The sequence below is a fragment of the Novosphingobium sp. SG707 genome (assembly GCF_012275515.1).
GTDB lineage: Bacteria > Pseudomonadota > Alphaproteobacteria > Sphingomonadales > Sphingomonadaceae > Novosphingobium.
On sequence record NZ_JAAZQL010000004.1, the window covers coordinates 395,512 to 451,018 of the forward strand.

At 65.1% G+C, this 55,507-nt stretch carries 54 protein-coding genes and 1 tRNA gene (1 of these 55 cut by a window edge); 28 read left to right on the top strand and 27 right to left on the bottom strand.

Features of this window, described 5'->3' with window-relative positions; genetic code table 11:
* Window positions 1–91: 91 nt before the first annotated feature.
* The gene (gene dprA, locus FHW92_RS14345) at window positions 92–1,318 is read right to left on the bottom strand and encodes a DNA-processing protein DprA (RefSeq protein WP_168603930.1); all 1,227 of its coding nucleotides are present in this window, start codon (window positions 1,316–1,318) and stop codon (window positions 92–94) included.
* Entirely contained in the window at window positions 1,315–1,932 is a 618-nt protein-coding gene (gene plsY / locus FHW92_RS14350; protein WP_168603931.1) for a glycerol-3-phosphate 1-O-acyltransferase PlsY, read from the bottom strand. Before plsY ends, dprA begins: the two co-directional genes overlap by 4 nt.
* 132 nt (window positions 1,933–2,064) lie before the next feature.
* Between plsY and murI the strand changes: the two genes are divergently transcribed.
* Both murI and hemA read left to right on the top strand, forming a co-directional pair.
* A complete protein-coding gene (gene murI, locus FHW92_RS14355; protein WP_168603932.1) occupies window positions 2,065–2,880 on the top strand; it encodes a glutamate racemase in 816 nt (271 codons plus the stop codon).
* Window positions 2,881–3,040: 160 nt separating this feature from the next.
* On the top strand, window positions 3,041–4,255 hold the full coding sequence (gene hemA, locus FHW92_RS14360; RefSeq protein ID WP_168603933.1) for a 5-aminolevulinate synthase: 1,215 nt from the start codon (window positions 3,041–3,043) through the stop codon (window positions 4,253–4,255).
* A 248-nt stretch (window positions 4,256–4,503) separates the two neighbouring features.
* Here the strand turns inward: hemA and pstB are convergent, their stop codons facing one another.
* The 4 genes from pstB to pstS are packed head-to-tail and all read right to left on the bottom strand — an operon-like array spanning window position 4,504 to window position 8,166.
* Window positions 4,504–5,307, bottom strand: coding sequence for a phosphate ABC transporter ATP-binding protein PstB (gene pstB / locus FHW92_RS14365; protein ID WP_168604109.1), 804 nt, complete (start codon window positions 5,305–5,307; stop codon window positions 4,504–4,506).
* A 50-nt stretch (window positions 5,308–5,357) separates the two neighbouring features.
* A complete protein-coding gene (gene pstA / locus FHW92_RS14370; protein ID WP_168603934.1) occupies window positions 5,358–6,218 on the bottom strand; it encodes a phosphate ABC transporter permease PstA in 861 nt (286 codons plus the stop codon).
* On the bottom strand, window positions 6,218–7,156 hold the full coding sequence (pstC, locus tag FHW92_RS14375; RefSeq protein WP_168603935.1) for a phosphate ABC transporter permease subunit PstC: 939 nt from the start codon (window positions 7,154–7,156) through the stop codon (window positions 6,218–6,220). The genes pstA and pstC overlap by 1 nt, the downstream gene beginning before the upstream one ends.
* Window positions 7,153–8,166, bottom strand: a complete 1,014-nt coding sequence (gene pstS / locus FHW92_RS14380; protein ID WP_168603936.1) for a phosphate ABC transporter substrate-binding protein PstS — start codon at window positions 8,164–8,166, stop codon at window positions 7,153–7,155. The genes pstC and pstS overlap by 4 nt, the downstream gene beginning before the upstream one ends.
* A gap of 389 nt (window positions 8,167–8,555) precedes the next feature.
* Here pstS and FHW92_RS14385 point away from each other — a divergent pair, with 389 nt between their 5' ends.
* The 3 genes from FHW92_RS14385 to FHW92_RS14395 all read left to right on the top strand — a co-directional run bounded on the left by FHW92_RS14385 (window position 8,556) and on the right by FHW92_RS14395 (window position 11,521).
* The gene (locus tag FHW92_RS14385) at window positions 8,556–10,070 is read left to right on the top strand and encodes a hypothetical protein (protein ID WP_168603937.1); all 1,515 of its coding nucleotides are present in this window, start codon (window positions 8,556–8,558) and stop codon (window positions 10,068–10,070) included.
* Window positions 10,070–10,660: a nucleotidyltransferase family protein gene (locus tag FHW92_RS14390; protein ID WP_168603938.1), complete on the top strand. Its 591-nt coding sequence runs from the start codon at window positions 10,070–10,072 to the stop codon at window positions 10,658–10,660. The genes FHW92_RS14385 and FHW92_RS14390 overlap by 1 nt, the downstream gene beginning before the upstream one ends.
* A 78-nt stretch (window positions 10,661–10,738) precedes the next feature.
* Window positions 10,739–11,521, top strand: coding sequence for a 3-hydroxybutyrate dehydrogenase (locus FHW92_RS14395; RefSeq protein ID WP_168603939.1), 783 nt, complete (start codon window positions 10,739–10,741; stop codon window positions 11,519–11,521).
* A 47-nt stretch (window positions 11,522–11,568) separates the two neighbouring features.
* Here FHW92_RS14395 and FHW92_RS14400 read toward each other — a convergent pair whose 3' ends face one another.
* Both FHW92_RS14400 and apaG read right to left on the bottom strand, forming a co-directional pair.
* The gene (locus FHW92_RS14400) at window positions 11,569–12,351 is read right to left on the bottom strand and encodes a LysR family transcriptional regulator (RefSeq protein WP_168603940.1); all 783 of its coding nucleotides are present in this window, start codon (window positions 12,349–12,351) and stop codon (window positions 11,569–11,571) included.
* 41 nt (window positions 12,352–12,392) lie between these two features.
* A complete protein-coding gene (gene apaG, locus FHW92_RS14405; RefSeq protein ID WP_168604110.1) occupies window positions 12,393–12,806 on the bottom strand; it encodes a Co2+/Mg2+ efflux protein ApaG in 414 nt (137 codons plus the stop codon).
* Window positions 12,807–12,979: 173 nt separating this feature from the next.
* On the opposite strand from apaG, the gene FHW92_RS14410 reads away from it, so the two are divergent.
* Window positions 12,980–13,411, top strand: coding sequence for a DUF6628 family protein (locus FHW92_RS14410; RefSeq protein ID WP_168603941.1), 432 nt, complete (start codon window positions 12,980–12,982; stop codon window positions 13,409–13,411).
* 6 nt (window positions 13,412–13,417) lie between these two features.
* Here the strand turns inward: FHW92_RS14410 and FHW92_RS14415 are convergent, their stop codons facing one another.
* Complete coding sequence (locus FHW92_RS14415; RefSeq protein WP_168603942.1) at window positions 13,418–14,626, bottom strand: aminotransferase class I/II-fold pyridoxal phosphate-dependent enzyme; 1,209 nt, start codon at window positions 14,624–14,626, stop codon at window positions 13,418–13,420.
* Between the two features lie 93 nt (window positions 14,627–14,719).
* Here FHW92_RS14415 and FHW92_RS14420 point away from each other — a divergent pair, with 93 nt between their 5' ends.
* On the top strand, window positions 14,720–15,982 hold the full coding sequence (locus FHW92_RS14420) for a phospholipid carrier-dependent glycosyltransferase (protein ID WP_168603943.1): 1,263 nt from the start codon (window positions 14,720–14,722) through the stop codon (window positions 15,980–15,982).
* A 114-nt stretch (window positions 15,983–16,096) separates the two neighbouring features.
* Here FHW92_RS14420 and FHW92_RS14425 read toward each other — a convergent pair whose 3' ends face one another.
* The 3 genes from FHW92_RS14425 to FHW92_RS14435 all read right to left on the bottom strand — a co-directional run bounded on the left by FHW92_RS14425 (window position 16,097) and on the right by FHW92_RS14435 (window position 19,089).
* The gene (locus FHW92_RS14425; protein ID WP_168603944.1) at window positions 16,097–17,239 is read right to left on the bottom strand and encodes a glycosyltransferase family 2 protein; all 1,143 of its coding nucleotides are present in this window, start codon (window positions 17,237–17,239) and stop codon (window positions 16,097–16,099) included.
* A 151-nt stretch (window positions 17,240–17,390) separates the two neighbouring features.
* The gene (leuB, locus tag FHW92_RS14430) at window positions 17,391–18,449 is read right to left on the bottom strand and encodes a 3-isopropylmalate dehydrogenase (RefSeq protein ID WP_168603945.1); all 1,059 of its coding nucleotides are present in this window, start codon (window positions 18,447–18,449) and stop codon (window positions 17,391–17,393) included.
* 13 nt (window positions 18,450–18,462) lie between these two features.
* On the bottom strand, window positions 18,463–19,089 hold the full coding sequence (locus FHW92_RS14435; protein WP_168603946.1) for a DNA repair protein RecO C-terminal domain-containing protein: 627 nt from the start codon (window positions 19,087–19,089) through the stop codon (window positions 18,463–18,465).
* A gap of 131 nt (window positions 19,090–19,220) precedes the next feature.
* Between FHW92_RS14435 and FHW92_RS14440 the strand changes: the two genes are divergently transcribed.
* Window positions 19,221–20,027 (top strand): calcium-binding protein, encoded by an 807-nt coding sequence (locus tag FHW92_RS14440; RefSeq protein WP_246870163.1) that lies wholly within the window; start codon window positions 19,221–19,223, stop codon window positions 20,025–20,027.
* 20 nt (window positions 20,028–20,047) lie between these two features.
* Here FHW92_RS14440 and FHW92_RS14445 read toward each other — a convergent pair whose 3' ends face one another.
* The gene (locus FHW92_RS14445; protein ID WP_168604112.1) at window positions 20,048–21,307 is read right to left on the bottom strand and encodes a DUF418 domain-containing protein; all 1,260 of its coding nucleotides are present in this window, start codon (window positions 21,305–21,307) and stop codon (window positions 20,048–20,050) included.
* A gap of 28 nt (window positions 21,308–21,335) precedes the next feature.
* Window positions 21,336–22,550 carry an SPOR domain-containing protein gene (locus FHW92_RS14450; protein ID WP_246870164.1) on the bottom strand — a complete coding sequence of 405 codons (1,215 nt, stop codon included), beginning with the start codon at window positions 22,548–22,550 and terminating at the stop codon, window positions 21,336–21,338.
* A 252-nt stretch (window positions 22,551–22,802) separates the two neighbouring features.
* Between FHW92_RS14450 and FHW92_RS14455 the strand changes: the two genes are divergently transcribed.
* Complete coding sequence (locus tag FHW92_RS14455) at window positions 22,803–24,266, top strand: SPOR domain-containing protein (protein ID WP_168603947.1); 1,464 nt, start codon at window positions 22,803–22,805, stop codon at window positions 24,264–24,266.
* Between the two features lie 58 nt (window positions 24,267–24,324).
* Here the strand turns inward: FHW92_RS14455 and der are convergent, their stop codons facing one another.
* Window positions 24,325–25,710, bottom strand: coding sequence for a ribosome biogenesis GTPase Der (der, locus tag FHW92_RS14460; protein WP_168603948.1), 1,386 nt, complete (start codon window positions 25,708–25,710; stop codon window positions 24,325–24,327).
* 230 nt (window positions 25,711–25,940) lie between these two features.
* Between der and FHW92_RS14465 the strand changes: the two genes are divergently transcribed.
* Complete coding sequence (locus FHW92_RS14465; RefSeq protein WP_246870165.1) at window positions 25,941–26,654, top strand: CHAP domain-containing protein; 714 nt, start codon at window positions 25,941–25,943, stop codon at window positions 26,652–26,654.
* A 73-nt stretch (window positions 26,655–26,727) separates the two neighbouring features.
* On the opposite strand, the gene FHW92_RS14470 is transcribed toward FHW92_RS14465, so the two are convergent.
* Complete coding sequence (locus tag FHW92_RS14470; protein WP_168603949.1) at window positions 26,728–27,036, bottom strand: DUF3297 family protein; 309 nt, start codon at window positions 27,034–27,036, stop codon at window positions 26,728–26,730.
* A gap of 110 nt (window positions 27,037–27,146) precedes the next feature.
* Here FHW92_RS14470 and FHW92_RS14475 point away from each other — a divergent pair.
* Together FHW92_RS14475 and FHW92_RS14480 are read left to right on the top strand one after the other, a co-directional pair.
* A tRNA-Val gene (locus tag FHW92_RS14475) sits at window positions 27,147–27,221 on the top strand.
* A 315-nt stretch (window positions 27,222–27,536) separates the two neighbouring features.
* Window positions 27,537–27,782: a helix-turn-helix transcriptional regulator gene (locus tag FHW92_RS14480; protein ID WP_168603950.1), complete on the top strand. Its 246-nt coding sequence runs from the start codon at window positions 27,537–27,539 to the stop codon at window positions 27,780–27,782.
* 18 nt (window positions 27,783–27,800) lie between these two features.
* Here the strand turns inward: FHW92_RS14480 and FHW92_RS14485 are convergent, their stop codons facing one another.
* The 7 genes from FHW92_RS14485 to FHW92_RS14515 all read right to left on the bottom strand — a co-directional run bounded on the left by FHW92_RS14485 (window position 27,801) and on the right by FHW92_RS14515 (window position 36,808).
* Window positions 27,801–30,881, bottom strand: a complete 3,081-nt coding sequence (locus FHW92_RS14485; protein ID WP_168603951.1) for an efflux RND transporter permease subunit — start codon at window positions 30,879–30,881, stop codon at window positions 27,801–27,803.
* 3 nt (window positions 30,882–30,884) lie between these two features.
* Window positions 30,885–31,853 (bottom strand): hypothetical protein, encoded by a 969-nt coding sequence (locus FHW92_RS14490; protein ID WP_168603952.1) that lies wholly within the window; start codon window positions 31,851–31,853, stop codon window positions 30,885–30,887.
* A complete protein-coding gene (locus tag FHW92_RS14495; protein ID WP_168603953.1) occupies window positions 31,850–33,220 on the bottom strand; it encodes a TolC family protein in 1,371 nt (456 codons plus the stop codon). The genes FHW92_RS14490 and FHW92_RS14495 overlap by 4 nt, the downstream gene beginning before the upstream one ends.
* On the bottom strand, window positions 33,217–34,551 hold the full coding sequence (locus tag FHW92_RS14500) for a HAMP domain-containing sensor histidine kinase (protein ID WP_168603954.1): 1,335 nt from the start codon (window positions 34,549–34,551) through the stop codon (window positions 33,217–33,219). The genes FHW92_RS14495 and FHW92_RS14500 overlap by 4 nt, the downstream gene beginning before the upstream one ends.
* Window positions 34,548–35,216, bottom strand: a complete 669-nt coding sequence (locus tag FHW92_RS14505) for a response regulator transcription factor (RefSeq protein WP_168603955.1) — start codon at window positions 35,214–35,216, stop codon at window positions 34,548–34,550. The genes FHW92_RS14500 and FHW92_RS14505 overlap by 4 nt, the downstream gene beginning before the upstream one ends.
* A gap of 90 nt (window positions 35,217–35,306) precedes the next feature.
* Window positions 35,307–36,392, bottom strand: coding sequence for an HPP family protein (locus FHW92_RS14510; RefSeq protein ID WP_349237688.1), 1,086 nt, complete (start codon window positions 36,390–36,392; stop codon window positions 35,307–35,309).
* A gap of 14 nt (window positions 36,393–36,406) precedes the next feature.
* The gene (locus FHW92_RS14515; RefSeq protein ID WP_168603956.1) at window positions 36,407–36,808 is read right to left on the bottom strand and encodes an Rrf2 family transcriptional regulator; all 402 of its coding nucleotides are present in this window, start codon (window positions 36,806–36,808) and stop codon (window positions 36,407–36,409) included.
* Between the two features lie 97 nt (window positions 36,809–36,905).
* On the opposite strand from FHW92_RS14515, the gene hcp reads away from it, so the two are divergent.
* Window positions 36,906–38,546 (top strand): hydroxylamine reductase, encoded by a 1,641-nt coding sequence (gene hcp, locus FHW92_RS14520; RefSeq protein ID WP_168603957.1) that lies wholly within the window; start codon window positions 36,906–36,908, stop codon window positions 38,544–38,546.
* A gap of 94 nt (window positions 38,547–38,640) precedes the next feature.
* Here hcp and FHW92_RS14525 read toward each other — a convergent pair whose 3' ends face one another.
* Entirely contained in the window at window positions 38,641–39,615 is a 975-nt protein-coding gene (locus FHW92_RS14525) for an MBL fold metallo-hydrolase (protein ID WP_168603958.1), read from the bottom strand.
* A 46-nt stretch (window positions 39,616–39,661) separates the two neighbouring features.
* Window positions 39,662–40,606, bottom strand: a complete 945-nt coding sequence (locus FHW92_RS14530) for an MBL fold metallo-hydrolase (RefSeq protein ID WP_210428505.1) — start codon at window positions 40,604–40,606, stop codon at window positions 39,662–39,664.
* A 127-nt stretch (window positions 40,607–40,733) separates the two neighbouring features.
* On the opposite strand from FHW92_RS14530, the gene FHW92_RS14535 reads away from it, so the two are divergent.
* The gene (locus tag FHW92_RS14535; protein ID WP_168603960.1) at window positions 40,734–41,369 is read left to right on the top strand and encodes a TetR family transcriptional regulator; all 636 of its coding nucleotides are present in this window, start codon (window positions 40,734–40,736) and stop codon (window positions 41,367–41,369) included.
* Here the strand turns inward: FHW92_RS14535 and FHW92_RS14540 are convergent.
* A complete protein-coding gene (locus FHW92_RS14540; protein ID WP_168603961.1) occupies window positions 41,366–42,250 on the bottom strand; it encodes a helix-turn-helix domain-containing protein in 885 nt (294 codons plus the stop codon). The genes FHW92_RS14535 and FHW92_RS14540 overlap by 4 nt on opposite strands.
* A gap of 119 nt (window positions 42,251–42,369) precedes the next feature.
* Between FHW92_RS14540 and FHW92_RS14545 the strand changes: the two genes are divergently transcribed.
* The 8 genes from FHW92_RS14545 (at window position 42,370) to FHW92_RS14580 (ending at window position 49,557) form a co-directional block, all read left to right on the top strand.
* Window positions 42,370–43,557, top strand: a complete 1,188-nt coding sequence (locus tag FHW92_RS14545) for a cytochrome P450 (RefSeq protein ID WP_168603962.1) — start codon at window positions 42,370–42,372, stop codon at window positions 43,555–43,557.
* An 80-nt stretch (window positions 43,558–43,637) separates the two neighbouring features.
* Window positions 43,638–44,924, top strand: a complete 1,287-nt coding sequence (locus FHW92_RS14550; protein ID WP_168603963.1) for a dicarboxylate/amino acid:cation symporter — start codon at window positions 43,638–43,640, stop codon at window positions 44,922–44,924.
* Window positions 44,925–45,225: 301 nt separating this feature from the next.
* A complete protein-coding gene (locus FHW92_RS14555; RefSeq protein ID WP_168603964.1) occupies window positions 45,226–45,420 on the top strand; it encodes a hypothetical protein in 195 nt (64 codons plus the stop codon).
* A gap of 138 nt (window positions 45,421–45,558) precedes the next feature.
* Window positions 45,559–46,941, top strand: a complete 1,383-nt coding sequence (gene serS / locus FHW92_RS14560; protein WP_168603965.1) for a serine--tRNA ligase — start codon at window positions 45,559–45,561, stop codon at window positions 46,939–46,941.
* Window positions 46,942–47,008: 67 nt separating this feature from the next.
* Window positions 47,009–47,266, top strand: a complete 258-nt coding sequence (locus FHW92_RS14565; protein WP_168603966.1) for a hypothetical protein — start codon at window positions 47,009–47,011, stop codon at window positions 47,264–47,266.
* A 139-nt stretch (window positions 47,267–47,405) separates the two neighbouring features.
* Window positions 47,406–48,170 carry a 5'/3'-nucleotidase SurE gene (gene surE, locus FHW92_RS14570; RefSeq protein ID WP_168603967.1) on the top strand — a complete coding sequence of 255 codons (765 nt, stop codon included), beginning with the start codon at window positions 47,406–47,408 and terminating at the stop codon, window positions 48,168–48,170.
* Window positions 48,167–49,237 (top strand): M23 family metallopeptidase, encoded by a 1,071-nt coding sequence (locus tag FHW92_RS14575; protein ID WP_168603968.1) that lies wholly within the window; start codon window positions 48,167–48,169, stop codon window positions 49,235–49,237. The genes surE and FHW92_RS14575 overlap by 4 nt, the downstream gene beginning before the upstream one ends.
* Complete coding sequence (locus tag FHW92_RS14580; RefSeq protein WP_168603969.1) at window positions 49,234–49,557, top strand: gamma-glutamylcyclotransferase family protein; 324 nt, start codon at window positions 49,234–49,236, stop codon at window positions 49,555–49,557. The genes FHW92_RS14575 and FHW92_RS14580 overlap by 4 nt, the downstream gene beginning before the upstream one ends.
* On the opposite strand, the gene FHW92_RS14585 is transcribed toward FHW92_RS14580, so the two are convergent.
* Window positions 49,554–49,913, bottom strand: coding sequence for a DUF1761 domain-containing protein (locus FHW92_RS14585; protein ID WP_210428506.1), 360 nt, complete (start codon window positions 49,911–49,913; stop codon window positions 49,554–49,556). The two genes, FHW92_RS14580 and FHW92_RS14585, sit on opposite strands and share 4 nt — an antisense overlap.
* Before the next feature lie 74 nt (window positions 49,914–49,987).
* On the opposite strand from FHW92_RS14585, the gene rimO reads away from it, so the two are divergent.
* The 6 genes from rimO to FHW92_RS14615 form a co-directional block, all read left to right on the top strand.
* The gene (rimO, locus tag FHW92_RS14590) at window positions 49,988–51,370 is read left to right on the top strand and encodes a 30S ribosomal protein S12 methylthiotransferase RimO (RefSeq protein WP_168603970.1); all 1,383 of its coding nucleotides are present in this window, start codon (window positions 49,988–49,990) and stop codon (window positions 51,368–51,370) included.
* Between the two features lie 241 nt (window positions 51,371–51,611).
* The gene (locus FHW92_RS14595; RefSeq protein ID WP_168603971.1) at window positions 51,612–52,388 is read left to right on the top strand and encodes a molybdopterin-binding protein; all 777 of its coding nucleotides are present in this window, start codon (window positions 51,612–51,614) and stop codon (window positions 52,386–52,388) included.
* Window positions 52,388–52,921: a hypothetical protein gene (locus tag FHW92_RS14600; RefSeq protein WP_168603972.1), complete on the top strand. Its 534-nt coding sequence runs from the start codon at window positions 52,388–52,390 to the stop codon at window positions 52,919–52,921. Before FHW92_RS14595 ends, FHW92_RS14600 begins: the two co-directional genes overlap by 1 nt.
* A gap of 41 nt (window positions 52,922–52,962) precedes the next feature.
* Window positions 52,963–53,523 carry a YqgE/AlgH family protein gene (locus tag FHW92_RS14605; protein WP_168603973.1) on the top strand — a complete coding sequence of 187 codons (561 nt, stop codon included), beginning with the start codon at window positions 52,963–52,965 and terminating at the stop codon, window positions 53,521–53,523.
* Window positions 53,524–53,608: 85 nt separating this feature from the next.
* Entirely contained in the window at window positions 53,609–54,805 is a 1,197-nt protein-coding gene (locus FHW92_RS14610) for a toxic anion resistance protein (protein ID WP_168603974.1), read from the top strand.
* Window positions 54,806–54,807: 2 nt separating this feature from the next.
* A protein-coding gene (locus tag FHW92_RS14615; protein WP_168603975.1) for a hypothetical protein crosses the window boundary here: on the top strand, window positions 54,808–55,507 show its 5' portion. The gene runs 50 nt beyond the window's last position; 700 of the gene's 750 nt are visible here — the first part of the coding sequence; its start codon is at window positions 54,808–54,810; its stop codon lies off the right edge, out of view.

Genomic DNA, 55,507 nt, shown 5'->3' on the forward strand with positions numbered 1-55,507 from the left:
TTCGGAACTATCGCAACTTTACCCGCGCGGCGCCTGCCCCGAAAATCCACGCGCTTTTACGGAGCGCGCGATGAGACCACTTAATCCCCGATCACAGGATGCGGCTGACCCGGCCCCCGGCATGGCGCTGGATCACCCCGGCCAATTCCAGTTCGATCAGCACCATCTGCACACCCCCGGCGCTCAGGCCCGACTGGCGCACGATCTCGTCCACGCCCACCGGGGCCAGGCCCAGCAGCGCGGCAATCCGGTCATTGGCATCGGCGCTGCCATCCGCGTCTTCTGGCGCCTCCTGCGCCTCTTCAAAATGGCTCTCGCCGCCAAAGCCGGCCAGCGGGCCGTGATCCTCTTCATGAAAATGCGAACGCGGCACGCCGTCGAAACTGGCGATCAGCTCGATAATGTCCTCGGCGCGCTGGATCAGGATGGCGCCGTCGCGGATCATTTCGTTGCAGCCATGGCTGCGCGGGTCAAGCGGGGAGCCGGGAACCGCCATCACCTCGCGCCCGTAATCGCCCGCCAGCCGCGCGGTTATCAGCGAACCGGACTTGAGCGCGGCCTCGACCACCACGGTGCCCGCGGCGATCCCGGCGATGATGCGGTTGCGCGCCGGGAAATGACGCTGCGTTGGCTCGACGCCGGGCGGCGCCTCGGTCAGGAGCAGGCCCTCCTCGGCAATGCGCGATTGCAGCGCGGCATGGTCGGGTGGATACGCGATGTCGATGCCGCCGGCGATGACGGCAATCGTGCCGGCGTTGGTGTAAGCCTCTCCCCGACCCGCTAGCGCGCCTTCATGGGCGGCCGCATCAATGCCGCGCGCCAGCCCCGACACCACCGGATAGCCCGCCTCGGCCAGCCCGCCCGCGATTTCGCGCGCCAGCCGCATCGCCCCCGCGCTGGCATTGCGCGCGCCCACCATGGCCACCGGCGCGGCCCGCGACAGATCCGCCCGCCCGCGCGCGATCAGCAAAGGCGGAGCCGAATCGACCTGACGCAGCAAGGGGGGATAATCGGGCGAATCATGAAAGATATAGCGCGCACCGGCGGCGCGGACGGCCTTGATCTCGGCCTCGACCACGCCGGGATCCACCGCGCGATAGGGCTGACGCCCCTTGCCGCTGGCGCGCCCGTCGCCCCGCGCGGCCAGATCGGGCAAAGCGTCGAGCGCCCGGCGCGCATCGCCAAACCGGCGCAGCAACTGCCCAAAGGTCACCGGCCCAATGTTGGGCGAGCGGATCAGGCGTATCCGCGCCAGCCCCTCCTCGCGCGTCAGGGTGAAGCCCGTGCCGGACTGCGCCTCCTCGCCCGTTTCACTCATCCCTTTTTCGCGCCCACTTTCGGCTCGGTTCCGGCGCGCAGGCGGGCGATATTCTCACGATGCTGATACAGCACCAGCGCGGCCAACGCGGCCAGCACCGGCACCATCGCCGTATGGCCCAGCGCCAATGCGCCGATCGGCGCGGCCAGCGCGGCGCTCATCCCGCCCACGCTGGAAATGCGCGAGAGCCGGAACATGCCCACCCATGCCAGCAGGCACAGCAGCCCGACCGGCCATGCCAGCCCCAACGCCACGCCCAGCATAGTGGCCACGCCCTTGCCGCCCTTGAACTTCAGCCAGACCGGGAAGCAATGGCCCACCATCGCCCCGGCCCCGCCCGCCAGCGCCAGCCATGTCGCCCCCGCGGCCCCATCGGCAAATTGCCCGGCAGGCAGCATGCCCGCGATCAGCACCGCCGCCGCCCCCTTGCCGCCATCGAGCAGGAGCGTGGCCGCCGCCAGACCTTTACGCCCGGTGCGCAGCACATTGGTCGCCCCGATATTGCCCGAACCGATCGAGCGCAGATCGCCCGCGCCAAAGGCCCGCGTCAACAGCAGGCCAAAAGGCACCGAACCCAGCGCATAACCCAGCACCGAGGCCACCATCAAAGACATTGCATTCACCCTTTTTAGCGCCCCATGCTTTAACCAGAAGGCGCGTTCACCCCTCCTTTAGTCGCAGCGGCGATTTTGTCGAACCCCCTTCTCTTTCCTTTTTGCCGCAATCGCTCGTAAAGAGGGGCTGACATGGCCCCGACTCCCGACGAACTGATCGCCCCTTCCGCCCCCATCCTGCTCTTCGATTCAGGCGTCGGCGGATTGACCGTGCTGGACGCGCTGCGCCGCCATTTGCCCGATGCCCCGGTCATCTATGTCGCGGACAATGCCGGGCTGCCCTATGGCACCAAAACCGAGGCGCAGATCGCCGCGCGGGTGTCGGGCCTGCTGGGGCGGATGACCGAGCGTTTGCGCCCCCGCCTGGTCTGCATCGCCTGTAATACGGCCAGCACGATCGCGCTGGCCAGCGTGCGCGAGGTGCTGGAGGTGCCGATTGTGGGCACGGTGCCCGCGATCAAGCCTGCCGCCGCGATGACGCAGACCGGCGTGATCGGATTGCTGGGCACGCAGGCGACGATCCGTCAGGCCTATGTGGATCGACTGGAGCATGAATTTGCCGCCGATAAACGCCTTTTGCGCCATGGTGCGCCCGAACTGGTCGAGGCGGCGGAAGCAAAATTGCGGGGGCTGCCGGTCGATTCCCGGTTGATTGCGCGCGCGGTTGCAGGCCTGCGCGATCAGCCGGAAGGGGATCGCATCGACACGGTGGTGCTGGCCTGCACCCATTTCCCGCTGTTGGCGCAGGAATTGGGCGAGGCATTTGGTCCGGGCGTGCGCTTTATCGACGGGGCCGACGGCATCGCGCGCCGCATCGCCTTTTTGACGCAAGGTCAGGAGTTTAAACGCAATGCCGAAGACCTTGCCCTGTTCACCAGTGGGGATGGGATCGCCGGGCTGGAGCCTGCGTTGAACCAGCGCGGATTGACGCGCATCGGCTTGTTCTGATCCCCTTAATGGTCGCCATGCGATAAAGACAAATACTACTTTTGGACAGAATGCCCTATCTCACTGTTTGACTCTGGTCATTTTATGCATCCCCTCATATGTTCTAACGGGGGAGAGCCGGAAAGCCGGATCCATACGGTGCCGTTCAGGATTAGAGCCAGTGAACTACGACCAGATTTTCGACGCAGCTATCGACCGCCTGCATTCCGAAGGGCGGTATCGCGTGTTTATCGACATCCTGCGCAACAAGGGCGCCTATCCCAACGCGCGCTGTTTTGCCGGACATAACGGCCCCAAGCCGATCACGGTGTGGTGCAGCAACGACTATCTGGCGATGGGGCAGCACCCCAAGGTGATCGCCGCGATGGAGGAAGCGCTGCATGACGTGGGCGCAGGGTCGGGCGGTACGCGCAACATCGGCGGCAACACCCATTACCATATCCAGTTGGAAGAAGAACTGGCCGACCTGCACGGCAAGCAGGGCGCGCTGCTCTTCACCTCGGGCTATGTGTCGAATGATGCCACGCTCTCCACGCTGGCCAAGATCCTGCCCGGATGCGTAATCTTTTCCGACGAATTGAATCATGCCAGCATGATTGCCGGCATCCGCAATTCGGGCGCGGAAAAGAAGGTGTTCCGTCACAATGATGTCGAGCATCTGGAAGAACTGCTGAAGGAAACCGATCCCAACGTGCCCAAGCTGGTGGCGTTTGAATCGGTCTATTCGATGGATGGCGATATCGCCCCGATCCACGAAATCTGCGATCTGGCGGAAAAGTACAACGCGCTGACCTATATCGACGAGGTTCACGCCGTGGGCATGTATGGCCCGCGCGGCGGCGGCATCACCGATCGCGACAATGCCGCCCACCGCATCGACATTATCGAGGGCACGCTGGGCAAGGCTTTTGGCGTGATGGGCGGCTATATCGCGGCCGACAAGCGCATCATCGATGTGATCCGCTCCTATGCGCCGGGCTTCATTTTCACCACCTCGCTCTCGCCGGTGCTGGTGGCGGGCGTGCTGGCCTCGGTTCGTCATCTGAAGGCGTCGAGCGTTGAGCGCGATGGCCAGCAGGCGGCGGCAGCGGGCCTCAAGGCCATGATGCGCGAGGCCGGGCTGCCGGTGATGAATTCGACCACGCATATCGTGCCGCTGATGGTGGGCGATCCGGTCAAGGCCAAGAAGATCAGCGACATTCTGCTGGCCGAATATGGCGTCTATGTGCAGCCCATCAACTTCCCCACCGTGCCGCGCGGGACCGAACGTCTGCGCTTTACGCCCGGGCCGCAGCATACCGAGGCCATGATGCGCGATCTGACCGCCGCGCTGGTGGAAATCTGGGATCGGCTGGAGTTGAAGCTGGCGGCTTGATTGCGGGGTTTTATGCCTCCGGCGGGCAAAGGGACTTGTCCCTTTGCAATCCCATTAATGAGGTGGTGCCGGGTTGGCGAGGTCAATTGAACAGAATTTGAGAGCCTGCGGCGCGGAGAGTTTATGCTCAAAAGCGCCGCAGGCTTTAATTTTGAAACGCTGCGTCCGACACCCATTGGCCGAACCCATGGCACAACGCAGACAGTAACGGGAGCGCGAGGGTCTAGACCCTCGCATCATCTCTTTTCTTACCCATACCTACCCGTCACATAATCCCGCATCGCCGCCGTCGCAGGCCGCACAAAGGCCTCACCCGAGGGCCGGAATTCCACCATTTTGCCCATCAGCATAAAGCCGGTGTAGTCCGAAATCCGCGCCGCCTGCTGCAGATTGTGGGTGACGATGACGATGGTGAAGCTCTGCTTGAGCTCAATCAGCGCCGTTTCCAGCTTGGCCGTGGACAAAGGATCGAGCGCCGAGGCCGGCTCGTCGAGCAACAGCACTTCCGGCTCGACCGCGATCCCGCGCGCCACGCAAAGGCGCTGCTGCTGCCCGCCCGACAGGCTCAGGCCCGACTTGTCCAGCTTGTCCTTGACCTCGTCCCACAGCGCCGCGCGGGTTAGTGAGGTTTCGACGATCTCGTCCATTTGCGCACGCGAAACATTGCGGTGCAGCCGGACGCCAAAGGCGATGTTTTCATAGATCGACATCGGAAAAGGCGTCGGCCGCTGAAACACCATGCCGATACGCGCGCGCAGCCGGGCATTGTCGCCGTTGATAGGCGCGCCGGAAGCGGGCGGCGCGTCCTCCACCGCCTCTCCCCCGCCCAGCAGGTTTTCGCCATTGAACAGGATCTGCCCCTCGGCGCGTTGGCCGGGATAGAGGTCGTAGATCTTGTTGAGCGTGCGCAGCAGCGTCGATTTCCCGCAGCCCGACGGCCCGATCAGCGCCGTGATCTTGCCCCGCGCCACCGGCAGATCGACGCCGAACAGCGCCTGATGCTTGCCATAGAAAAAGTTCAGCCCGCGCACATCCAGCACCCGCTGCTCCATCGGCGGGGGCAGGATCACGCTGCCGACATCGGCCTGTTTGGCGTCAAAATTCACGACTGATGGCTCCCGCGCGCCAGAGCGCGTCCGATGATGTTGGCGGCAAGGACGGTGATCGCGATCAACAGCGCCCCCACCCATGCCAGCGCGCGCCAGTCGTCAAAAGCCGACAGCGCGAATTGATAGATCGTGGTGGGCAAGGCGCCCATCGGCTGGGTCAGGGCAAAGGAGAGGTTGGGATTGCCCAACGAGGTGAAAAGCAGCGGCGCCGTCTCGCCCGAGATACGCGCAAAGCCCAGCAGCGCGCCCGTCACCAGACCCGGCCGCGAGGCGCGCCAGATGATCGCGCGGATGACATAGCTCTTGCCAGCCCCGATCGCCATGCCCGCCTCGCGCAACTGGTTCGATTGCAGGCGCAGGATGTCCTCGGTCGTGCGCGTCACCACGGGCGTGGCCACAAAGGCCAGCGCCACCGCGCCCGCGCCCGCCGAAAAGCCATGCAGCGGCCGCACCAGAATTTCATAAACGAACAGGCCGATCAGGATCGATGGCGCGGACAGCAACACGTCGTTCAAAAACCGTACCACCTCGGCCAGACGCTTGCCCTCACCATATTCGGCCAACCACGTGCCCGCCAGAATGCCGATGACCACCGCCATCACCATGCCGATCGCGCACATTTCCAGCGAGCCGAGGATCGCATTGCGCAAGCCGCCGGGCATTTCGGGCGGCGGCTGGTCCATGGTGAAGATATGCAGGCCGATCCCGTCCAGCCCATTGGCCACCAGCGACCACAGGATCAGCAGCAGCGCAATCACCGCCACGGCGGTGGCCGCCATGGTCAGGCCGACAAAGCCATAATTGACCAGCTTGCGCCGGGCATGGCGGTCAAACAGATGCCGGTTGAACGCCATTACGCCTTCTCCCGCCCGATCAGCAGCCGCGCGCCCACCAGCGCGGCAAAGGTAATCACAAACAGTACCAGCCCCAGCGCCAGCAGCGCCGAGACATGAAGATCGCTGCTCGCCTCGGCAAATTCATTGGCGATGGTGGAGGCGATGGTCGATCCGCTGGCAAACAGGCTGCGCGGGAATTCGTGGCTGTTGCCGATGATGAACGTCACCGCCATCGTCTCGCCCAGCGCGCGGCCCAGCCCCAGCATCACCGCGCCGATCGCGCTGCGCCGGATATAGGGCAGCATGATCTTGCTCACCACCTCATAGGGGGTACAGCCCATGCCATAGGCCGCCTCGCGCACATGGGTGGGCACGGAGAGCAGCAGTTCGCGCAGCACCGTGGCGATATAGGGCAGCACCATGATCGCCAGGATCATCGCGGCGGTAAAAATATTCGCGCCATTGGGGATGCCCTCGAACAGATGGCCCCAGAAACTGTCGGGATCGACCACATAGAACAGCGGCAATTGCACATGCAGCGCAAACCACGGCGCCAGCACGAACAGGCCCCACATGCCGTAAACAATGGATGGAATGCCCGCCAGCAGCTCGACCGCCATGCTGACATATTTGGCCAGCACCGAGGGGCAGAATTCCACCAGAAACACCGCGATCCCCACCGCGAGAGGCAGCGCCATCACCATGGCCAGCCCCGCCGTCACCAGCGTGCCGACAATGGGTCCTGCCGCGCCATAATCCTCGGCCACAGGATCCCATGCGGCGGAGATGAAGAATTTCGGCCCGAAATGCGCCAGCGCGGGCCAGCCCCCGATCACCAGCGCAACCAGCAGACCCGCCAGCGTCGCCATCAGCACCATGGCGGCGGAAAAGCACAGCGCCTGAAAAAACGCATCCTGCCGCGCCGCGCGCGAGGGGCCGGCAGTCTCCACGCTCATTTGTCGCCCCCAATTGCGCGCCATTGCTGGCGCACCATGGCTTTGAGCGAGGCGGGCAGCGGCACATAGGACAGGCGCGCCGCCGTGGCATCACCGCGCGCAAAGGCCCAGTCAAAGAAACGCAGCACCGCTCGACCCTTTTCCGGGCGCTCCTGCTCGCGGTGCATCAGGATGAAGGTCGCGCCCGAAATCGGCCATGCCCCCGCCCCCGGTTGGTTGAGCAGCAGCACATAATTGTCCGCAGCACGCCCCCATGGCGCCGCAGAGGCGGCGGCGGCGAAACTGGTCGGTTCAGGCGTCGGGAATTGCCCCGCTGAATTCTGCACGCGGGCATAGCTGACCTTGCCCTTGCGGGCGTAGATATATTCGACATAGCCCAACGCGCCATAGGTCTGGCGCACGAAAGCGGCCACGCCGTCATTGCCCTTGCCGCCAATCCCGGCGGGCCATTTTACTGCATCGCTGGCCCCCACCGCGCGTGCCCATGCGGGCGAGGTCTGGGCCAGATAGGAGGTGAACAGGAAGGTCGTGCCCGAACCATCGGCGCGGTGAACCACCGTAATCGGGAAAGGCGGCAGCTTCAGCCCCGGATTGAGCGCGGCGATGCGCGGATCGTTCCAGCGCTTGATCCGGCCCAGAAAAATGTCGCCCAGCAAACCGCCCGACAGGCGCAATTGCCCCGGTCCGATGCCCGGCAGATTGAACACCGGCACCACCCCGCCAATCGCGGCGGGAAACTGCACCAGCCCCGCCTTGTTCAACTCTTCGGGCTTCAAAGGCTTGTCGGTGGCGCCGAAATCGACCGTATGGGCGATGATCTGACGCACCCCGCCGCCCGAGCCAATCGATTGATAATTCAGTTGATCGCCGCTGGCACCGGCATATTCGCGGGCCCATGCCTGATAGAGAGAGGCAGGAAAGCTGGCCCCCGCGCCGGTGAACGATTCGGACCAAGCGGGCGAAATCATCGCCAGCCCAAGGCCGAACGCCAGCACGGTTTTGCGAAACATGGGCGATTCTCCACCAATGGGCACACTTCGCCCACATCGGGCGCTAGACATTCCATATGACAACTTTGTGACAATCGCCAAGCCTCGACACTTTCGCGCCTTTTTGCCCAAACCGGCGGGAAAGGCGCGTTGCGGCCCGTCTTTGCCCTCATGCACGCCGCGCAATGTCATAGAAATGTCATCTTCTTCACACCGCCCCTTTGCCGACAGGGCTTTATCGTCCCACCGACGATTATCTATCTATCCCGATGCGCATGGCGGCCCTAAACTGGCCCGGATGGATCGATGCGCCGACCGGGTCCCGGCGCAAACCGATCTCGGCGGTCGGTTCACGGCGATCACCGCCAGCCTCGCGGCCCATATGGCTAATGCCACAAGGAATTCGTTCGATGGATTTGCTCAAGCCCTTTGCCCTGGCCCTGCTCGCATCGACGGCTCTGGCGCCGGGCACAGCGGCGGCATCGGGGCAAGCGGCCAAGCCCAGCCCCAGCCTTCAGGCCCAATTGCAACAGGCCCAGGCGCAAATGGCGCGGATGCAGGCGCAGATCGATGCGCTGGAAAAGAAGCTGACCGCGCTGACCGCGCCCAATGCGGCCGACGCCAAGCTGGCCGAGGCCAAGCCCGAGGGTACAGCGCCCGGGGCAACGCCGCCTGAAACGCCCACGCTGGCCTCGGCGGTGGAAACCGCGCGCCATGCCGATGCCACCGCCACGCAGGCGCTGGCCAGCGCGGAAAAGGCGCAGGGCGCGATCACCCTGACCCAGCGCGCCGTGGCCGCCACCAAATGGGCCGCCAACACCTCAGTCTCGGGCGAAATGTTCCTGAACCTGAGCAACATCACCCAGCACAGCGGCGGCGCGAACAATCCGGCCAGCGGCGCGGGCGTCAATCTCAAGCGCGCCTTCATCGGGCTGAACCATCGTTTCACCAACAAGGTTTCGGCCGCGATCCTGCTGGACGCCGACAATGTCACCGGCCAGCCCAGCACCGTCAACCCGCTCAACTCGGCCTCCGGGCTGGTGGGCAAGGGCGTCTATGTGCGCAACGCCTATGCCGAGGTGAAACTGCACCCCGCGCTGACCATCCGGCTGGGCGCGGCGGAAATGCCGTGGATCTCCTATGCCGAGGGCGCGGAAAACCAGCGCCATGTCGAGCGCTCGCTGCTCGAACGGGTCGGCTATGGCAATCCGGCCGACTGGGGCCTCCATCTTTCGGGCGACTTTCTGCGTCAGGGCAGCACCAGCCTGTCCTATGGTCTGGCCGTGGTCAACGGCGGGGGCTATCGTCAGGCCCGCGTGACCAAATCCATGGACATCGAGGCGCGCCTGTCGGGCACATGGAACGGGTTCTACGCCGCCGCGGGGGGCTATTACGGCAAGCGTGGCAATGACATCGAATCCATCGCGGGCACCACGGCCTCGTCCTTCCGCACCGCCACGCGGATCGACTTCATGGGCGGATACAAGAGTTCGGTGATCGGCATCGGCGGCGAATATTTCTATGCCCGCGACTGGAACAATGTGGCGATCAATCCGGCCAATTTCGCACTGTCACAGGATACGGCCAGCGGCTGGTCGGGATTTGCCCATTACAACCTCTCGCGCCAATGGCGGGCGTTCATGCGCTATGATCAGGTTCACCCCAACCGGATGACGGTGCGCGATTTACAGGACGATCTGTTTGTGGGCGGACTGCAGTTCTCGCCGCTGAAATATGTCGATCTGGCGCTGGTTTATAAGCGCGAGACGGTCAATGGCGGCTCTCTGGCCACCAGCAATGGCGTGATCGGTTGCGGCACGACGGCCACGCCCAATGCCTTTCCCACGGTTTCCGGCCCTTCGGCGCTGTGCAAGGGCAATGGCACCTATGACGAAGTAGGGCTGTTCACCGCGATCCGCTTCTGATGCGTTTGGAAGTCATTCTGCTGGCGGCGGGATGGTCGCGGCGGATGGAGGGCGTGGACAAGCGGCTGATGCCATGGCGCGGGGCGCCGATGGTGCGCCGCGCGGCGGAATTGTATCTGGGGCTTGGCCTGCCGGTGATGGTGGTGGGCCGGGCGCGGGATGAGGCGCTGGCGCGGGCGCTGGGTGGGCTGGATCTGCGCCTGATCGCCAATCCCGATGAAGGCAGCGAGCAGGGCGCATCGGCGCGGGTCGGGCTGGCGGCCTGTATCCTTGACGGAGATGGCGTGATCTTTGCGCTGGCCGATCAGCCGCTGTTGATGCCTGAGGATATTGCCGCGCTCGTTGCGGATTTTGCCGCCCATCGCGATGCTGTCATTATCCCGCGCCATGATGGTGTGCGGGGCAATCCGGTGGTGATGCCGCGCGATCTGGCGCTTGGGCTGGCAGCCCAGCCTGCGGATGTCAGCCCGCGCGCATGGATCGAGCGCCACGCCTCACGCATTGTCTGGCACGAGGCGGAACATTCGCGTTTCACCAGCGATATGGATACGCCGCAGGACAGGGATCGCCTGCGACAATACGAAAGTTGATTCATCATTCAGGATGGCTAGGTTAGCCGTTCGAAGGCCCATGGGCCGCAAGCAGATGACAAGAGGAGAAGACCGGCCATGAAACTCGACAAGAAGGTTTGCATCGTCACGGGCGCCGCCAGCGGCATTGGTCTTGGCATTGCGCGGCGTTATGTGGCCGAAGGGGCGCTGGTGGCGCTGGCCGATCTCAATCTGGACGCGGCGCAAGCCGCAGCCGCCGAACTAAACGCCGCAGGACCGGGTCAGGCCATCGGCATCGCCATGGACGTGACCAGCGAGGAGCAGGTCAATGTCGGGGTGGCCGAAGTGGTGGCCAAATGGGGCACGGTCGATGTGCTGGTGTCGAATGCGGGCATCCAGATCGTCAACCCGGTGGAAAATTTCGCCTATGCCGATTGGAAGAAGATGCTGGCCATCCATCTGGACGGCGCATTTCTGACCAGCAAGGCGGTCTTGCCGCATATGCAGGCCCAAGGTTCAGGCGCGATTCTCATGATGGGTTCGGTCCATTCCAAGACCGCCAGCCCGCTCAAATCCGCCTATGTCACCGCCAAGCACGGGCTGCTGGGTCTGGCCCGCACGATTGCGCGCGAGGGCGGCAAAAAGGGCATTCGCGCCAATGTGATCTGCCCCGGCTTTGTCAAAACGCCGCTGGTGGAAAAACAGATCCCCGAACAGGCCAAGGAATTGGGCATTTCCGAGGAGGACGTGGTCAAGAAGGTCATGCTGGGCGACACGGTGGATGGGGAATTCACCACCGTCGAGGACATTGCCGAGGTCGCGCTGTTCTTCGCCGCCTTCCCCACCAATGCGCTGACCGGGCAATCGCTGATCGCCAGCCACGGATGGTTCATGGAATAAAGCCCGGCGCCGGGGCCGGTTTTTCGCCTACACCGGCCCCGGCCCGTTCAGGCCGTCAGGTGCGCGACCAGCGCCTTGACCTTTTTCTGGCGCCATTGCGGCAGGGGGGCTACCAGCCAGTAAGCCTTACGCGCAGGCTCCGGCTCGCCAAAGCCGGGGATGCGGCCCAAGTCGCGCCAGCCCTGCGCCAGGAGCAAAGGCACACGCGCGCGACCAAGCCCGGCAGCGGCCGCCGCAATCGCCTGCCCCGCATCGCCCACATGCAGGCCCGCCTCGATCCCCTCGCCCGCCGGATTGGGGTCGCTGGGCCATGCGATCCACTCGCCCTCGCCCACAACCGCCTGCTGGGCCTCGCCAATTGCCACGCCTTCCAGATCGCCCGGCCCTTCGGACAGGCGCATGGCAAGGTCGAGGTTGGCCTCGGTAAAATCGGTGGCATCGCCATCGACCAGCACGACGCGAATGTCGGGATTGGCCGCACGGAACGCGGCCAGACGCGGCGCCAGCCATGCTGCGAAAATGTCGCGCGGGGCGGCAATCGTGTAAACATGCGAGGATTGCCCCGCCTGCATCGCCTGCACCGCATCCTCAAATTGCAGGAAACCGGCGCGCAAAGGCTCCAGCCCCGCCTGCGCCTCGTCGGTCAGTTCCAGCCCCTTGGTCGTGCGGCGAAACAGCACCACGCCCAGCAGATCCTCAAGCGCGCGGATCTGTTGCCCGACGGCCGCCGGGGTCACGGCCAGTTCGTCGGCGGCGCGGGTAAAGGACAGGTGACGCGCCGCCGCGTCAAACACGCGCAAGGCATTGAGAGGAAGATGGGTACGCTTCATGGCGCGGGTTGTTGCGCGCCGCCGCCCACTGCGTCAAGCCTTCATCCCGCCGTGGCGGGAGCGGCGAGCGGGAAATGCGGGATCGGCACCAGCACCGAATCGCCCTGCGATCCATCAGGGTGAATCTCGCGGAAGGTATAATAGCCCTCCATGCTGCCCTGCGGCGTGGCCAGCGGGCAGCCCGAGACGTAATCATGGCTTTGGCCCGGAGACAGCACGGGGGTCTCGCCCACGACGCCTTCGCCCTCGACCAGATTGACCGCACCGCGTCCATCGGTGATCCGCCAGTGGCGCGTGACCAGTTGCAGGGTGCGATCCGAGTCGTTCTCGATCCGTATATGATAGACCCAGAACCACTTGCCCGCCTCGATCCGCGATTGTTCGGGCAGGAAGTTGACAGCCACCCGCACGGTGACGCCATGGGTGGTGGCGGCGTGCTGGAACAGTTCCTTGATGAAGGATCGGTCAGACATGGATGCAGGTTAGCGCCGCTTTTGGCGCTTCGCAACGGGCCTTTAGGGGCATTTGGGGGTTATTGGGCCAACGGTTTGCCGCAAAAAATGCAGGTCTTTTATTGATATTCACTCGCAATAGCGTTAAATAGAGCTCCACACCAAGGAGTGTCCCCATGAACGAACCGCATCTGGCCCGGATCCTGCCCCATACCGCCCCGCTCGAAGGCCCGCCGCGCGCACTTCTGGTCGCGCTGCGCCGGATGGCGATCCACGGCCTCTATGATGCCAGCGCGTCGCTGTTGATGTTTGAACATTTCGGGCTGCATTTCCGCAAGCCGCTGGTGCTGATGCGCGCGCTGTTGATGGAGGTTTCGCAGACCACCCGCAAACCGATCCAGATCGCGCCCTGCTGCGCCTCGCGCATGACGACGGCGGAAAATGCGCTGCTGCGCGCGATGACCTGCGCCGATCATGACCCCGCACAGGCAGGGCAGCATTTGCAGGATCTGACTCAGGCCCCCGCCATCGAGGGTCTGCTGGCCACCACCCGCGTGCTGGCCAGCACCCTTCGCGATTCCGGGCGGGAACTCAGGGTCGAGGCTTGAAGGCCCTTAAAGCCCGATCGCCTTCAATGCCCCGTCGAGATCTTCCTTGAGGTCTTCCAGATCCTCAAGCCCGACGCTGATACGGATCATGCCCTCGGTCACGCCCATCGCCTGCCGCGTTTCGGGCGAGATCGAGGAATGAGTGGTGCTGGCCGGATGGGTCATCAGCGACTTGGTGTCGCCGATATTGTTCGAAATGTCGATCAATTGCAGCGCGTTGAGCAGCTTCATCGCCGCCTCGCGCCCGCCATCGACCTCAAAGGAGAAGATCGAACCCGCGCCATACATCTGCTGTTTGACCAGATAGTGCTGCGGGTGGCTTTCCAGACCGGGGTGCAGCACACGCGGCAGGCGCGCTTCCAGCCAGCGGCCGAGGTCCAGCGCAGCATCACTCTGCGCCTTCGCGCGCAGTTCGAGCGTTTCCAGACCTTTCAGCACCACCCATGCATTGAAGGGCGAAAGCACATTGCCCGTGTTGCGCGTATAGGGATGCAGGATGGTGTTGATGAAATTGGCATCGCCCGCCACCGCGCCCGCCAGCGTCCGGCCCGAACCGTCCATCAGCTTGGTCGCAGCATAGGCCACCACATCGGCGCCATGATCGAGCGGGCGCTGCAAGGCGACGCTGGCAAAGGCATTGTCCACCACCACGCGAATGCCGCGCGCATGGGCGATCTTGGAAACCTCGGCAATATCGACCAGATCCATCGTCGGATTGGCCGGGGTTTCAAAGAAGAACAGCTTGGTATTGTCGCGGATCGCGTCCTGCCACTGATTGAGGTCGCGCCCGTCAACCGCCGTCACCTCGATGCCAAAGCGGGGCAACAGATTGTCCGTCACCCAGCGCGTCGGGCCAAAGGCGGCCTTGGCGATCACCATATGGTCACCCGCCGACAATTGGCACAACAGAACGCTGGACATCGCGCCCATGCCGCTGGCCTGACACCGGCACGCCTCGGCCCCTTCCATCAGGGCGATGCGCTCCTCCAGCATCTGCACGCTGGGGTTGGCGGTGCGCGAATAGGTCATGCCGGGCAATTTGCCCGCAAAGCGGTCGGCCACGGTTTCGGCGCTGTCATAGGCAAAGCCCGAGGTCATATAGATGGCCTCGGAGGTTTCGCCCTGTTCGCTGCGCCATGTGCCGCCGCGCACGGCCTGCGTCGCGCTGCGCCAGTTGCGGGTGATCTTGCGATCCTGTCCAGTATCCCTTTTCATGGGGCCTTGCTCTATAACCGGCACGGCGCAAGAGCAAGGGCATCCGGCGCAAGCGCTGTTGCGCAGATCCCGCCCCGGATCTAGCCTGTTCAAATGTTTGCCAAGCCACAGTCCGACCCGTGGGCATTCCAGATCCTTGTCACGCTGCTGTTTGCCGGGTTGGTGGCGCTGCGCCTGACGATCCCGTCGCATCTCTATTTCGACGAGATCCATTATGTGCCCGCCGCGCGCGCGATGATCGCGGACAATCCGGCCAATCCGGAACACCCGCTGTTTGCCAAGGCGATGATCGCCGCCTCGATCCGCATCTTTGGCGACAATCCTTTGGGCTGGCGGATGCCCAGCGCGCTGATGGGGGTGATCGGCCTGTGGGCCTTTGGCCGCGCCATGTGGCGGGCCAGCGGGAGGGCCATGGCCTCGGTCGCCGCGATGGTGCTGCTGGCCACGGATTTCGCGTGGTATGTGCAAAGCCGGATTGCCATGCTCGACATGGTGATGGCTGGGCTGGCGATGGTGGCGCTCTGGCTGATCGCGGGGGCGATGAACCGGGCCGATGGATCGCGATGGCGGATGGTGGCGGGCGGGCTCGTGCTGGGCCTGTCGCTGGGCGCGAAATGGAGCGTGCTGCCGGTCTGGGCGGTGGTTGTGGCTATGATGCTGGGCGCGCGGTTGTGGGCCTTGGCCACCGGGGCGCGGCCGATCCTGCCCGCGCTCTCGATGGTCGAGCTGAGCCTGTGTCTGATCGCCCTGCCGCTGGGGGCCTATTGGCTGACCTATCTGCCGGGCTTTTTCACCGCGCGCGATGCGGTGCCCCCTCTCGATCCGATCGGTTGGCATCGCCACATGATCGACCTGCAAAGCAGCGTGACCAAGCACCATCCCTATCAGAGCGTGTGGACCCAGTGGATCATCAACTGGCGCGCGATCTGGTATCTTTATGAAGTCACCGACGGGGCGCAGCGCGGGGTGATGCTGATCGGCAATCCCCTCACAATGATCGCGGGGCTGATCGCGCTGGTCTGGGCGGGATGGTGCGGATTGGCCCGCCGGGCATGGTTGCCGCTGGTGCTGGTGGCGCTTTATGGCGCCTCACTGGGCCTGTGGATCGTGGGCAACAAGCCGGTGCAGTTCTATTACCACTATCTGCTGCCCGGCACGTTTCTGATGGCGGCGCTGGGGCTGGCGGTGGATGATTTATGGGCCGCGCGCGGGCGACGCTGGAGGCATGAGGCTTTTGGCATCCTCTTGCTGTCGGTGGGCGTGTTCGCGTGGTTCTTTCCGATCCTCTCGGCCGCCGCGCTGCATAAGGGCGTGGCCAGTTTCGAGGACTGGATGTGGCTGGCCAGCTGGCGCTGAGTTTGAAAATGCGCCGAAAGAGACGCATTTCATGCGGCACCGGCCCTCTCCCCCGGCCCTGCCACCCAAGAGTTTACTCGATTGAGTGACAGGGCCGGGAAAGAGTGCCTCTGATCAATTCCCGTATTTGCCCCAGACGAACTTGCTCGACAGCGCAAAGTTCCACACCGAGGCCAGCACGATGCCGACCAGCACCGCGATCACATCGTGGATATGCATCCGCTTCAAGGCCGCCGTCGCGCCGATGTTGGTCAGCAGGCCCAGCGAACAGGTCAGCGCGAATTGCGCCCAGCCCTTGCACAAAGGCCAGACCCCGCGCAAACGCTTGTCGGCATAGGTCAGCTCATTGTTCAGCACGAAGTTGAACGTCATGGCCACCAGTGCGGCAATCGTGTTGGCAATATTGAAGGTCGTCTCGTCGCTCGACCAATGGCCATAGACGAAGCGCTGGCCCAGAAACACGCTGAGCACCAGCCACAGCATGGCGAATTGCACCAGCACGCCCAGCGCCCCCACCGTGCCGAACAGCGCGAAACGGGTGGGAATGATGCGGCCCAGCCACTTGTCGTAAAGACCGATCAGGAATTCAAACACAACCGTCCGATCCAGCTTGCTTTCGCCATCCGCGCGGGCGGCGAAATCGAGGGGAAATTCCTTGACCCGCATCGGCGCGTCAACCGTGGCAAGAATATCGAGCAGGATCTTGAAACCCACGCCCGAAAGGCGATGCGCATCACAGCGCAGCGTGGCCGTGGGCAGCATGAAAAAGCCGCTCATCGGATCGGACAGATCCACGCCCGTCACCTTGCGCGCGATGGCATTGGCAAAGCCGCTGGCCTTGACACGATCAGGGCGGCCCCATGCCTCGGTGCTGGCGCCTTCGGCAAAGCGGCTGGCATAGGCCAGATCATATTCGCCCGATTCAATGGCCGCCAACATGCCGGGCAACAGCTTGGGATCATGCTGATGGTCGGCGTCCATCACCGCGACGATGGGGGCGGCAGTGGCGCACATGCCCTCGATGGCGGCGCTGGCCAGACCGCGCCGCCCGATGCGCTGGATGCAGCGGATGCGGGGGTCTTCCAAAGCGATGGCGCGTGCCTCATCGGCAGTGCCGTCGCGGCTGTTGTCGTCAACGAAGATCGCCTCCCACGCGATGCCCGCCAAAGCGGCATCGAGCCGCGCCACGAGCGGGCGCAGGTTGCCCCTCTCGTTCAGCGTGGGCATTACGATGGCAAGTTGCAGAGTCTGAACCATAATTCCTGATGCTAAAAAAGCCGAAAGATGGGGAAGAGCCCCATTCTGACCCCATTCTGCCGCATATGACCGGGTTCATCGCCCCCCGGAAAACGCGCGTCTCTTGCGCCCCAACCTTGTTCAAATCATGGCAGGGGCGCAAAAGCGCGGATTACAGGCGTTCCAGCACCGCATCACCGATCGCGCTGGTCGAGGCATCGCCGCCCAGATCGCCGCCGCGAATGCCGTCGGCCAGCGTCTTGGCCACAGCCGCCTCGATCCGCGCGGCCTGCGCCTCAAGGCCCAGCGAATGGCGCAGCAGCATGGCGGCCGACAGGATCGTGGCCATCGGGTTGGCCTTGTTCTGGCCCGCGATGTCGGGCGCGCTGCCGTGGATGGGTTCATACAGGCCCACGGTGCCATATTCGGTCTGGCGCGTGCCCAGCGAGGCCGAGGCCAGCAGGCCGATCGAGCCGACGCACATGCTGGCCTGATCCGACAGGATATCGCCAAACAGATTGCCCGTGACGATCACATCGAACTGGCCGGGCGACTTGACGAGCTGCATCGCGGCATTGTCGACATACATGTGGGAGAGTTCAACATCGGGATATTCGGCCGAAACCTCGATCACCACATCGCGCCAGAGCTGGCTGGTCTCGAGCACATTGGCCTTGTCCACGCTGCACAGCTTGCCCTTGCGGCCCTGCGCGGCCTTGAAACCGGCATGCGCGATGCGGCGCACTTCGTCCTCGGCATAGGACATCATGTCCCAGCCCTGACGACGGCCGTCTTCCAGCTTGCGCATGCCCTTTTCGCCGAAATACACATCGCCGTTCAGCTCGCGCACGATCAGCAGGTCGATCTGGCTGGCGACTTCGGGACGCAGCGCCGAAAAGCCTTCGAGGCCGGGGAAGAGCGTTGCCGGACGCAGGTTGGCGAACAGCGAGAGTTCCTTGCGCAGGCCCAGAATGGCCTGTTCCGGACGCAGCGCGCGCTCCAGATGGTCGCAGGAAAAATCGCCCACCGCGCCAAACAGGATACCGTCCACGCCGCGCGCGATTTCCTTGGTCGCCTCGGGCAGAGGATGGCCATGCTTGTAATAAGCCGCGCCGCCCACATCGCCTTCGACCATTTCAAGCCCGGCAATCGCCAGCTTGTCCAGCACGCGGACGGCCTGTGCCGTCACTTCGGGGCCGATGCCGTCACCGGCGAAAACCGCAATCTTCATGGCTCTACCTCTTTCAAGCTGCCATGCGCCCCAGACGTTGGCGCAATATTTCGCGCGCTCCCATAACATCGCCGCGCCGATCGGCAAGCAGATAGCGCGAAAGGGCAAGGCCAAGCGCATCGAAACGGGCCAGAACCGCATCCCACGCGCCGCCTTCCAGCATCCGCTGACCGTCAGCCCCGGCGCCGAAACGTTCGCCATAGCCCAGTTCGCGCAGCAAGAGCGCCTCATAGGCCAGCAAGGCCGGCGCCCAACCCCGCGCCGATGGCGCATGGCACACCGCATCGAGCAGCGCGCCCAATGCATCATAAAGCGCCGGATAGGCCTGCCGCTCGGGCAGGGAAGCGGCGACAAGCGCCGTGACCCAGCCGATTGCGGCAGCGGGCAAAGGTTCAACCAGAAAAGGCGCGCGGCTGACCGTCAATTCAACCTTGGCCGCAGGCATCTGGCTGGGAATGCGCGCACGCATGTCCACCGCCAGCCCATTGCCGGGGATCAGCACCGGGCGCAGGTCCCGCCCCCGCCCCCCCGCGACATAGGCCGCCACCATCCCATGATCGGCGGTCATCAGGCGCGCGATCACCCCCACCTCGCCATGCGGGCGGCCCGAACACAAAATGGCATGGGCGCGAATATGCATAGGCTCCCCGCTAGAGCAAAATGGCGCGGGAGGCAAAAAGCACCGCCGTTCATCTGCGCGCAAGCTTTGCGCAGGCAGGTCAGCTATGGGGAGGGCTTCGCATGGGTCCGGGATGTAATATGCGCAACAGATTGACAGTTTTGACAGCCTTGCTGCTGGCCGTGCCGATGATGTCGGCGGCCCCTGCCATGGCCCAGATGGGCGGCATGGGGGGAATGGGCGGCATGGGCGGCGGAGGCATGGGTGGTATGGGCGGCGGTGGCGGCATGGGTGGCCGTCATCGCGGCGGCGATATGGACAGCCCGCCCGATGGCGGCGGCCCGCGCGGCGGCGCGCCACGGGACATGAAGCCCATCCCGCTGAAAAGATACGAGGCGGCGGTCGAATCCATGTTCCGCGCGGCCGACGCCAACAAGGATGGCATGGTCACGCTGGCCGAGTTTGAAAGCGTGATCACCGCGCGGCGCAATGCGCTGATCCACAAGCGCTTTGTCGATGTGGACGCCAACCATGACGGGCGCATCGACGAGGGTGAGTTCATCGCCTGGGAAAGCCGCAAGAGCAGCGCGGAAATGGCCGAGGATGGCGGCGAATTTGCCGAAATCGTGCCCGATGCGATCTTCCCCGATCTGGGCGAAGGCGAGCGCGACATGGCGCTGCGCCTGGCGGTCGAGCCGCTGGGGCCGGTGGCGATTGCCAAGGCCAATGTCGACTATGACGCCGGGATCAGCCTTGCCGAATTGCAGGCCTATGAACGCGCCCGTTTCGACAAGGCCGACACCAACAAGGACCTGTTCCTCAGCCGCGAAGAGATCAACGCGATGCGCGGCGGACGCGGCATGATGCCCCCCATGGGCGGCGGACGGCGCGGCGGCGGTGGCGGTATGGGCGATGGCCCGCCTCCGGGCATGCCCCCGATGGGCGGTGACGACAATTAAGCATCACGGCGCCGGGAGCATCACACTCCCGGCGCTGTTCTTTTGAAAGGCAGAGCTTGGCGCTCCACCAGCGAGCGCCACAGCCATTCGAGCGGCCCCTGACGGAAGCGGGCCAGCCAGGGCTTGCTCCAGCCCAGCATGGCGATCCACACGGCCAGCACCACCAGCATCTGCGCCGCATCGCCCATCCGCCCGAACAGGCCCGCGCGATAGAACAGCACCGAGAGCGCCACGCTGGTCAGGATATAATTGGAAAAGGCCATCCGCCCCGCCGCCACCAGCCGCTCTCCCAGCCAGCCCCGCAGCAGACAGGGCGCGGCCAGCAGCATCAGCGCATAATAGGCCAGCGCCAGCAACAGATGTTGAGGCGCGGCCCAATTGGCCATCAGCTCGCCCATCGCCACCGGGGGGAAATGGCGCGCCCAAGCCCACCACGCCATGCCCAGCGCCATCGGCAGCCCTAACCCCAGCCCCAGCGCCACCACACCCCACAGCACCCGCCGCGAGGCCAACCCTTGGGCAAAACCGATGCGATAGAGCACCATGCCGATCAGCATCAGCGGCAAAGTCTCGCCGAAACTGGCGAAGATCATGACAAAGGGCCAGCCCGGCGCATGGACCAGCTTGTCATGCGCCATGGCCATAAAGCCCAGATGCGCCTGCGCCACATCGCCGCGCATCATCGCCATGCTGTCGATCAGCGCGGATTTCAATTGGGCCACCTCATCCGCACCGGCCATGCCAAGGCGCACATGTTCCTCGGCCATCACCAGCGGCAGGCCGCCCAAGCCTCCCATCACCGCCCAGAGCAGATATCCGGCGAGAGCGCCAATCACCAGCGCCCGATTGGAAAACACGCAAAGCCCCAGCGCGACAAAGCCGCAGGCCGCGTAGAGGAACAGAATATCCCCCCACCACAGCAGCACGTAATGCAGATAGCCAAACAGCGCCAGCCAGCCCAGCCGCCGCGCCTGAAGCGCCAAACCGTTGCGCCCCGCCGCCTCGGCCCGCTCGATAAAGAGCAGCATCGAGGCGCCGAACAGCATGGTGAAAAGCGCGCGCATCTTGCCTTCAAACAGGACAAGGATCGCGGCAAACACCGCCTCGTCCAGCGGCGCGGCGGGCGCATAGGCAAAGCCGCCGCCCTGCGCGATCAGATGGGCGGGCGTCAAAGTGGCCAGACGCGGCCCGGCGAAGCCCGCCACATTGACCGCCACAATGCCCAGCACCGCAAATCCGCGCACCAGATCGAGCGAAATGATCCGCTCGCGCCCCTCCATCGTCAAAATCGTCAGTCCTCGAACGCCGTCAATCCTTGACCGCCATACAGGACAGACCCGCCCCCGTCAGCTTGCGACAGGCGTTTTGCGCGCTTTCCTCGCTATATCCCGTGGCCAGCAGGCGCGTGACCTTGCCCACCGGCACATTGGCGCGCGGATGCCCGGCGATTTCGGGCATGGATTTCACCCGCGCCCACAGCGCATCGGCATTGCCCGCCACGCCAAAGGCGCCCAGTTGCAATTTCCACGGTCCGCCCACCGGGGCGGCATGGGGCGCGGGCTTGGGCGCAGGGGCCGGTTTGGACGCGGGAGTCGGTTTGGACGCGGGAGTCGGTTTGGGCATGGGCGTGGCCTTGGGCGCGGGCTCCGCCACGGCCACCGCCATCGGGGCCGAACGCGGCGCGGCGACACGCGGTGCCGGCGCAGGCGGCAAGCCGACCGGAGCCGCCGTGGCCAGCACCGGGCGCGGCGCCGGTTCACGCGGCATGACCGGTGCGGGCGCGGGCTCGCGAATCACACCCTGGGCGGGCCGAATATTGCCCGCCATGCCGGTCGGCACCGCGCGCACCGGCGTAGCCGTGGACGTGGTCACCACAGGCGGGTTGGGCGTGCCCAGATCGACCGCCGCCAACTGGCGTTGGCGATTCGCCTCGACCTGTGCGGCCAGTTCCGTGGCCAGCGAGATCGCGCGCTGGCGATCCTCGATGGCAACATATTTGTCCATTTCGCTCAGCGCCGCCTTGGCCTGCGGCAGGCCCGGCGCGCCCGAAGTGGGCTGCGCGGCAAGGCTTTCAAGAGCATAGGCCCGCACCCAGTCCTTGTTAACCCCATCGGCATTGAAATAGGCCAGCCCGAGCAGATATTGCGAGCGCGGATCCCCCCGGTCTGATGCTGCGCGGATATAGGGCAAGGCGGCGGCATGTTGGCCGCGCTGAAACAGCAGAAGGCCGTAATTGTCGCCCGCCTGCAGGTGGCCTTGCGCGGCGGCCTTTGCATAAAGCATTTCCGCGCGGGTCAGATCCTGCGGCACGCCGCGCCCCAATTTATAGGCCTGCGCCATGTTGAACTGGGCATCGGGGTCGCCTTTGTCGGCCAGGGGCTGCCATTCGCGCACGGCGGCGGGAAAATCGCCCCGCCCCCAGGCATCGGCCCCGGCCTTCACATCGGCCAGCGCAGGCGCCGAAGCCGCCGCGCCCAGCAAGCCAGCAACGACCAAACCCTTGCGCATCAAAGAGAAACCCATCGTCCGATCCCCTTGCGGCGCAAAGCGCGCCGCCAATACTTGTCCCGAAACCCATTTGCCCAAACAGCAAGGCCCAGACAGCCCTTCAGCTCCCTGGCCATGTCCGTGTTTACTACGCGGGTTACTACCGCTCCGTTAACTTAAATTTAGGAACGATCTGCGAAGTTTTTCCCAGAAATCCCACCATCTGGTCGGGATGCGCATGCTGGTTGCTCTGCCTTGCGCGCCCGTAAACCGTTGCAGGAGCCGACCATGATCGCGCGCCGTTCTTTTTCGCTTAACGCCGCCTTGCCGTTATCCCTGACTCTGGCGCTGATGGCCACCGCGACGGCCCAGCCCGCGATGGCCCGCGCCAAACCCAAGCCCAAGGCGGTCGAGACGGCTCTGGCCAAGGGCGATGGCGAGCGGGGCGTTTCGCTGGCCGAGGCATCGGTGGCGCAAAGCCCGCGTGAGGCTTCGCTGCGCGCGACGCTGGGGCGCGCCTACTTGAAAAACGGGCGCTTTCAATCGGCGACCACCGCGCTGTCCGATGCCGTAACGCTGGGCGACACGTCGGGCCGCACGCTGCTGGCGCTGGCTCTGGCCCAGATCGGCAGCGGCCAGAATGACGCCGCGCTGGCCACGCTGGAAAATGGCAACAATGTGATTCCGGTGGCCGACCTTGGTCTGGCGCTGGCGCTGGCGGGCGAAGGCGACAAGGGCAGCGTGCTGCTGGCCGATGCGCTGCGCGCGGGCGACAAGAGCGACAAGCTGCGCGCGAATCTGGCCTATGCCTATGCGCTGGCTGGCCGCTGGGCCGAGTCGCGCACGATTGTGGCCATGGACCTGCCCGCCGACAAGGTGGACGCGCGCATGACCGAATGGGCCGCTGCCGCCCGCCCCGAGGCAGCCCGCCAGCGTGTGGCCAGCCTGCTGGGCGTCGATCTGGCGCCCGATGCGGGCCAGCCGATGCAACTGGCGCTGAACAAGACCGAGGCCCCGGTGCAGATGGCCTCGGCCGAACCCGCGCCGATGGCCGCGCCCGCCGTGGCCGCCGCCGCTCCGGTTGAGGCCCCGATCAATCCGGCTCCGGCAGAGGTGGCCCTCGCCAGCGCGGCTCCGGCCGACCCGGCTCCTGTCAGCCCGGCCCCGGTCACCGCGACTCCGATCAGCGAATCGGCACCCGCCACCGAATTGCCCGCTCTGGCCCAGAGCCAGCCTGTCGCTCAGGCCGAAACCTTTACCCCGCCCGCGCCGGTGTTCCACGCCATTGCCGTGCCCGCCTCGGCGGCGCGCCCGGTCGCCGTGGCGCTCCACACAGCGCGCGCCAAGGCGAAGGGCAAGAGCGCCGCGCCGGTTGATGTTGCCAATGGCGAAGCACGCAGCGCCTCGGGCACGCATGTCGTGCAACTGGGCGCTTTCCTGTCGGAAAAGAATGCCCTGCGCGCCAAGAAGGCCTTTTTGAGCCGCGAAAAGGCCTTTGCCGCCGCCGATGTCGAAGTGACCAAGGCCATGGTCGAGGACCGCCAGTTCTGGCGCGTGTCGGTGCGCGGGTTCAACGCCAATGCCGCGACGAACAAATGCGCCTCGATCCGCAAGAGCGGCGGCGCCTGCTTTGCCCATTCCGGCAACCTGCCCCAGAACACCCCGGCCCAGCCTGTACAGAGCAAGGGTTCGGGCAATTCGCAGGGCAAGGCTCTGGCCATGGCCACGCCCAAAGGGCAGCGCGGCCGCTGATCTTTCGATCTCAGACCATTTAAAAAAGGGCTGCCCCATCGGGAGCAGCCCTTTTTTGTTACTTCTTCGTCGCGAAGGGATTCTTCGGCGTGCGCAATGTCAAACGCACCGGCACCGCGTCAAAGCCAAGCTCGCGGCGGATGCCGTTGATCAGATAGCGCTGATACGACATCGGCAGATCATCCAGTCGCGTACCGAACAGCACGAAACCGGGCGGACGGGTCTTGGCCTGGGTGATATAGCGCAGCTTGATCCGCTTGCCGCCGGGCGCCGGCGGCGGATTGGCGGCCAGCGCATCGTCGAACCAGCGGTTGAGCGCGGCGGTCGGCACGCGCTTGCTCCACGAGGCGCGCAGCTTGAAAGCCGCGGCGATCATCTGGTTCAGCCCCTTGCCGGTGCGCGCCGAAACGCTCATCAGCGGCAGACCTCGCACCTGCGCCAGACCATCGTCCAGCGCCGCCTTGATGCCGTTGAACAGGCCCGAGGCGTCCTCGGCCACGTCCCATTTGTTGATGGCGATCATCAGGGCGCGGCCTTCTTCCAGCACCATGCTGGCGATTTTCAGGTCCTGATGCTCCAACCCGCGAGTCGCGTCGAGCAGCAGCACGACCACCTCGGCAAAGTCGATCGCGCGGCGCGCGTCGGCCACCGACATGCGCTCCAGCTTTTCAACCACCAGCGCCTTTTTGCGCATACCGGCGGTGTCGATCAGACGGACCGGGCGCTCCAGATGCGTTTCCGGGTCCATCCATACCCAGTCGATGGCGATCGAATCGCGGGTAATCCCCGCCTCCGGCCCGGTCAGCAGGCGATCCTCGCCCAGCAGGGCGTTGATCAGCGTGGACTTGCCCGCATTGGGACGGCCCACAATCGCCAGCTTCAGAGGGGCGGCGTTGAGCGCGTCCTCATCGTCGGGATCGAAGGGTTCGAACTCTTCCTCTTCCTCGTCGCCTTCAAAGAAAGGCAGCAGCGCCTCGAACAGGTCGCCCATGCCCTCGCCATGCTCGGCGCTGATCGGAACGGGATCGCCCATGCCCAGGCTGAAAGCCTCATACAGGCCGCCATCGCCCGCGCGCCCTTCGGCCTTGTTGGCGCAAAGGATAACCGGAACAGTCTGTTCACGCAGCCAGCGGGCGATTTCTTCGTCCAGCGGGGTGATGCCCGCGCGCGCATCGACCACGAAAAGCGCGATATCCGCGCCCTCAAGGCTGGCCTCGGTCTGGGCGCGCATACGGCCCGGCAGGCTGGAGGGATCGTCGTCCTCCCACCCGGCGGTGTCGACAATGGTGAAATCCAGCCCCAGCAGACTCGCCTCGCCAAAGCGGCGGTCGCGAGTCACGCCCGGCTGGTCATCCACCAGCGCGAGCTTCTTTCCCACGAGGCGGTTGAACAGGGTTGATTTGCCGACATTGGGTCGGCCAATAATGATAATCTGACGGGACATGGCATTAGCCCTGCTCACAAGAACGCGCTTTTGGCAAGCAAAACGGCGCGTCCCCGGCGCCCTCGCCCCGAAATGGCGCGCTTTTGCCGCCCAGCGCGGCCTGTCAGTGTCATAGGTAGTAATCAGCCGAAAGATTACGCCGCAGGTAACCAAACCTTGCGACAGTGCCATAACTTGTGGCGACGTAGTTTCTTTGCATGACGCGAATCCCTTTCAGCAAGACGCCGGGCATGACCATGGCAAAGGCTCTCGCCATAGCGCTGATGGGGGCCTCGTTTATGGCGGCCTTGCCCGCCCATGCGGCCGGGCGGACGGAATCTTCGGGCCGACCGGCCACCAATCGCTTTGCCTCAACGCGCTTTTCGGTCGCCTTTGTCGATCTGGCGAATCAGAATGGGCGAATCATCCCCCGCAGCCAGCAGGTCGTGGCCGCCCCCAGCAGCACTTTCCTGCAATGCGTGCCCTATGCGCGCACCGTGTCGGGCATTCAGTTGCGCGGCGATGCGCATACATGGTGGGATCAGGCCGCCGGGCGTTACCAGCGCGGCTTTTCCCCCCGCGTGGGCGCGGTGATGGCGTTCAAGCCCTATGGGCCGATGGTGCTGGGCCATGTGGCCACGGTCAGCCGGATCCTCGATTCGCGCCGGGTGCTGGTGCGCCATGCCAATTGGAGCCCCTTGGGCGGCGAGCGCGGCCAGATCGAGGACAATGTGTTGGCCATGGACGTTTCGGCGCGCAACGACTGGAGCGAAGTGCGCGTGTGGTATCAGCCGCTGGGCGGGCTGGGCACGACGCATTGGCCGGTCTCGGGCTTTATCTATAACACGCCTGCCGCGCCGCTGGGCGAGAGCCGGTCCTTTGCCGGGGCCAATCACGGCTCTGCGCTGAGCCATTATCTGGGCGACCCCATCGGAGCGATCATTGCGGCCTATTCGCGCCGCTGAAACCCGCGAAAATTCGAAGTAGCAGTCGATGGGAAAGGTCCGGGTTCGCGCCCGGACCTTTTTCGTGTCAGGCTCAGACGGCGGCGATGGGCGGATTGTCGCCCAGATCCTCGTACCACGCCTCAACCGGGCCGTTCAGCTTGATGGTCAGCGGCTGCCCCTTGCGATCAAAACTCTTGCCGGCCTGAACGCGCACCCAGCCTTCGGAAATGCAATATTCCTCGACATTGTTGCGCACCACGCCCTTGAAGCGGATGCCGATGCCGCGCTGCAGCTTGTCCGCGTCGAAAAACGGGCTCTTGGGGTTGATGGCCAGGCGATCGGGCGGGGTATCGCCGATGGCGGCGCCCGATTCGGCGGAGGTGTTTTCGGTGTCAGTCATGGGTGCGTGAAATAAATTGCATTACCCACTTGTCAACGCAAACAAACCCCTTTAGAGGCGCGGCTCCCGGCAACGGAGACGCTTCAAAACGAAGCCGACACCAAGCCAGCGGGCGCGTAGCTCAGCGGTAGAGCACACCCTTCACACGGGTGGGGTCACAGGTTCAATCCCTGTCGCGCCCACCATGACTTCCTTCGATCATTCAGGAAGTTATGGCTGGAAATTGGCCCTGACAAATCCCCAGATCATTTATCTCTGCAGGGCCGGTTCAGGGGTCTTGGCAAGGCATTGGGCCTTGCGGTTGCTCCCATTCCCTGTCGCCTCGCCCATGGCCCAACCCCTTGCGATCATGGCGCCGCCGCGAGGCTCAGGGGCAGCGATAAGGCTGCCTCCTCCACAAGCGCGATTCAGAAGGCCAGAGATTGAGCCGGGGATTGACGAGAGCATGGGCCTTGCCGCAATCGCTGCCCGACACATCACAGCCCATAAAGAGAGAGACCATGAGCGCACCATCGGCAATTCAGGACGTGCCGGAGCATTTTGCCCATTGCATTCAGGTCCTTGGCGGCACCACCGCCGCATCGCGCCGTCTTGGCATCGATGAAAGGGCAATCCGCCGCTTCATAAACGGCGAAAGGCCGATCAGCGCGGGCCTGATGCAGGACACCGCCAAGGCGTTGAACCTGATGGCAGCAGAAGCGACCGAGGCGGCGGCGCGCATTGCCGCCACTTTCGGCGCTTTCTGAAGCGGCCCGGCATCGGCCCTAACCGCGCCGATGCCGCCAGCGCCACACCAGTGCGGGCAACAGCAAGAGCGTGAGCAGCAGCGAGCTGACCAGCCCGCCAAGGATGACCAGCGCCATCGGCCCTTGAATCTCGCGCCCCGATTGCCCGGTTTCCAGCGCCAGCGGCACCAGCGCAAAACCCGTCACCAGCGCGGTCAGCAGGATCGGCGTCACACGCTCGCGCACCGCGCGCAGCACGGTGTCCATCGACCACTCTGCCCCCTCCTCGGCCACCAGATGATCGGCGTGGGAAATCAGCAGGATGGCGTTGCGCGCCGAAATGCCGAACAGCGTGATAAAGCCCACCAGCGCCCCCAGCGACACCACGCCGCCCGTCAACGCCACGGCCGCCACGCCCCCCGCCATCGCCAGCGGCAGACCCGCCAGCACCAGCATCGCCGGACGCAATCCGCCAAAGGCCAGCACCAGCAGCGCCACCATGCCGATCGCGGTAAACGCCACATGGCTCAGCAATTGCCGCGAGGCCGCCGCCTGCCCCTCGGCCGCGCCCGACCATGACAGGTAGACGCCGGGGGGCAGCTTGATCCTGGCCGCGATCTGCGCCTGCGCATGGGCGACGATCTGGCCCACATTGGCCCCGCTGGCCGCGTTCGCGGTCACCACCTGACGGCGCTGGCCGCCTTCATGCTCGATGGTGGCGCGCGCTGTGCCCAGCGAGATCGTGGCGATATCGGCCAAACGCACCGCGCTGCCGCCCGACCCGCGCACCATCACATTGCCCAGCGCTTCGGGGTCCTGGCGCAGGGCGGGCGGCACGCTGATGGCCACATCCACCGTGCGGTCGGCAAGGCTGATCTGCCCCGCGCTCATCCCCGCAAAGGTGGCGCGGATCGCATCGCCCGCATCCCCCGCGCTGACGCCATGCAGTGCCATGCGCGCGGGATCGGGCGTCACCCCCAGCGCGGGCGCGCCGGGCTGGGATTTGACCCGCACCTCAACCGCGCCGGGCGTGGCCGAGAGAACCCCCGCCACCTGCGCCGCCACGCGGTCCAGTTCATCGAGATCCGCGCCATGCACGCTGACCGAAATCGAGGCGGTTTCGCCCGAAAGCGATTCCCCGATACGATCGCCAAGAAAGGTCGTCGCCTCGCTCTGGATGCCGGGCGTATCGGCCAGAATCCGGCGGATTTCCGACAGCGCATGTTCCTCGCCCGCCGCCGAAACGGGTTTGAGGCGCACGTGGAACTCGCCCTGACTGGGCGGCCATGTATCCTCGCCCGCCTCGGCGCGGCCGACCTGCTCCTCCACGCTCAGCACTTCGGGGATGGCCAGCAATTGCTTCGAAATCCTGATGCCCGTGGCCCGCATCCAGTCAAAGGACGCCCCCGGCGGCCCCTTGATGCCCAGCACATAATGCCGCTCGCGAAAGGCGGGCAGCAACTCACTGTTCAGCGCATAAAAGCCCCCCAGCGTCACCACCCCGATCAGCGCCAGCGCCCAGCCTGCCCGCACCGGATGGGTGCAGATCCGCGCGACCAGCGCCTGATGCCGGTCCTTGAACCGGGTCAGCACGCGCGGCTCCTCGGCATGTTCATCCGCGCCCAGCAGCAGCAGCGAGAAAGCGGGCGTCACCGTCAACGCCACCAGCAAGGAAGCCATCGTCGCCAACAAAAATGCCAGACCCAGCGGCGCAAAGAACGCTCCGTGCAGCCCGCTGAGCAACACCACCGGCAGCATCGTCAGGCCCAGCACAAAGGTGGCATAGACCACCGGCGCGCGCACCTCGACGCTGGCCTGTTCGATGATGGCGCGGCGGGCATGGGCATCGACGCCCGCCCCTGCCTCACGCAGGCGGCGCACGATGTTTTCGATGTCCACAATCGCATCGTCAATCACCACGCCCAGCGCCACCGCCAGCCCGCCCAGCGTCATGACATTGATCGTCATGCCAAAAGCGTTCAGCACCAGCAGCGCCGCGACCAGCGACAGCGGGATCGACAGGAAGGCGATCAGCACGACCTTCCACCGCCGCATGAAGGCAAACAGCACCGCCGCAATCATCAGCGCGCCCACCACCAGATCGCGCCCAATGCCCGACAGCGCCGTCTCGATGAAATTGGCCGGACGATGCAGCGCGGGATAGACCGTCACCCCGCTGCTGGCCAAAGCAGGCTTCAATTCGCCCAGAGCCTGCTCCACCGCCGCCGTAGCGTCCAGCGTGTTGGCGCCATACTGGCTCGATACGGTCAGCAGGACGCCCGGCCGCCCCATCACCAGCGCATCGCCAAAACGCGGCGCGGCGGTGTCGGCCACATCGGCCACATCGCCGATCCGCACCGTGCCGCCGCCCGCACGATTGAGCACCGCATCGGCCACGGCCTTGGCGGTTGTCGCGCTGGCGCCCGGGTCGATCAGGATGCGCTGGTTATGCGTGTCGGCAAAACCCCCGCCATTCACCGCCACCGCCCGGCTGACCGCCGCGCTCAGATCCGAAAGCGTCAACCCGCGCATCAACAGCGCTTCGGGCCGCGCGCGCACCTCGATCCGGCGTTCATCGCCGCCATAGACATTGACCCGCGCCACCCCATGCGCCGCCAGCAAACGCGGCCGCACCGTCCATTCGGCCAGCTCGCGCAATTGCATCGGGGTCATCCTGTCGCTGACCAGCCCGACCTTGAGCAGGTCCATCGTCGAGGAAACCAGCGGCGTCAGGCGCGGCGTCCCCGATCCGGCGGGCAGGCGCGCGGCGGCATCGGCCAGCGCCTCGGACACCTGCTGACGCGCGCGATAGGGGTCGGAACCCTCGCGGAAAGTAATGTTGATGACCGAGAGGCCCTGAATCGATTCCGAACGGACCGTTTCCACCCCATTGGCCCCGTTGATCACCGCCTCCAGCGGGCGCGTGACCAGTTGTTCGACCTGAAGCGGGGTAAAGCCCGGCACTTCGGTCTGCACGCTGGCCTGCGGGGGCACGAATTCTGGGAACACGTCGAAAGGCGCTTGCCGGAGCACCATGATCCCGCTGGCCAGCAAGGTCAGCGCGGCCAACAGCACCAGCCATGGATAGCGCAGGGATTGGCGGACAATCGTGGTCAGCATGGCTCAATCATCCCCGCCCGCCGGCGCGGCATGTTCCAGCCCCAGCAGGGTTCCCGCGCCCTCCACAACAATGCGGTCGCCCGGATGCAATACGCCAACCGGCACCTGCCATCCCGCATCGCCCGCCACCGCGCCGGTCAGCGCGATGCGTTCAAAGCCATCCTTGCCCCGCGCGCGATAGACGAAGAGAGCGCCATCGGAGCGCACCAGCGCCGCGCGCGGCACCAGCACGCCCGCCTGCCCGGCCGCTGCGCCCATCCGCGCGGGCAGAACGCGGCCAACGCTGGCCGTGCCATCCGCGATGGCCAGCACGCCTGCGGTCTGCAATTGCGCATCGCCGCCCACCGCCGGACCAAGCACGCGCAGCCGTTTCATCTGCGCGCCCTCGCCCACTTCGACAATCGCGCCCGCTGGCGGAGGTCCGGCGGGCATGTCGATGCGGATCACCGCCCGCTGCCCCGCCGCCGCCTCGCGCGCCAGACCCGGTATCGCGTTGCAGCCCAGCCGCGCCAGCCCGGCGCCAAATTCCAGCGCCACGCGTTGGCACGCCAGCGTCAGGCGGGCCTTGTCGCTGGCGGCCTGCGCACTGGCGGCCTGCGCCTCGCGGCGGGAGGCGTTTCCATCCTGCGCCGCCAGTTCATTCAGCCGTGCCGCCTCCGCGCCCGATGCCGCCACCGCCGCCTGCGCCGCGGTGATCTCCGCCCCGATCGCGGCCAGCGGTGACAAGTCGACCGCGCGGGCATAGCCCTGCTGTCCCGCGCTGATCGTTGTGGCGGGCAGCGTAGCCAGTTGCAGCCCGATCTTTGCCGCATCGACATGGAGCGCGCCATCGGCTTCCGCCGGTTCAGCTGCCTCCTTCTTGGGCGCATCGTCATCATCCGGCACGCTGGCGCCCGAGGCGAAATGCAGCAGCGCGGCGCCCGCCAGCGCGCCGCCCAGAATATAGCCTGCCACGGCAAGGGGCTGTTTCATCGCTTGATCTCCATTTCGGGGCCGGAGAGCGGACGGCGCAGCGCATCTTCCAGCGCCGCATCGGCCCGCTGCACACGCCCCAGCGCATCGGTAAGGGTCAGTTGAGCATCGAGCGCGCCTGCCTGCATGGTCAGCGCCTCGATGCGGGCCGTCTCGCCCATGGCAAGGCGCTGCTGCGCGCGGCGGGCGGCGGCCATGGCGGCGGGCCATTCGCCGGTCTGCACATGGGCCTGCGCGTTGCGGGCTGCGCGGCTTTCCTGCGCGGCGGTGTCGATGGCGCCAAGGGCATTGGCGATGGCGGTATGGATCGCCGCCCCCGCCGCCTCGCGCCGGGCCAGAGCGGCGCGGATCGTGGCACGATTGGCGTCCCACGAGGGCATCGACAGGCCAAGGCCAAAGGGCACCGTCATCGGCCCGCCCGCCCATGTCATCGAGGGTTGCAGGGTGACTTGCGGATATTGCCGCGCCAGTTCGCCGCGCAGATCCGCCTCGCTCTGGTCATAGGCGGCAACGCTGCGCAGCACATCGGCGCGCGCGACAACCGCGCCATGGGCCAGCGCGGCATCGGGCACCGGCGCGGCGCTGGCCGGGTCGGCAAAATCGGCCCAAAGAAAATCGGGCAAAGTGGATTGCGGCAGGCCCAGCGTAGTAGCCAGACGGGCGCGCGCGTCGGCGATGGCGGCGCGATTGTCGTCCAGGGCGCGCTGAGCTTGCCGGGCGGCGATGCGGGCGCTGTCGCGCTCGATGGCGGCCCCTTCGCCCGCGCGCAGGCGGGCATCGGTGGCGTCCAGAATTTGGGCGCGGATCGCGGCCTGTTGGGTCAGCAAGGGGCCGCGCATCCGGGCGACCAGCAGGTCGATCAAGGCCCCGCGCGCGGCCATGCGCTCGGCCCAGATCACCTCGGCCAGATCGTGGCGCGCGATCAGCACCGCCACATCGGCCCGCCTCAGGCGCGCGGCTTTCACCCCGCCGTAATCGAGCGGCAGGCTGGCGCCAAGGCTGGCCTGCCATGGCTCGGTGGTGGGGTCGTTCGAATATTGCCCGGTCAGGGCAAAGCTGGGTTGGCCCACCTTGCGCGCCGAGGCGGCCTCGCGCATCGCCACGGTCAGCGCCTTTTGCGCCTGGGCAATGCGCGGATCATAGAGCATCAATGCGGCCAGCAGCGAAAGCCGGTCAGGCGCATCGGGGGCAACCCGCGCGGCCGGAGCCATGGCGCGCGCGGCGGCGGCCACCTGCGCGGGATCATAGGCGGCGCTGGCGGCGGCGGAGACCTGCGCGTTCAGGTCCACCGGCACCGGCGGGGCGTGCATACATCCCGCCAGCAGGCCGCAAGCCCCCAGCCCGATGGGCATTTTCAGCAATTTCATGACGCGCTCTTTCGCGGAAAGGTAAGGGTTACGATCAGGCCCGGCCCTGCATCGCCCAGAGTAAGCGCCGCGCCATGGGCGTCGGCAATCGCGGCCACGAGGCTGAGACCCAGCCCATGGCCGGGGGTGGAACGCGAGGATTCCAGCCGCACGAAACGGCCCAGCACGCGGGCGCGGTCGGCCTCGGGAATGCCGGGGCCATTGTCGCGCACCTGCAAGACCACATGCCCCTCGCGCTCCAGCACCGAGATTTCGATGGCCGCGCCCGGCGGCGTATGGCGCATCGCGTTTTCGACCAGATTGATGAGAACCTGCGCCAGCAATTGCCGGTCGCCCAGCACCATCAGGCCGGGATGCCAGCGCGTCTCCAGCCTTTTGCCCGCATCCTCGGCCAGCAGGTCGAGCGTTTCGGACAATTCCCCCAGCAGGGCCGCCAGATCGAGCCGGGTGAAGGCGCGGCGCAGGCTGCCCTCCTCGACCTCGGAAATGCGCAGGATCGCCTCGAACAGCTCCAGCACCTCATCCGTGCGGGCCAGCGCCATGGCGACCTGCTCGCCCCCATGTGCCGCCATGCGCTCCAGATGGTTGCGCAGGCCCGTCAAAGGCGTGCGCAGATCATGGGCCAGATCGGCGCTGACCTGTCGCAGATTGGCGATCAGCGAGGTGATCTGATCGAGCATGGCGTTGAGCGAGGCGGCCACGCGGTCGAACTCGTCGCCATTGTGGCCCACGGGTGCGCGGCGGGCAAAATCGCCCGCGACAATGGCCGAGGCCGTATCCTCGATCACCGCCAGTTTGGAGCGCAGATAGCGCGCCAGAACCAGCGCTCCGCCCACGCCAATGCCCAGCAGCACCAGCATGGCCCCGGCAAAAATGCCAAGGATCGCGCGGTCGATGGCCTGAAGATCCTCCAGATCGGCGGCCACCACCAGCCGTTCGCCGCCCGGCAGCAGCGTAACCTTGGCGCGCGCGGTGTCGGGGCCTTCGAGAGGATCGAGAAAGGTGATGCGGTGCCAGCCCGGCGCCGGGGCAGCCGTGGCCAGATTGCCCGCCAGATGCCGCCCGTCGGCCGCAAACACCGCCGTGCCCAGCGAGATCGGGCCGGGGCTGTGCTGCATCGCCACCGCGCGCGACAGGCCGGCCAGGCCATCGTCGCGATATTCGGCCATCAACGCGGCGCTGGCATGTTCGACGCTCAGGTTGATCTGGCGGGAAAAGGCGGCATGCGTGGCCAGATAGACCGCGCCCGCCACCAGCAGCATCGCCACCGCATAGGCGCAAAAGCTGATCAGCGCGATGCGCCGCGCCGCGCTGGCCCGCAGCCCGATCATGATGCCCGCACCCGATAGCCCATGCCGCGCACCGTTTCGATGGCATCCTCGGCAAAACCCTCGTTCAGTTTCGAGCGCAGGCGGCTCATATGGGTTTCGACGATCTTGGTCTGCGGGTCGAAATGGAAATCCCACACCCGTTCGAGCAGCATCGTGCGGGTGAGAAAACCTCCGCCCGCACGCACCAGTTCTTCAAGCAGGCGAAATTCGCGCGGCTGCAACAGGATAACGCGCCCCTCGCGCGTCACCTGCCGAGTGCGCAGATCGAGCGCGATGCCGCCAAAGCTCGGCCCGGTATCCACCGTGGCCGTCCGCCGCGTCAGCGCGTTGATCCGCGCGACCAGTTCGCTGATGGCAAAGGGTTTGACCAGATAATCATCGGCGCCTGCGTCCAGCCCATCAACCCGATCCTCGATCCGGCCCAGCGCGGTCAGCATCAGCACGGGAAGGCCATGCCCGCCCCCGCGCAGGGCGCGCAGCACCGCGATCCCGTCCATATCGGGCAGCATCCGGTCGAGCACCAGAATATCGGCGCCGGAATCGCGCGCCCATTCCAGCGCCTGCGCCCCGCTGGCCGTGGCCATCACGCGATGCCCCAGTTCGCCGAGGGCATCCTCGACGAATTGGCGCGTATCGGGATCGTCCTCGGCCAGAAGAATGTTCATGCGGATCGGGCTCACTAGCGGCGTTGGCCACCGCATAACCCATTCCGATAGGCGATGGTGGATACAATTTGCCAACCATCGCGCGTGGGTTTACCCGGCCTTGCCCTCTTCGTGCAGGGCGATCTGTTCGGCAATATGCCCGCGCCACAGGGCGCAGAGCAGGTCGGTCTGGGTAATCATCCCAAGCAGATGGCCGCGCGCATCGACCACCAGCGCCTCGTGATACATCCCGCCCGACAGGATCGGCAGCAATTCGTCAATCGGCGCATCGGCCGCGGCAATACAGGGCGAAGTGTCCATCACCTGCCCCACCCTCGCCTCATCCCCCACCGAGACGAGGCTGTCGAGGCGCAGCAATCCTTCGAGCCGCCCTTCGGCATCAACCACAGGCAGCGCGCCGATCCGATGCCCGCCAAACAGCGCCACCGCCCGCGCCAGATCATCCTCAGGGCGCAGCGTCAGGCCGTCCTCGCGCATGATCTGTTCGCAACGGATCGTGCCGTGCAAGCGGCGATAGGCGCGGGTTTCGACCTGACGGAACAAAGTGTCGAGATCCTCGCTGCTGACGTCGAGCAATTGGTCATATTGGGAAAGGACCGATTCGATGTCCGCCATCGAAAAGCCCGCCCGCGCAGGCCCCGGCGCGGCAAATTGCGCGGCGCGATGGGGATAATTGCCCCGCACCGCCGAATTGTACAAAATGCCAAAACCCACCAGCAAGGCGCTGTCCAGCGCCACCGGCACCAGCGCAAAGGACCAGCCCGCCGCCACAACCGCCTTGCCGCCGATCACACAGGTCAGCGCGCAGGCCCCGCCCGGGGGATGCAGGCAGCGCGCAAGGCTCATCGCGGCAATCGCGCTGGCCACGGCAAGGCAGGCCGCATAGGCCGGATCGCCCAGCACCTTCATCCAGAAAATGCCGCATAAAGCCGAAACCGTATTGCCCCCCACAATCGCCCAGGGCTGGGCCAAAGGGCTGGCCGGGACGGCAAAGAGCAGCACCGCCGAAGCCCCGATGGGCGCGATCAGCAAGGGCAGGCCCAGCCCCAGCTCGGGCCAGAAGCGCACCACCAGCCCCGCCGCCAGAATGCCGAAGGCCGCACCCAGCCCCGCCGTCCACAGGCGCGAGGTCGTGGGCGCGCTCTGGACGCCGACCCAATGGAACAGATTGTTCACCCCCCGCAAAGCTCTCACCCCTTCAGCACATCGGCCAGCGAATATTGCGCCAGCACATCGGCAAAGGCCCCGCGCGCCCGCGCAAACACGCCCGGCAGACCGCAGCGCCGCAACAGCGCGCAGCCCGCGCAATCGACCATCCCGCAATCTGGCTCCATCGCGGCAACAACGGCCCCGATATTGATGTCCGCCGGATCGCGCGCCAGCCGGATGCCGCCGCCGCGCCCGCGCGTGGCCTCGATAAAACCGGCATGGGCCAATTGGTTGGCGATCTTCATCAGATGGGTGCGCGAAATATCCTGCGCGGCGGCAACATCGGCAATCGCCACGCGGCCGCCCTCCAACTGAGCCTTATTGGATTGGGCCAGATCAATCAGCAGGCGCAGCGCATAATCGGTGTGTCGGGTCAATTGCATGGGTTGGGCAATAAGATGCAATTTGATTCATCTCAAATGAATCTTTCCCGGACGCGGATAAGTGGGTTTTGAAAGTCATCTTATCTGGAGATCCCCCATGTATTGCGTCCAATGCGAACAATCGAACAAGGGCGGCTGCGCTGTCAAAGTCGGCTCTTGCGGCAAGAGCGCAACCGTGGCCGACATGCAGGACGTGCTGCTGCGCTTGATGCAGGGGGTCTCGGCCTATGCCGACCGGGCAGCGGCCAAGGGCGCGCGCGATGAACAGGTCGACGCCTTTACCCCCCACGCGTGGTTCACCACGCTGACCAATGTGAATTTCGACGCAGGCCGTTTCGATGCGCTGATCACGCAGGCGCTGGAAATGCGCGAGCGGGCGAAGGCCTGCGCCATCGCGGCGGGCGCCGACCTGTCGGACCTGCCTGAACCGCCCACATGGAACCCCGGCGCCAACGCCGAGGAATGGGCCGAAGCCGCCCCCTTTGCCGCGATCCAGCGCTTTATGGACCGCGACGGCCCCAGCATCGTGGGCCTGCGCAACCTGATCCTTTATGGCCTGAAGGGCACGGCGGCCTATAGCGAACATGCCCGCGTGCTGGGCCATGAGGAAGCGGCGATCTGCGCCGAATTCCACCGCATTTCGGCCTTTCTGGCGGGCGACCCGACCGACATGGGCGCGCTGATCGCGCAATCGCTGGCGGTGGGCGCGATGAACCTGAAAGTGATGGAGCTGCTCGATGCTGCCAACACGACCCGTTTCGGCCATCCCGAAGTGACGATGGTACGCATGACCCCGGTGCAGGGCAAGGCGCTGCTGGTGTCGGGCCATGACATGGGCGATCTGGAGGCCATCCTACAGCAGACCGAGGGCAAGGGCATCAACGTCTATACCCATGGCGAACTGATGCCCGCCAATGCCTATCCGGGTCTGAAGAAATATGCTCATCTGGTCGGCAATTACGGCGGCGCATGGCAGGACCAGCAGCGCGATTTCGACGCCTTCCCCGGCGCCATCGTGATGACCTCGAACTGCCTGATCAATCCCGAAATCAAGGGCTATGGCGACCGGATCTTTACCGCAGGGCCGGTGGGCTGGGCGGGTATTCCGCATCTGACCGACCATGATTTCGCCCCCGCCATTGCCTGCGCGCTGGCCCAGCCCGGTTTTGCCGCCGATGCCCCCGAACAGCGCATCCCGGCCGGTTTTGCCCGAAACACCGTGATGGGCGTGGCCGACACTTTGCTCGACATGATCGGCAAGGGCGATGTGAAGAACCTGTTCCTGATCGGCGGCTGCGACGGGGCGCGTCCGGGCCGCAATTATTTCCACGATCTGGCCGTCGCCACGCCCAAGGACAGCCTCGTGCTGACGCTGGGCTGCGGCAAGTTCCGCTTCAACCGCGAGGATATGGGCGACATCAACGGCGTGCCGCGCGTGCTGGACATGGGCCAGTGCAACGATGCCTTTTCCGCCATTCAGGTCGCGGTCGCGGTGGCTGGCGCGCTGGGCTGCGGGGTGAATGATCTGCCGCTGCATTACGCGATCAGCTGGTTTGAACAGAAGGCCACCGCCGTGCTGCTGACCATGCTGCATCTGGGGATCAGGAAGATCCACCTTGGCCCCACGCTGCCGCAATTCCTGACGCCCGAGGTTCTGGGCGTGCTGGTGGAGAACTTCGACATCCGCCCGACCGGCGAAGCGAAGGAAGATCTGGCCCGGATGCTTCAGGCGGCCTGATCCGGCCCGACAAAGATTGGCGGCCCCGACCAAAATCGGGGCCGCCATAGTTTAGGCCACGCCTTAGGGCAGCAATGGCCGGAAATTCCCCCCCTCAGAACCGTTCCATGTCCTTGGCGATGACCACGGGGCCCTTGAACAGCCGCCCGATCTGATCGCGATACATCGCATCGGCGCCCTGCACCGCGCCCCCGGCGATATGGGTGACCACCACCTTGCCGACGCCCGCGCTCGCCGCCATTTCACCGATGGCCTGCGTGGAAAGGTGATGGCGCGTCAGATGCTCGGCCATATGCGTCTTTTCCTCGGGCGAAATGTGCTGCACACGGCGGCCCATCTGGGCCAGCGTATTGTCCAGATCGATCATCTCGGTCACCAGCATGTCCGCCCCCTTGGCCAGTTGCGTCACCTTCTCGCTGGGCCCGGTGTCGCCGGTATAGATGATCGAACGCCCGGGCAGATCAAAGCGATAGGACAGCGAACGAAAGGTATGCTCTTCGGGGCTGCCGGGGGTAAAACTGTAGTGTGTATTGGTGGCCACCCGAACCGTGAATGCGTCCAGTTTCACCACCGCGCCATCGTCAAGCTCGACCACGTTGATATTGGTCGCCGGATCAATCGGCACCTCGCCCGGAATGCCAAAGCCCGAGCGCGCGCTGGGCCGCATCGCCGCGATCAGGCCTGCCACGATCTCCTTCATCCCCGGCGGGCCATAGATGGTCAGCGGCCTGACCGTGCGCGTCTGCAGACGCAGGCCCAGCACCGCGTAAAGCCCGCCCAGATGGTCGAAATGGATATGGCTGATCCAGACGGTGCGCAGATCGGGATAGTCGGCGCCCGCGTCCGCCATCGCGGTCATCGCGCCATCGCCGGTGTCGATCAGATGCGCCTCGCCCGCGCGGACCAGCAGATTGGCCGGTTCATTGCGCCCCGGGCGCGGCATCGGCCCGCCCATCGTGCCCAGCGTCACCCATGTGTAGGCGTCCTTGGCAGGCGGCGCGGCGACAGGTTGGGCCGCAACAGGTTGCGCGAGCAGCAGGCCCGCCAGCAGGATCATTTTCTTCGCCATACTCATCTCCCTTCCGGGCGCGGACAGGGGGCCGCGCCGGTTGTTTTCAAAATGCAATGCTCTGCAGATCGTGGCCCAGCACGACCGGGCCGGCATAATGGGCGCGCACCTGCGCCAGATCGGCCTCGTCCACCTGGCCCACGTGGCTCAGCACCAGCTTGCGCACGCCCGCCTGCGTCGCCAGATCGCCCACCTGCGCGGGCGAAAGATGTTCGACATCCATGTGGCGCTGAACCGGGGGCGGCACCATCGCCCGGTCGGCCGCCGTGGCCATTTCGGCCACCAGCACATCGGCCCCGCGCGCAAATTCGGCCAGGCCCGCCGTCGGCCCGGTGTCGCCGGTAAAGACCACCACCTTGCCGCCCGCCTCAAAGCGATAGGAGAGCGATTGCGCGCCGGGCGCGCGGTTGCGGTCCATCAGGGTGTAATGGCTGTTGAGCATGGCCCTGACCTTGACCGCGCCATCGTCATAGCCTGCCTCGGGCGTCAGTTCGCGCGCGCTCAGGAAATTTGCCACCGGGCGGTTCTGGCCGGATTCGGCATTGCGGATGCGGGCGTTGACCTCCATCAACGCGCCCAGCGCATGGGCGAGTTCAACCGTGCCCGCCGGGCCCAGCAATTGCATCCCCTTGCCCCGCGTCGACCATGCAAAGCTGGCGAGGCTGAGCAGGCCCGCGTAATGATCGTCATGCAGATGGGTCAGGAACACCAGAGGCACATCGCGCTCGGCCACCCCCGCCTGCGCCAGTTGGCGCGAGACGCCGCCGCCTGCATCGACCAGATAGCGATGGCCCGCAACCTCCAGCAGCGTGGCAATGCCAGCGCGATCCACCCGCCCGCCGGGCCCGCCGCCCGTGCCCAGCAGGACAAGGTGATCGCCCGAGGCCGCCGCAGGGCGTTCAGCCGAGGCGGGGCGTTCGGCCGCCCATGCCGTCTGCGCCATCATCAGGGCCGCAAGGGCCAGCCCCATGCCGATCCGGTGCTTCTTCATTGCTCTCCTTTCGCGGGCGATCCCCGCCGGTCTTTTCGCGGGCATCCTCCGCCGCCTTCGATTTCTACAATTGTAGAATACACCCGTCCTTGTCAAGCGAGGTCAGGCAGGGCAAACAGGGGGCGACATGAATGATCTGGCCCCCCCACCCCCCCGCGCCCGCGAAAAGGGCGCATCCAAAGGCAACCGGCGCGAGGAACTGGCGCAGGCCGCGCTCGAAGTGCTGGGCGAACATGGCAGCCGCGGCTTTACCCATCGCGCGCTCGACCGCCATCTGGGCCTGCCCGAGGGCACGACATCGGCCTATTTCCGGCGGCGTGAGGATCTGGTGGCCATGGCCATCCGCACGGTCTTTGCCCAGGACGCGCGGCAGATGGACCAGATCGTCGACCGGATCGAGGCGCTGTGCGGCGAGGAACCCAGCGTCGAGGTGGTCGCGCAATGCTGCTTTGATATGTGGCAATGGGTGGCGTCGCAGGCACGGGGCACTTTCGTGCTGGCGCGCTATGAATGTTTCCTGATGGCGCGGCGCGAACCGGAACTGATGCAACTGGTCGAAAATGTCATGCTGGCGCGCCAGACTAGGTGGGAGCCGATCTTTGTTCGGCTGGGTTCGGCCGATCCGGCGGCGGCGGCGCGCCAGATCGGCCTGTTGCTGCGCAGCCTGTTCTTTTCCGAAATCTTCTTTCCCGCCTGCCTCAACCGGGCCAGCTCGCCGATCAACGTCGATCTGTTTGTCCGGGAAATCCGTAATTGCATTTAGGCCGACACCCATGCCCGGCTCTCTCGGAAATCCGAGGCTGTGCGTCCGGTGCGCGCTTTGAAAAAGCGGGCGAAATAGGCCGGATCGGCAAAGCCCAATGTGGCGGCGATCTGGCCGATGCTGCTGGCGGTATAGGTGAGCAGGCGCATGGCTTCGAGCAACAGGCGTTGCTGGACCACTTCGGCGGGGGCCTGATCCAGCACGGCGCGGCAGGCGCGGGTCAGCGTGGGCGCGGTGGTGGCCAGATGGGCGGCGTAATCCTGCACACCCCAGCCTTGGGTGTAATGCGCTTCGACCAGAGCCTTGAAGCGGGCAACCAGCGCGTCATGCCCGCTGCGCGGCGGATTGGGCGCGGCGCTCAATCCTTCGGCGGCCAGCGCCAGCACCAGCGCCAGTTGCGCCACCAGCGAGGCGGGCAGCACCCGCGCGCCCTCGGCCGCGCCCTGCGCCAGATCGGCCATCAGCCAGCCGAGTCGCTCCGCCGGGCCCGGTGGCAGGCGGCGATGACGCGCGCCATGACCGGCCAGCCCACCATCGCCCAGCAGCCCCGCCAGTCGCCGATCATGCAGCAGCGTATCGGCCAGCGAGAGCACCCAGCCTTGCGCATCGGTGGCAAAGCGAAACGCATGGACGCAACCCGAGGGCACCACGACAAGGCTGACCGGATCAAGCCGGGTGACGCCGGTATCATCGACCAGATCGCCATGGCCGCCATCCAGCAGAAGGAGTTGAAAAATACCAGGATGGGCGTGGGGCGAGATCGTCCATTCATGCTGGCTCGATCGGGCCGAGATCGTTTCGATATGCAGGAATTCCGGGGCAATCGCATGATTACCTTCGCCATAGAGCGCATAGCGGCGGATCTGATGCCTGTTTGCCATAAGGCCGAAACCTGCGCCGATTGATCGAAAAGTGCAAGAGCTTGCGCGGGGCGGCCCTCACGCAGGGGTCCGCCGTCATGCCAATCATTGCGCATAGAAACCACGAGAGGATATGCCCGATGAGCGAGCTGACGCTGGATCGTCCGTTCCGTTTCGATCCCTATTCGCCCGAAAATGACGCCGATCCCTATCCCGCCTATAAAGTCCTGCGCGAGCAACATCCCTGTTTCTGGAGCGAGGAGGCGGGCATGTGGGTGCTCTCGCGCCATGAGGATATTTTGAACGCCTTGCAGAACTGGCGGCTCTATTCCTCGGCCAAGGGCAATCTCATCAATGAATTCCCCGGCCGCGCGGGGGCAACGCTGGGCAGCAGCGATCCGCCGCGCCATGACCGCCTGCGCGCGCTGGTGCAAAGCGCGATGACCAAGCGGGCGCTCGACCATGTGATCGAACCGGCGCGGGCCTCGGTACGGCGGCATCTGGCCGCCATCGAGGGCAAGGAGGTGTTCGATTTCGTGGGCGAACTGGGCGGCGCGGTCACGCTCGATCTCATCTTCTATCTCTTTGCTCTGCCCCCCGAAAACGCCGATGAAGTGCGCGACAATGCCGTGCTGATGGTTCAGACCGATCCGGTCACGCGGCAGAAAAGCCCGGCGCATCTGGCCGCGTTTCAATGGATGGCCGATTATGCCGCGCGTATCGTGCAGGAGCGCAAGGCCAATCCGGGCGATGATCTGCTCTCCAACTTCATCACCGCCGAGATCGACGGCGAAAAGCTGCTCGACAAGGAAGTGCAGCTTACCGTCACCACGCTGATTATGGCGGGGATTGAATCGCTCTCTGGCTTTATGGGCATGTTCGCGCTGAACATGGCCGATTTTCCCGATGCGCGCCGCGCGATCTGCGCCGATCTCTCGCTGTTGCCCGATGCCATTGAGGAATCCTTGCGCTTCAACACCTCGGCCCAGCGGTTCAAGCGCTGCGCGACGCAGGATATCGAACTGCATGGGCAAACCATCAAGGCGGGCGATTTCATCATGCTGGCCTATGGTTCGGCCAACCGCGACAGCGCGGTGTTCAACGATCCCGACACCTATGACATCACAAGGCGGCCCAAGCGCCATCTGGGCTTTGGCGGCGGGGTCCATGCCTGCCTCGGCTCGATGCTGGCGCGGGTGGCGGTGCAGATTCTGTTTGAGGAATTCCTGACCGCCGTGCCGGAATTCACCCGCGTCGATGAACAGCTCGAATGGGTGCCCTCGTCCAATTTCCGCAGCCCCGGCAAACTCCTGCTGCACCGCGGATAAGCGATAAGGCGTAGCCATCCCCCTTTCGCGCATGGGTTCAGCCGCTATCATGGGGGCAAACCGATGCGCGAAAGGCCCTCATGCATATTCCTGATGTTTCCACTCTGGCGCTGCCGACGACCAAGCGCTGGTACGGCCATCTTTACGCGCAAGTGTTGATGGCGATTGCGGCCGGCGTGGCGCTGGGCCATTTCGCGCCCGATGCGGGCGAGGCGATGAAGCCGCTGGGCGATATTTTCATCAAGCTGGTCAAGATGGTGATCGCGCCGGTGATTTTCCTGACCATCGTGACGGGTATTGCCGGGATGCGCGATCTGTCCTCGGTGGGGCGCGTGGCGGCCAAGGCCTTTGCCTATTTCTTCACCTTTTCGACGCTGGCGCTGATCGTCGGGCTGATCGTGGCCAATACGGTGCGCCCCGGCGCGGGGCTGAATATCGACCCGGCCAGCCTCGACGCCAGCAAGGTGGCCGATTATGCCGCCAAGGCGCATGAAAGCAGCGTCATGGGCTTTATCAACGCGATGGTACCCGAAACCTATGTCTCGGCGCTGACCGAAGGCAATATCCTGCAAGTGCTGGTGGTGGCGATCCTGTTCGGCGTCTCGCTGGCCTCGGTGGGCGAGGTTGGCGAACGGGTGCTGACCGTGCTGGAGGACGTTTCGACGGTCTTTTTCCGGCTGGTCTTCATCGTGATGAAGGCCGCGCCGCTTGGGGCCTTTGGCGCCATGGCCTTTACCATCGGCAAATATGGCGTGCACAGCCTGGCCCATCTGGCCGCGCTGGTGGCGACCTTTTACCTGACCTCGCTACTGTTTGTAATCGTGGTGCTGGGGATTGTGGGGCGGTTTGCGGGATTTTCGATTTTCCGCCTTCTGGCCTATCTCAAATCCGAATTGCTGCTGGTGCTGGGCACGTCCTCGTCAGAAAGCGCCCTGCCCGCGCTGATCGAAAAAATGGAGCGGGCCGGGTGCCCCAAGGCGGTGGTGGGGCTGGTCGTGCCCACGGGCTATTCGTTCAATCTCGACGGCACGAATATCTACATGACGCTGGCCGCTTTGTTTATTGCGCAGGCGTGCAATGTTGACCTCACGCTGGGCCAGCAGGCGCTCTTGCTGGGCGTGGCGATGCTGTCCTCCAAGGGCGCGGCGGGGGTGACGGGCGCGGGGTTCATCACGCTGGCGGCCACGCTTTCCATCGTGCCATCCGTGCCAGTGGCGGGCATGGCGCTGATCCTTGGCGTGGACCGCTTCATGTCCGAATGCCGCAGCCTGACCAATTTCGTCGGAAATGCGGTGGCCACGGTGGTGGTCGCACGCTGGGAGGGAAAGCTGGACAAGGCAGCGCTGGATGCGGCGTTGAAGGGGTAAAGGGGTTGCCTCCGGCGGGCCAAGGGACTCGTCCCTTGGCGATCCCATTATGGGGTGGCGCTATACAGCGCTACGTCGCCGCGCCGCAGGCTTTAGAAACCATCGCCAAATCCACATCCCCGCGAACCCAAGCGCTAACCCATTAACGGGATTGCAAAGGGCCCCCGCCCTTTGCCCGCCGGAGGCACCTTCATACTAAGTACCACCACTTAATCCGTTAGTAACCAGAATCACCTATACAAGACTTGGCCAAACGATGCCCGTGACTTAACCATTTTCATAAAACATCGAGGAAATCGCCATGGGAATGCCAATCCCTTTCAAGTCTTTCACCATTGACCGCACGCAGATTACCGACATCGAGAAGTGGATCGGTGACGGCAATAATCTGGGCGAAGTGGAAATCCGCAATTTCCTTGGCAAGATCCGCGTCGATGTTCAGAATGAAGCCGACGAGAACCAGTTGCGCTCTTTCTGTCAGCGCCCCCGCGACTGAGCATTTCTGACGCGGCGAGGGCGGTGGCATGGTTTCTCCCCCGCCCGCCCGGTGCATCAGGCTGAATGGCCCGGGCCGAGGGCGGCAATCCCATAGGGACTTGACCAAAACCGGCCCACCCCATACCCGCCTTAGCTTATGCACGACATTCGATTCATCCGCGAAAACCCCGCAGCTTTTGACGCCGGCCTTGCGCGCCGGGGGCTTGAGCCGCTTTCGGCCACCATTCTTGAGGCGGACGCGCAGGCGCGCTCGGCGCAGACCTCGGTGGACACGATGCTGGCGACGCGCAATGCGGCGTCCAAGCAGATCGGCGCGCTGATGGGCAAGGGTGACAAGGAGGGCGCGGCTGCTCTCAAGGCCGAGGTGGAGGCGATCAAACTCGATCTGCCCGCCAAGGAAGAAGCCAAGCGCGCCGCCGACAAGGTGCTGGCCGATATGCTGGCCACGATCCCCAACCTGCCCGTCGAGGAAGTGCCGCAAGGCGCGGATGAGAATGACAATGCCGAAGTGGCCCGCTGGGGCGAGCCGCGCGCTATCGAGGGCGCGAAAGAGCATTTCGACATCGGCGCCCCGCTGGGCCTCGATTTCGAAAGCGCGCAGGTCGTTTCGGGCGCACGCTTTGCCTATCTGCGCGGGCCGATTGCCCGCCTGAACCGCGCCATCGGGCAATTCATGCTCGACACCCACACCGAGATCTTCGGCTATCAGGAAGTCGTGCCGCCGGTGCTGGTGCGCGACGATGCGCTGTTTGGCACCGCGCAATTGCCCAAGTTCAAGGAAGATTTGTTCCAGACCAGCAAGAACGCCGCTCGAGATCAGGCGATCCAGCGCCTGCGCGCGCTTGGTATGAATTCGCCGGAGTCGGAATTCGCCATCCAAGAGGTGATGTCCGCAGATGAGGATGCAGTTGGTCGTCTATGGCTGATCCCCACCGCCGAAGTGTCGCTGACCAACCTCGTGCGCGAACAGATCCTCGATGGCGATCTGCCGCTGCGCTTCACCGCGCTGACCCTCTGCTTCCGCAGCGAAGCGGGCGCGGCGGGCAAGGACACGCGCGGGTTGATCCGCCAGCATCAGTTCGACAAATGCGAGCTCGTTTCCATCACCACGCCCGAACAGAGCAATGATGAACACGAGCGCATGACCGGGGCGGCCGAACATATCCTGCAAAGCCTTGGCCTGTCCTATCGCCGGATGCTGCTGTGCAGCGGCGACATGGGCTTTTCCGCGCGCAAGACCTATGACCTCGAAGTCTGGCTTCCGGGTCAGGGCAAGTATCGCGAGATCAGCTCCTGTTCGAACTGCGGCGATTTCCAGGCGCGCCGCATGAATGCGCGCTATCGCCCGGCGGGGGAGAAGGGCACGAAATTCGTCCACACGCTCAACGGTTCGGGCCTTGCCGTAGGCCGCACGCTGGTGGCGATCCTCGAAAACTACCAGAACGAGGACGGTTCTGTGACGATTCCCGAGGCGCTGCGCCCCTATATGGGCGGGCTGGACCGCATCTCCGCGCTGTAAACCGGCCATGGAACCTTTGCCGCCGGTGCCTCTTCCATCAGGCATCGGCAGCAAAGGAGCGCGGGCCATGACAGAACAGCGGAACGAACCCCGGATCATCGTGGTCGAAAGAAGCAGCACCGGCACTATCCTGCTGGTCATTCTGCTGCTGGTGGCGCTGGTGGGCGGGCTGGTCCTGTTCAACCGGTATGACGCCAACGAAACGGCCAAGAGCAACGCCATCGACAAGACCGCCGACCAGATCGACAGGACCATCGACAAGGCCGCGGACAAGGCCGACGATGCCGTTGAAGATGCGGCGAAATCGGCCAAAAAGCACCTCTGACCCGACCTGTTGGCCCATTTTGGGAAGCAGCCTGTCGTTTCCGCCAAGAAATCCGTCCTGCCGCCCTGCGCATTCGTTGCGGGGCGGCGCGCTTGGATGTAAGGCGCCTTGGTTGATTTCCTAATGAAAGGGCCAAGGCATGCGCATCCTCCTGACCAATGATGACGGGATCCACGCGCCCGGCCTCAAGGTTCTGGAAGCGATCGCGCGCACCCTTTCCGACGACATCTGGATCGTGGCGCCCTCCGAGGAGCAATCAGGCGCGGGCCACAGCCTGACGCTGACCCGCCCGGTGCGCCTGCGCCGCCATGGCGAGCGGCGTTTTTCGGTCACGGGCACGCCCACCGATTCGGTGACGCTCGCCCTGCGCAAGGTTTTGCCCGAGGCGCCCGACCTGATCCTGTCGGGCGTCAATCGCGGGGCCAATCTGGGCGATGACGTGACCTATTCGGGCACGGTGTCGGCCGCGATGGAGGGCACGCTGGCGGGCATCCGCTCGATCGCGCTGTCTCAGGTCTATTCCAAGGAAGGCCTGGGTGACGACGTTTCCTTCGATGCGGCCGAGCAATGGGGCGAGAAAGTGCTGCGCCCGCTGATCGACACGCCCTTTGCCCCGCGCACGCTGGTCAATGTCAACTTCCCCCCCCTGCGCGCCGATGCGGTTCAGGGGATCCGCGTGGTGCGTCAGGGCTTTCACGATTACGCGCGCGGATCGGTGGTCGAAAGCACGGACCCGCGCGGCTATCCCTATTACTGGTTCGGCCTGCATGGCATCGAACATACGCTGGGCCACCGCACCGACCTTGAGGCGATTGCCGACGGGTTCATCTCGGTCACGCCGCTTCAACTTGATCTGACGCATGACGCCTCGCTGGCCGCGCTGGCCGGGCGGTTTGCTCGATGAGCAAAGCCCATTGGCGCATGGCCGCGCTGCTGGCGGCGGGCTTGCTGGTGATGGGGGCACCCGGCGCATGGGCGCAGACGGCCAAGAACCGCCCGCGCGCCGGGGTCGAGGGCGATCTGCCCACCCCCCTGCCGCTGGAGGAGGAGAGCGAGCATATCGTGGTGCCGGGCGAAACGCTGGGCGGCATCGCGCATCGGGCCAAGGTGCCCAAGATCCTGATTATCGAGGCCAACCACCTCAAGGCGCCGCATTATGCGGTCCATGCCGGGCAAAAGCTGTTTCTGCCGCGCACACGCCATCATGCGGTCAAGGCGGGCGAGACCGGTTTCGACATCGCCTATCGCTATGGCGTGTCCTATTCCTCGATCGCGGTGGCCAATGGGCTGGAGCCCAATGCCCGGCTGCATGAAGGGCAAAAGCTGCTGATCCCCACCGTGCTGAAACCGGACAATTCGGCCAGGACAGCCAAGGCTGACACCAAGACGGCAAAATCTCCCGACGAGGCCCCAGACGGCGACAAGGACGAAGCGAAATCAGACGCCCGCCCCCGCTTCCTCTGGCCGATGGAAGGGCGGATGCGGCGCGGTTTCGTGGCCAAGACGCGCGATGCGGGCGGCGGCGATTTCCACAACGGCCTCGATCTGGTCGCGCCCGAGGGCGAAACCGTGCGCACCAGCGCGCCGGGCGAGGTGATCTTTGCCGGGCGCGAACCCGACAGTTTCGGCAATCTGGTGGTGATCGACCATGGCAAGGGATGGCAGACCGCCTATGGCTTCCTCTCCAAGCTGACGGTCAAGCGGGGCCACAGCGTCAAGGCGCATGAACGGATCGGGCTGGTCGGCCATTCGGGCCGGGCCACGCGCGACGAATTGCATTTCGAGATCCGCCGCAATGACGATCCGGTCAATCCCCTGCCCCTGCTGCCCCGCCGCGATGCGCCCAAGGGCGAGAAGAAAGAGGACGCCGCCGCCGCGCAAAAGGCGCTGACCGAGGGCAAAAAGGGCGCGGGCAAGGTGCCGGGCAAACCCGAGACGCCGTCTCCCATCGGGAAAAAGCCCGCCCGATGAGCCCGACCCGCCTTGCCACCTATGGTACGCTGGGGCCGGGCAGGCCGAACCATCACCAGATCTCGGATCTGCCCGGTGTGTGGCGGCGCGGGACGGTGCGCGGGCGGCTGGTCGATTCGGGCTGGGGCGCGGCGATGGGCTTTCCCGCGCTGGTGCCGGGGGATGAGGGCGAGGTCAGCGTCGATCTGTTCGAATCGCCCGCCCTGCCCGATCACTGGGCGCGGCTTGATGCGTTTGAGGGCGAAGGTTACGAGCGCCGGACGATCATCGTACATGTCGATGGCGAGGAAGTCCTCGCCTCGATCTATGCCGCGCGTTAGGCCATAGCCCAGAACACCGTGCCCATCGCCATGAAGGCGACAAAGACATAGCCGGCGTCGGCCGCCGCCTCGCGCCCGGCGATGCCATGGCGGCCATAGAGCGCCGCCCCCGCCGGGATCGCGATGAACAGCGCAAATCCGCCCGACATCATCCAGTAAAGCCACGGTTTCGCCGCCAGCGTTTCGGCGCCCACCCGCGCAAAATTATGCCCGATCAGCCATGCCGGAAACACCAGCGCCAGCAAACGCAACGGCTCCGGCAATCGCGCCGCGCGCATCAGCCCATACCAAGGAAACGCCAGCAGGCCCGCCACCAGCGCCGCCACGCCAATCGCCACCCAGTTTACCGGACCCATGCGTATTTCCCTTCCTTCGGCACGATTGCGCCGCAACTGGCCTTATTCGCCATTTTAGCGTAGGGGCGCAGCCCATGAGTGACAAGCTGACAAAAATTCCCGAATCCCCCAAGGTTGGCATGGTCAGCCTCGGCTGCCCCAAGGCGCTGGTCGACAGCGAGCGCATCCTGACCCGCCTGCGCGCCGATGGCTATGCGTTTGCGCCCGATTATGTCGGGGCGGACGTGGTGCTGGTCAACACCTGCGGTTTCCTCGATTCGGCCAAGGAGGAATCCCTGGCCGCGATCGGCGAGGCGATTGCCGAAAACGGCCGCGTGATCGTCACCGGCTGTATGGGCAACGAGGCCGAGGTGATCCGCGCGCGTTTCCCCGATGTGCTGGCCGTCACCGGCGCGCATCAGTATGAGCAGGTGGTGGACGCGGTGCATGAGGCCGCCCCGCCCACGCGCGGGCCTTTCGTCGACCTGATCCCCGCCGGGGCCGACGGCGAGGTCAAGCTGACCCCGCGCCACTATTCCTATCTCAAGATTTCAGAGGGTTGCAACCATTCCTGCGCCTTCTGCATCATCCCGCAACTGCGCGGCAAACTGGCCAGCCGCCGCATTGACGCGGTGCTGCGCGAGGCCGAAAAGCTGGTGGCGGCGGGGACCAAGGAACTGCTGGTCATCTCGCAGGACACCTCGGCCTATGGCGTGGATATCCGCCATGAAAGCCGGACGTGGAAGGACCGCGAGGTCCGCGCCCATATGACCGATCTGGCCCGTGAACTGGGGCAATTGCGCACACCCGAGGGCGAGGCCCCGTGGGTGCGGCTGCATTATGTCTATCCCTATCCGCATGTCGATGATGTCATCCCGCTGATGGCGCAAGGTCTGATCACGCCCTATCTCGACATCCCGTTTCAACATGCCGCGCCCAATGTCCTTCGCGCGATGAAGCGCCCGGCCAATGAGGCGCGCGTGCTGGAACGCATCAAGAAATGGCGCGAAATCTGCCCGGATCTGGCGATTCGCTCGTCCTTCGTGGTCGGCTTCCCCGGCGAGACGGAGGAGGATTTCCAATATCTGCTCGACTGGTTGGACGAGGCGCAACTGGACCGCGTGGGCGCGTTCCGGTTTGAACCGGTCGAGGGCGCGAGCGCCAATGACCTGCCCGGCGCCGTGCCCGAGGCGGTGAAGGAAGAACGCTATACCAGGTTAATGGAAAAGACCGAGGCGATCAGCGCCGCTCGGCTTCAGGCCAAGGTGGGCCGCGTGATTCGCGTCATCATCGACGAAGTGGGCGAACCGGACGAGGATGGCGACATCGGCGCCACCGGCCGCAGCCAGGCCGATGCCCCCGAGATCGACGGACAGGTGCTTTTGCGCGATGTGCCGCAGGATCTGAAATCGGGCGATATCGTTGACGTGCTGATCGAAGATGCTGATGCGCATGACCTTTTTGGGGTGATTGCGTAAAGGACATCCCATTCCTTGCGTTTTTCGCAACAATCGACGCGCTTTTCGCATTTGCAATAGTCAGCGTTGTCAGGCTTAAGGAGCGGGCCTTTTAGGCATCCTCTCCCAAAACTTCCAAAGCCCGGCTCCGGCCGGGTTTTTTTGCCCCCAATCCGCCGCCATTGGATTCTGGCAAGATTTGCACAGTTTTGCCCTTTTTCCCGCCTTGCCGCGCCGCGCCACTCTGCTTACCCCTATCGGCATGGTTGAATCAGCTTCTCCCTCGCCCCGCATCTTCACCGCTGCGCTGGTGGTGATTGGCGACGAAATTCTTTCCGGCCGCACGCAGGACAAGAATATCGCCCAGATCGCGAGCTGGCTGGGGGTTCAGGGCATCCGCCTGCGCGAGGTGCGGGTGGTGGCCGACGATACGGACGCGATTGTCGAGGCGGTCAACACCCTGCGCGTGCGCAACGATTACCTTTTCACCACCGGCGGCATCGGCCCGACGCATGATGACATCACCGTGGACGCCATCGCGCAGGCGCTGGGCGTGCCGGTCGTGGTCCATCCCGAGGCGCGCCAGATTCTGGCCGACTATTATGCCTCGCGCGGCAGCGAATTGACCGAGATGCGGCTGCGCATGGCCCGCGTGCCCGAGGGGGCGGGGCTGATCCCCAACCGCTATTCGGGCGCGCCAGGCATCCATTGGGGCAATATCTATATCATGGCGGGCGTGCCGATGATTACGGCGGGCATGCTCGATGCGCTCACCGGATCGCTGGAGGGCGGGTTGCCGGTGCTGGCCGAAACAGTCGGCTGCTGGGTGGGCGAGAGCGAGGTGGTGCAATTGCTGGCCCAGACCGAGAAGGACCATGAGGGCGTCTCGATCGGCTCCTATCCCTTTTTCCGCGAGGGGCGCACGGGTTCGAATTTCGTGATCCGATCGACCGATGCCGAGCAACTGGCCGCCTGCGTGACAGCCCTCTCGGCGGCGCTGGAGGCGATGGGGCGCGATCCGGTGCTGGGCGGGATCTGATGTTGCCCCTTGCTTTGCTCTACCCGCTGCTGTTGGCCCATGCCGGGTCGCTGCCTGCGTTTGAGGCTACGCTCGCCGCGCAGGACAGCGCGACCGCCGCGCTTGGCCAATGGTGTCAGGCGCGCCATCTGGCCGATCCGGCCACCATCAAGGCCGCTCAGGTCAAGGGCGAGGACACCATGCCCCCGCCCGATCTGGACGAGACGCTCAAACTCTCCGAGAATCAGGAACCGGCCCATCGCCATGTCCGCCTGTCCTGCGGCGGCAAGGTTCTGTCCGAGGCGCATAATTGGTACGCGCGCCAGAGGCTGACCCCGGCGATGAACCTGACGCTGGACACCACCGATACACCCTTTGGCAAGGTGGCTGGCCCGCTGGGCTTTACCCGCGAAAGGCTGGGCGCGGTGCGCGGCGCGGCGCCGGGCTGCCCGCGCGACACGGTGCTTTCGCATCGCGCGTTGCTGCGCCTTCCCGATGGTTCGCCGCTCGCGCTGGTGGTGGAATGCTATACGCCTGCGGTATTGCGTAAATAGCGCAGCTTGCAGAATTGCCCTTTCCGCCCTACCTTTAGCCGATGATTGAAGCGCAATCCCTTGCCGGACGCCTGCTGCTGGCCATGCCGGGTATGCCCGATCCGCGCTTTGAAGAAGCGGTGCTGGCGCTGTGCATGCATGACAAGGACGGCGCGCTGGGCATTGGCGTGGGCCAGGTGCTCGAAGGCGTCACGCTGCACAATCTGCTCGACGATCTGAACATTCCCACTGGATTCGCCCCCGATTGCGAAGTGCATCATGGCGGCCCGGTCGAACCGCAGCGCGGTTTTGTCCTGCACAGCCCCGACTGGAAGGGCGAAGGCACGCTGCTGGTCAGCGATCAGTGGAGCCTGACGGGCAGCCGCGACATTCTGGCGGCCATTGCCGAGGGGCGCGGACCGGCGCGCTGGCTGGTGGCGCTGGGCTATGCCGGATGGGGCGAGGCGCAATTGGACGCCGAAATGCGCCAGCATGGCTGGTACGCCGCCGAAGGGCGCGGCGCGATCCTGTTCGACCACCCGTTTGAGGCGCGGTGGAGCGCAGCCTGGCGTGCCGAGGGCATCGACCCGGCGCATCTGACCAATGTTACCGGGCGCGCCTAGGGTTTTTGACCTTGCGGCGCACTGTCTTGCATCTATAATACACATCGGTTTTAAAAACGAGGCCGGTTCTGAAAACGAGGATAGTATGGCGAGCACGGTTGAAGCCCCCGCGATTACCCTGACCCCGCCCGATCCGGTGCCGGTGGTGGCCCCCGCGCAGGCCGCAGGGCTTGTCCCGCTGGGCGCCGAGCAGAAGAGCAAGCTGGATGAAAAGGTCGATGGTTTCATTGCCGACCTGATCGCGCAGGACACCAATTCACCCGAATTCGGCAAGCGCATCGACCAGTTGACGAGCATGGGCCGCAAGGAAATCGCTGCAGCTTCGGGCATGTCGAACCGGTTTCTGGATCGGCCCGTGCGCGCGATGGACAAGGATCAGGGCGTGGGCGCCAATCTGATCGAATTGCGCCGCACGGTCGAGGCGCTTGATCCGGCCAAGGCGGGCAAATTGTCGCCGGGCAAGAAGCTGTTCGGCCTCATCCCCTTCGGCAATTCGATGCAGAAATATTTCGACGGCTATGTGTCGAGCCAGGGCCATATCAAGGCGATCCTCGACAAGCTTGCCAGCGGCAAGGACGAGCTGTTGATGGACAATGCGGCCATCGACGTCGAGCGCTCCAAACTGTGGGAGGCGATGGGTAATCTGGAGCAGATGATCCATATCTCCAAGAAGCTGGACGAGAAAATCGAGGAGAAGGCGAGCGATCTGGACGCGACCGATCCGGCCAAGGCCAAGGCTTTGCGCGAATCCGCCCTGTTCTACACCCGCCAGCGGACGCAGGATCTACTGACCCAAATGGCCGTGACGGTGCAGGGCTATCTGGCGCTCGATCTGGTCAAGAAGAACAATGTCGAGCTGGTCAAGGGCGTCGACCGCGCCAGCACAACCACGGTGGCCGCGCTGCGCACGGCAGTGACCGTGGCGCAGGCGATGACCAACCAGCGTCTTGTGCTGCAACAGATCACGGCGCTGAACGAGACGACGGCCAATATCATCGATTCGACCAGCACCCTGCTGAAGGAACAGACCGGCCAGATCCACCAGCAGGCCGCCGCCAGCACGATCCCCGTCGAAACGCTGCAGCGCGCGTTCCAGAACATCTATGACACGATGGACACGATCGACACGTTCAAGATCAAGGCGCTCGATTCGATGAAGCAGACCGTCAACACGCTGTCGGCCGAGGTCGAAAAGTCCAAGGGCTATATCGCCCGCGCTCAGGGCCAGTCCTCGGCGCAGGTGGCCCATGACGGTCCCTCGCTGCTCAGCCTTGAAGGATAAGCATGGCCGATAATTCCGCCCATAACAGCGACGCCATCCTTGCCGCCGCGCGCGCCTCGCTGAACGACCAGCGCGCGGGCGGGCGGCGCGTGACCGGCAAGCCCATCGGCCAGCGTTCGGCCGCGCTGCGCCGCAGCGGACAAAAGCGCAAGGCCGCCGCGCTGGCCTTGAGCGTGGTGGTGGCGATCATGCTGATCAATCTGGTGATCGGCCTGTTCTCGGGCATCCTGCATCTGCTGGGCTGGCTGTCCTATGGCGCGGTGGCGGCGGTGTTGGTGGCAGTGATCTGGATGCTGATGCGCGACCGGGCAGTGCCGGTGCCCAGCCTTGAAACGCTGCGCGCCGCGCCCGCGCGCCAGTTGGTCGGGCAGACGCAGGTATGGCTGGAGGCGCAGCGCCCTGCCCTGCCCGCCCCGGCGCTCGATCTGGTCGGGCGGATCGGCGGGCAATTGGATGGGCTGGCGCTGCAGCTTGACCGGATGGATGAAAATGCGCCCGCCGTGGGGCAGGTCCGGCAATTGGTGGGCGAACATCTGCCCAAGCTGGTCAATGCCTATACCGCCGTGCCGCCTTCGCTGCGCGGACAAGCCCATGCGGGCAGCAGCCCGGATCAGCAATTGAGCGAAAGCCTGACCCGGCTGAGCGGCGAGCTGGACAGCGTGACGCGGCAATTGGCCGAGGGCAAGCTGGACGCACTGGCGA

Coding starts and splice junctions, on each gene's coding strand:
- dprA (WP_168603930.1), bottom strand. CDS start 1,318: ATGAGTGAAACGGGCGAGGAGGCGCAGTCCGGCACGGGCTTCACCCTG.
- plsY (WP_168603931.1), bottom strand. CDS start 1,932: ATGTCTTTGATGGTGGCCTCGGTGCTGGGTTATGCGCTGGGTTCGGTG.
- murI (WP_168603932.1), top strand. CDS start 2,065: ATGGCCCCGACTCCCGACGAACTGATCGCCCCTTCCGCCCCCATCCTG.
- pstB (WP_168604109.1), bottom strand. CDS start 5,307: ATGGAGCAGCGGGTGCTGGATGTGCGCGGGCTGAACTTTTTCTATGGC.
- pstA (WP_168603934.1), bottom strand. CDS start 6,218: ATGGCGTTCAACCGGCATCTGTTTGACCGCCATGCCCGGCGCAAGCTG.
- pstC (WP_168603935.1), bottom strand. CDS start 7,156: ATGAGCGTGGAGACTGCCGGCCCCTCGCGCGCGGCGCGGCAGGATGCG.
- pstS (WP_168603936.1), bottom strand. CDS start 8,166: ATGTTTCGCAAAACCGTGCTGGCGTTCGGCCTTGGGCTGGCGATGATT.
- FHW92_RS14385 (WP_168603937.1), top strand. CDS start 8,556: ATGGATTTGCTCAAGCCCTTTGCCCTGGCCCTGCTCGCATCGACGGCT.
- FHW92_RS14390 (WP_168603938.1), top strand. CDS start 10,070: ATGCGTTTGGAAGTCATTCTGCTGGCGGCGGGATGGTCGCGGCGGATG.
- FHW92_RS14395 (WP_168603939.1), top strand. CDS start 10,739: ATGAAACTCGACAAGAAGGTTTGCATCGTCACGGGCGCCGCCAGCGGC.
- FHW92_RS14400 (WP_168603940.1), bottom strand. CDS start 12,351: ATGAAGCGTACCCATCTTCCTCTCAATGCCTTGCGCGTGTTTGACGCG.
- FHW92_RS14410 (WP_168603941.1), top strand. CDS start 12,980: ATGAACGAACCGCATCTGGCCCGGATCCTGCCCCATACCGCCCCGCTC.
- FHW92_RS14415 (WP_168603942.1), bottom strand. CDS start 14,626: ATGAAAAGGGATACTGGACAGGATCGCAAGATCACCCGCAACTGGCGC.
- FHW92_RS14420 (WP_168603943.1), top strand. CDS start 14,720: ATGTTTGCCAAGCCACAGTCCGACCCGTGGGCATTCCAGATCCTTGTC.
- FHW92_RS14425 (WP_168603944.1), bottom strand. CDS start 17,239: ATGGTTCAGACTCTGCAACTTGCCATCGTAATGCCCACGCTGAACGAG.
- leuB (WP_168603945.1), bottom strand. CDS start 18,449: ATGAAGATTGCGGTTTTCGCCGGTGACGGCATCGGCCCCGAAGTGACG.
- FHW92_RS14435 (WP_168603946.1), bottom strand. CDS start 19,089: ATGCATATTCGCGCCCATGCCATTTTGTGTTCGGGCCGCCCGCATGGC.
- FHW92_RS14445 (WP_168604112.1), bottom strand. CDS start 21,307: ATGGAGGGGCGCGAGCGGATCATTTCGCTCGATCTGGTGCGCGGATTT.
- FHW92_RS14450 (WP_246870164.1), bottom strand. CDS start 22,550: ATGGGTTTCTCTTTGATGCGCAAGGGTTTGGTCGTTGCTGGCTTGCTG.
- FHW92_RS14455 (WP_168603947.1), top strand. CDS start 22,803: ATGATCGCGCGCCGTTCTTTTTCGCTTAACGCCGCCTTGCCGTTATCC.
- der (WP_168603948.1), bottom strand. CDS start 25,710: ATGTCCCGTCAGATTATCATTATTGGCCGACCCAATGTCGGCAAATCA.
- FHW92_RS14465 (WP_246870165.1), top strand. CDS start 25,941: ATGACCATGGCAAAGGCTCTCGCCATAGCGCTGATGGGGGCCTCGTTT.
- FHW92_RS14470 (WP_168603949.1), bottom strand. CDS start 27,036: ATGACTGACACCGAAAACACCTCCGCCGAATCGGGCGCCGCCATCGGC.
- FHW92_RS14480 (WP_168603950.1), top strand. CDS start 27,537: ATGAGCGCACCATCGGCAATTCAGGACGTGCCGGAGCATTTTGCCCAT.
- FHW92_RS14485 (WP_168603951.1), bottom strand. CDS start 30,881: ATGCTGACCACGATTGTCCGCCAATCCCTGCGCTATCCATGGCTGGTG.
- FHW92_RS14490 (WP_168603952.1), bottom strand. CDS start 31,853: ATGAAACAGCCCCTTGCCGTGGCAGGCTATATTCTGGGCGGCGCGCTG.
- FHW92_RS14495 (WP_168603953.1), bottom strand. CDS start 33,220: ATGAAATTGCTGAAAATGCCCATCGGGCTGGGGGCTTGCGGCCTGCTG.
- FHW92_RS14500 (WP_168603954.1), bottom strand. CDS start 34,551: ATGATCGGGCTGCGGGCCAGCGCGGCGCGGCGCATCGCGCTGATCAGC.
- FHW92_RS14505 (WP_168603955.1), bottom strand. CDS start 35,216: ATGAACATTCTTCTGGCCGAGGACGATCCCGATACGCGCCAATTCGTC.
- FHW92_RS14515 (WP_168603956.1), bottom strand. CDS start 36,808: ATGCAATTGACCCGACACACCGATTATGCGCTGCGCCTGCTGATTGAT.
- hcp (WP_168603957.1), top strand. CDS start 36,906: ATGTATTGCGTCCAATGCGAACAATCGAACAAGGGCGGCTGCGCTGTC.
- FHW92_RS14525 (WP_168603958.1), bottom strand. CDS start 39,615: ATGGCGAAGAAAATGATCCTGCTGGCGGGCCTGCTGCTCGCGCAACCT.
- FHW92_RS14530 (WP_210428505.1), bottom strand. CDS start 40,606: ATGAAGAAGCACCGGATCGGCATGGGGCTGGCCCTTGCGGCCCTGATG.
- FHW92_RS14535 (WP_168603960.1), top strand. CDS start 40,734: ATGAATGATCTGGCCCCCCCACCCCCCCGCGCCCGCGAAAAGGGCGCA.
- FHW92_RS14540 (WP_168603961.1), bottom strand. CDS start 42,250: ATGGCAAACAGGCATCAGATCCGCCGCTATGCGCTCTATGGCGAAGGT.
- FHW92_RS14545 (WP_168603962.1), top strand. CDS start 42,370: ATGAGCGAGCTGACGCTGGATCGTCCGTTCCGTTTCGATCCCTATTCG.
- FHW92_RS14550 (WP_168603963.1), top strand. CDS start 43,638: ATGCATATTCCTGATGTTTCCACTCTGGCGCTGCCGACGACCAAGCGC.
- FHW92_RS14555 (WP_168603964.1), top strand. CDS start 45,226: ATGGGAATGCCAATCCCTTTCAAGTCTTTCACCATTGACCGCACGCAG.
- serS (WP_168603965.1), top strand. CDS start 45,559: ATGCACGACATTCGATTCATCCGCGAAAACCCCGCAGCTTTTGACGCC.
- FHW92_RS14565 (WP_168603966.1), top strand. CDS start 47,009: ATGACAGAACAGCGGAACGAACCCCGGATCATCGTGGTCGAAAGAAGC.
- surE (WP_168603967.1), top strand. CDS start 47,406: ATGCGCATCCTCCTGACCAATGATGACGGGATCCACGCGCCCGGCCTC.
- FHW92_RS14575 (WP_168603968.1), top strand. CDS start 48,167: ATGAGCAAAGCCCATTGGCGCATGGCCGCGCTGCTGGCGGCGGGCTTG.
- FHW92_RS14580 (WP_168603969.1), top strand. CDS start 49,234: ATGAGCCCGACCCGCCTTGCCACCTATGGTACGCTGGGGCCGGGCAGG.
- FHW92_RS14585 (WP_210428506.1), bottom strand. CDS start 49,913: ATGGGTCCGGTAAACTGGGTGGCGATTGGCGTGGCGGCGCTGGTGGCG.
- rimO (WP_168603970.1), top strand. CDS start 49,988: ATGAGTGACAAGCTGACAAAAATTCCCGAATCCCCCAAGGTTGGCATG.
- FHW92_RS14595 (WP_168603971.1), top strand. CDS start 51,612: ATGGTTGAATCAGCTTCTCCCTCGCCCCGCATCTTCACCGCTGCGCTG.
- FHW92_RS14600 (WP_168603972.1), top strand. CDS start 52,388: ATGTTGCCCCTTGCTTTGCTCTACCCGCTGCTGTTGGCCCATGCCGGG.
- FHW92_RS14605 (WP_168603973.1), top strand. CDS start 52,963: ATGATTGAAGCGCAATCCCTTGCCGGACGCCTGCTGCTGGCCATGCCG.
- FHW92_RS14610 (WP_168603974.1), top strand. CDS start 53,609: ATGGCGAGCACGGTTGAAGCCCCCGCGATTACCCTGACCCCGCCCGAT.